Source organism: Bradyrhizobium diazoefficiens, assembly GCF_016616885.1.
Lineage (GTDB): Bacteria > Pseudomonadota > Alphaproteobacteria > Rhizobiales > Xanthobacteraceae > Bradyrhizobium > Bradyrhizobium diazoefficiens_F.
The window spans coordinates 5900306-5957976 of sequence record NZ_CP067102.1 but is presented as its reverse complement, the minus strand read 5'-3'; the positions used below and the strand labels follow the sequence as shown (position 1 = coordinate 5957976).

Annotated in this window: 47 protein-coding genes and 4 pseudogenes (1 of these 51 cut by a window edge); 30 read left to right on the top strand and 21 right to left on the bottom strand. The window is 64.3% G+C overall.

Annotated features, from left to right (window positions below; all coding sequences use genetic code 11):
* The first annotated feature begins 70 nt into the window (after positions 1 to 70).
* The 3 genes from JJC00_RS27730 (at position 71) to JJC00_RS27720 (ending at position 6368) form a co-directional block, all read left to right on the top strand.
* Positions 71 to 1762, top strand: coding sequence for a methyl-accepting chemotaxis protein (locus JJC00_RS27730; RefSeq protein ID WP_200469025.1), 1692 nt, complete (start codon positions 71 to 73; stop codon positions 1760 to 1762).
* Positions 1763 to 2008: 246 nt separating this feature from the next.
* Positions 2009 to 5185 (top strand): efflux RND transporter permease subunit, encoded by a 3177-nt coding sequence (locus tag JJC00_RS27725; RefSeq protein WP_200469024.1) that lies wholly within the window; start codon positions 2009 to 2011, stop codon positions 5183 to 5185.
* Complete coding sequence (locus JJC00_RS27720) at positions 5172 to 6368, top strand: efflux RND transporter periplasmic adaptor subunit (protein ID WP_200469023.1); 1197 nt, start codon at positions 5172 to 5174, stop codon at positions 6366 to 6368. The genes JJC00_RS27725 and JJC00_RS27720 overlap by 14 nt, the downstream gene beginning before the upstream one ends.
* 131 nt (positions 6369 to 6499) lie before the next feature.
* On the opposite strand, the gene JJC00_RS27715 is transcribed toward JJC00_RS27720, so the two are convergent.
* Both JJC00_RS27715 and JJC00_RS27710 read right to left on the bottom strand, forming a co-directional pair.
* The gene (locus JJC00_RS27715; protein ID WP_200469022.1) at positions 6500 to 8014 is read right to left on the bottom strand and encodes an acetyl-CoA acetyltransferase; all 1515 of its coding nucleotides are present in this window, start codon (positions 8012 to 8014) and stop codon (positions 6500 to 6502) included.
* A 169-nt stretch (positions 8015 to 8183) separates the two neighbouring features.
* A complete protein-coding gene (locus JJC00_RS27710; protein WP_200469021.1) occupies positions 8184 to 9317 on the bottom strand; it encodes a nitronate monooxygenase in 1134 nt (377 codons plus the stop codon).
* Positions 9318 to 9656: 339 nt separating this feature from the next.
* On the opposite strand from JJC00_RS27710, the gene yghU reads away from it, so the two are divergent.
* A complete protein-coding gene (yghU, locus tag JJC00_RS27705; RefSeq protein ID WP_200469020.1) occupies positions 9657 to 10535 on the top strand; it encodes a glutathione-dependent disulfide-bond oxidoreductase in 879 nt (292 codons plus the stop codon).
* Positions 10536 to 10585: 50 nt separating this feature from the next.
* Here yghU and JJC00_RS27700 read toward each other — a convergent pair whose 3' ends face one another.
* On the bottom strand, positions 10586 to 11863 hold the full coding sequence (locus JJC00_RS27700; RefSeq protein ID WP_200469019.1) for an acyl-CoA dehydrogenase family protein: 1278 nt from the start codon (positions 11861 to 11863) through the stop codon (positions 10586 to 10588).
* Between the two features lie 303 nt (positions 11864 to 12166).
* A complete protein-coding gene (locus JJC00_RS27695; RefSeq protein WP_200469018.1) occupies positions 12167 to 12547 on the bottom strand; it encodes a VOC family protein in 381 nt (126 codons plus the stop codon).
* Between the two features lie 191 nt (positions 12548 to 12738).
* On the opposite strand from JJC00_RS27695, the gene JJC00_RS27690 reads away from it, so the two are divergent.
* The 3 genes from JJC00_RS27690 to JJC00_RS27680 are packed head-to-tail and all read left to right on the top strand — an operon-like array spanning position 12739 to position 14890.
* Positions 12739 to 13527: an enoyl-CoA hydratase/isomerase gene (locus tag JJC00_RS27690; RefSeq protein ID WP_200469017.1), complete on the top strand. Its 789-nt coding sequence runs from the start codon at positions 12739 to 12741 to the stop codon at positions 13525 to 13527.
* The gene (locus JJC00_RS27685; RefSeq protein WP_200469016.1) at positions 13524 to 14510 is read left to right on the top strand and encodes a phosphotransferase family protein; all 987 of its coding nucleotides are present in this window, start codon (positions 13524 to 13526) and stop codon (positions 14508 to 14510) included. Before JJC00_RS27690 ends, JJC00_RS27685 begins: the two co-directional genes overlap by 4 nt.
* Before the next feature lie 2 nt (positions 14511 to 14512).
* Positions 14513 to 14890 (top strand): DUF6285 domain-containing protein, encoded by a 378-nt coding sequence (locus JJC00_RS27680; protein WP_200469015.1) that lies wholly within the window; start codon positions 14513 to 14515, stop codon positions 14888 to 14890.
* A 169-nt stretch (positions 14891 to 15059) separates the two neighbouring features.
* Here the strand turns inward: JJC00_RS27680 and JJC00_RS27675 are convergent, their stop codons facing one another.
* On the bottom strand, positions 15060 to 15839 hold the full coding sequence (locus tag JJC00_RS27675) for an enoyl-CoA hydratase-related protein (protein WP_200469014.1): 780 nt from the start codon (positions 15837 to 15839) through the stop codon (positions 15060 to 15062).
* A gap of 212 nt (positions 15840 to 16051) precedes the next feature.
* On the opposite strand from JJC00_RS27675, the gene JJC00_RS27670 reads away from it, so the two are divergent.
* Complete coding sequence (locus JJC00_RS27670; RefSeq protein ID WP_200469013.1) at positions 16052 to 17326, top strand: acyl-CoA dehydrogenase family protein; 1275 nt, start codon at positions 16052 to 16054, stop codon at positions 17324 to 17326.
* Positions 17327 to 17406: 80 nt separating this feature from the next.
* Here the strand turns inward: JJC00_RS27670 and JJC00_RS27665 are convergent, their stop codons facing one another.
* On the bottom strand, positions 17407 to 18279 hold the full coding sequence (locus JJC00_RS27665; protein ID WP_200469012.1) for an SDR family oxidoreductase: 873 nt from the start codon (positions 18277 to 18279) through the stop codon (positions 17407 to 17409).
* 105 nt (positions 18280 to 18384) lie between these two features.
* Here JJC00_RS27665 and JJC00_RS27660 point away from each other — a divergent pair.
* From JJC00_RS27660 to ppc, 5 genes and pseudogenes are all read left to right on the top strand, one after another.
* Positions 18385 to 19192: pseudogene (locus tag JJC00_RS27660) on the top strand (crotonase/enoyl-CoA hydratase family protein).
* 118 nt (positions 19193 to 19310) lie between these two features.
* Positions 19311 to 19493, top strand: a pseudogene (locus JJC00_RS27655) (AMP-binding protein); the annotation flags it as partial.
* A gap of 171 nt (positions 19494 to 19664) precedes the next feature.
* Positions 19665 to 20756, top strand: coding sequence for a rhomboid family intramembrane serine protease (locus tag JJC00_RS27650; protein WP_200469011.1), 1092 nt, complete (start codon positions 19665 to 19667; stop codon positions 20754 to 20756).
* A gap of 47 nt (positions 20757 to 20803) precedes the next feature.
* Positions 20804 to 21208 (top strand): YccF domain-containing protein, encoded by a 405-nt coding sequence (locus tag JJC00_RS27645; protein ID WP_200469010.1) that lies wholly within the window; start codon positions 20804 to 20806, stop codon positions 21206 to 21208.
* A 129-nt stretch (positions 21209 to 21337) separates the two neighbouring features.
* Positions 21338 to 24127: a phosphoenolpyruvate carboxylase gene (gene ppc, locus JJC00_RS27640; protein WP_200469009.1), complete on the top strand. Its 2790-nt coding sequence runs from the start codon at positions 21338 to 21340 to the stop codon at positions 24125 to 24127.
* A 70-nt stretch (positions 24128 to 24197) separates the two neighbouring features.
* On the opposite strand, the gene JJC00_RS27635 is transcribed toward ppc, so the two are convergent.
* From JJC00_RS27635 to JJC00_RS27620, 4 genes are all read right to left on the bottom strand, one after another.
* Positions 24198 to 25361, bottom strand: a complete 1164-nt coding sequence (locus tag JJC00_RS27635; RefSeq protein ID WP_200469008.1) for an SMP-30/gluconolactonase/LRE family protein — start codon at positions 25359 to 25361, stop codon at positions 24198 to 24200.
* Positions 25362 to 25476: 115 nt separating this feature from the next.
* Positions 25477 to 26391 carry an SDR family oxidoreductase gene (locus JJC00_RS27630; protein ID WP_200469007.1) on the bottom strand — a complete coding sequence of 305 codons (915 nt, stop codon included), beginning with the start codon at positions 26389 to 26391 and terminating at the stop codon, positions 25477 to 25479.
* A 111-nt stretch (positions 26392 to 26502) separates the two neighbouring features.
* A complete protein-coding gene (locus JJC00_RS27625; protein ID WP_200469006.1) occupies positions 26503 to 27642 on the bottom strand; it encodes a thiolase C-terminal domain-containing protein in 1140 nt (379 codons plus the stop codon).
* Positions 27643 to 27644: 2 nt separating this feature from the next.
* On the bottom strand, positions 27645 to 28058 hold the full coding sequence (locus JJC00_RS27620; RefSeq protein ID WP_200469005.1) for a Zn-ribbon domain-containing OB-fold protein: 414 nt from the start codon (positions 28056 to 28058) through the stop codon (positions 27645 to 27647).
* Positions 28059 to 28235: 177 nt separating this feature from the next.
* Here JJC00_RS27620 and JJC00_RS27615 point away from each other — a divergent pair, with 177 nt between their 5' ends.
* From JJC00_RS27615 to alkB, 4 genes are all read left to right on the top strand, one after another.
* Positions 28236 to 29585 carry an amidase gene (locus JJC00_RS27615; RefSeq protein ID WP_200469004.1) on the top strand — a complete coding sequence of 450 codons (1350 nt, stop codon included), beginning with the start codon at positions 28236 to 28238 and terminating at the stop codon, positions 29583 to 29585.
* Positions 29578 to 30264: a DUF2848 domain-containing protein gene (locus tag JJC00_RS27610; protein ID WP_200469003.1), complete on the top strand. Its 687-nt coding sequence runs from the start codon at positions 29578 to 29580 to the stop codon at positions 30262 to 30264. The genes JJC00_RS27615 and JJC00_RS27610 overlap by 8 nt, the downstream gene beginning before the upstream one ends.
* Before the next feature lie 219 nt (positions 30265 to 30483).
* Entirely contained in the window at positions 30484 to 31230 is a 747-nt protein-coding gene (locus tag JJC00_RS27605) for a 2OG-Fe(II) oxygenase (protein WP_200469002.1), read from the top strand.
* 35 nt (positions 31231 to 31265) lie between these two features.
* Positions 31266 to 31919, top strand: a complete 654-nt coding sequence (gene alkB, locus JJC00_RS27600) for a DNA oxidative demethylase AlkB (protein WP_200469001.1) — start codon at positions 31266 to 31268, stop codon at positions 31917 to 31919.
* Positions 31920 to 32086: 167 nt separating this feature from the next.
* Here alkB and JJC00_RS27595 read toward each other — a convergent pair whose 3' ends face one another.
* From JJC00_RS27595 to hpaH, 6 genes are all read right to left on the bottom strand, one after another.
* Positions 32087 to 33712: a thiamine pyrophosphate-dependent enzyme gene (locus JJC00_RS27595; RefSeq protein WP_200469000.1), complete on the bottom strand. Its 1626-nt coding sequence runs from the start codon at positions 33710 to 33712 to the stop codon at positions 32087 to 32089.
* Positions 33713 to 33737: 25 nt separating this feature from the next.
* A complete protein-coding gene (locus JJC00_RS27590) occupies positions 33738 to 34607 on the bottom strand; it encodes a fumarylacetoacetate hydrolase family protein (protein WP_200468999.1) in 870 nt (289 codons plus the stop codon).
* Between the two features lie 3 nt (positions 34608 to 34610).
* On the bottom strand, positions 34611 to 35594 hold the full coding sequence (gene hpaD, locus JJC00_RS27585) for a 3,4-dihydroxyphenylacetate 2,3-dioxygenase (protein ID WP_200468998.1): 984 nt from the start codon (positions 35592 to 35594) through the stop codon (positions 34611 to 34613).
* Between the two features lie 103 nt (positions 35595 to 35697).
* Positions 35698 to 37236 (bottom strand): 5-carboxymethyl-2-hydroxymuconate semialdehyde dehydrogenase, encoded by a 1539-nt coding sequence (gene hpaE, locus JJC00_RS27580; protein ID WP_200468997.1) that lies wholly within the window; start codon positions 37234 to 37236, stop codon positions 35698 to 35700.
* Positions 37229 to 37642, bottom strand: a complete 414-nt coding sequence (locus tag JJC00_RS27575; protein ID WP_200468996.1) for a 5-carboxymethyl-2-hydroxymuconate Delta-isomerase — start codon at positions 37640 to 37642, stop codon at positions 37229 to 37231. The genes hpaE and JJC00_RS27575 overlap by 8 nt, the downstream gene beginning before the upstream one ends.
* 32 nt (positions 37643 to 37674) lie before the next feature.
* Positions 37675 to 38481, bottom strand: a complete 807-nt coding sequence (gene hpaH / locus JJC00_RS27570) for a 2-oxo-hept-4-ene-1,7-dioate hydratase (RefSeq protein WP_200468995.1) — start codon at positions 38479 to 38481, stop codon at positions 37675 to 37677.
* A gap of 126 nt (positions 38482 to 38607) precedes the next feature.
* On the opposite strand from hpaH, the gene hpaR reads away from it, so the two are divergent.
* The 4 genes and pseudogenes from hpaR to JJC00_RS38345 all read left to right on the top strand — a co-directional run.
* Positions 38608 to 39126, top strand: a complete 519-nt coding sequence (gene hpaR / locus JJC00_RS27565; RefSeq protein WP_200468994.1) for a homoprotocatechuate degradation operon regulator HpaR — start codon at positions 38608 to 38610, stop codon at positions 39124 to 39126.
* Positions 39127 to 39463: 337 nt separating this feature from the next.
* On the top strand, positions 39464 to 40240 hold the full coding sequence (locus JJC00_RS27560) for an HpcH/HpaI aldolase family protein (protein ID WP_200468993.1): 777 nt from the start codon (positions 39464 to 39466) through the stop codon (positions 40238 to 40240).
* A 99-nt stretch (positions 40241 to 40339) separates the two neighbouring features.
* Complete coding sequence (locus JJC00_RS27555; protein WP_200468992.1) at positions 40340 to 41863, top strand: UxaA family hydrolase; 1524 nt, start codon at positions 40340 to 40342, stop codon at positions 41861 to 41863.
* A 36-nt stretch (positions 41864 to 41899) separates the two neighbouring features.
* Positions 41900 to 42112: pseudogene (locus JJC00_RS38345) on the top strand (CopG family transcriptional regulator); the annotation flags it as partial.
* On the opposite strand, the gene JJC00_RS27550 reads toward JJC00_RS38345, so the two are convergent.
* The 5 genes and pseudogenes from JJC00_RS27550 to JJC00_RS27530 form a co-directional block, all read right to left on the bottom strand.
* The gene (locus tag JJC00_RS27550; RefSeq protein ID WP_200468991.1) at positions 42109 to 42921 is read right to left on the bottom strand and encodes an SDR family NAD(P)-dependent oxidoreductase; all 813 of its coding nucleotides are present in this window, start codon (positions 42919 to 42921) and stop codon (positions 42109 to 42111) included. The pseudogene JJC00_RS38345 and the gene JJC00_RS27550 sit on opposite strands and share 4 nt — an antisense overlap.
* 95 nt (positions 42922 to 43016) lie before the next feature.
* Complete coding sequence (locus JJC00_RS27545; RefSeq protein WP_200468990.1) at positions 43017 to 43520, bottom strand: SRPBCC domain-containing protein; 504 nt, start codon at positions 43518 to 43520, stop codon at positions 43017 to 43019.
* A gap of 3 nt (positions 43521 to 43523) precedes the next feature.
* On the bottom strand, positions 43524 to 44126 hold the full coding sequence (locus tag JJC00_RS27540; protein WP_200468989.1) for an NADPH-dependent F420 reductase: 603 nt from the start codon (positions 44124 to 44126) through the stop codon (positions 43524 to 43526).
* Between the two features lie 42 nt (positions 44127 to 44168).
* A complete protein-coding gene (locus JJC00_RS27535; RefSeq protein WP_200468988.1) occupies positions 44169 to 44681 on the bottom strand; it encodes an SRPBCC domain-containing protein in 513 nt (170 codons plus the stop codon).
* Positions 44682 to 44913: 232 nt separating this feature from the next.
* Positions 44914 to 45042: pseudogene (locus tag JJC00_RS27530) on the bottom strand (LysR family transcriptional regulator); the annotation flags it as partial.
* Positions 45043 to 45173: 131 nt separating this feature from the next.
* On the opposite strand from JJC00_RS27530, the gene JJC00_RS27525 reads away from it, so the two are divergent.
* From JJC00_RS27525 to JJC00_RS27485, 9 genes are all read left to right on the top strand, one after another.
* A complete protein-coding gene (locus JJC00_RS27525) occupies positions 45174 to 48446 on the top strand; it encodes a DUF2126 domain-containing protein (protein ID WP_200468987.1) in 3273 nt (1090 codons plus the stop codon).
* 27 nt (positions 48447 to 48473) lie between these two features.
* The gene (locus JJC00_RS27520) at positions 48474 to 50996 is read left to right on the top strand and encodes a circularly permuted type 2 ATP-grasp protein (RefSeq protein ID WP_200468986.1); all 2523 of its coding nucleotides are present in this window, start codon (positions 48474 to 48476) and stop codon (positions 50994 to 50996) included.
* Positions 50993 to 51871, top strand: coding sequence for a transglutaminase family protein (locus JJC00_RS27515; protein WP_200468985.1), 879 nt, complete (start codon positions 50993 to 50995; stop codon positions 51869 to 51871). The genes JJC00_RS27520 and JJC00_RS27515 overlap by 4 nt, the downstream gene beginning before the upstream one ends.
* Before the next feature lie 348 nt (positions 51872 to 52219).
* The gene (locus JJC00_RS27510) at positions 52220 to 53047 is read left to right on the top strand and encodes a metal-dependent phosphohydrolase (RefSeq protein WP_200468984.1); all 828 of its coding nucleotides are present in this window, start codon (positions 52220 to 52222) and stop codon (positions 53045 to 53047) included.
* Positions 53048 to 53105: 58 nt separating this feature from the next.
* On the top strand, positions 53106 to 54020 hold the full coding sequence (locus JJC00_RS27505) for an alpha/beta fold hydrolase (protein ID WP_200468983.1): 915 nt from the start codon (positions 53106 to 53108) through the stop codon (positions 54018 to 54020).
* An 80-nt stretch (positions 54021 to 54100) separates the two neighbouring features.
* Positions 54101 to 54727, top strand: coding sequence for a GTP cyclohydrolase I FolE (folE, locus tag JJC00_RS27500; RefSeq protein ID WP_200468982.1), 627 nt, complete (start codon positions 54101 to 54103; stop codon positions 54725 to 54727).
* A 19-nt stretch (positions 54728 to 54746) separates the two neighbouring features.
* Positions 54747 to 56270, top strand: coding sequence for an FAD-dependent oxidoreductase (locus JJC00_RS27495; protein ID WP_200468981.1), 1524 nt, complete (start codon positions 54747 to 54749; stop codon positions 56268 to 56270).
* 109 nt (positions 56271 to 56379) lie between these two features.
* Positions 56380 to 56952, top strand: a complete 573-nt coding sequence (locus tag JJC00_RS27490; RefSeq protein ID WP_200468980.1) for an HdeD family acid-resistance protein — start codon at positions 56380 to 56382, stop codon at positions 56950 to 56952.
* A gap of 362 nt (positions 56953 to 57314) precedes the next feature.
* On the top strand, positions 57315 to 57671 hold the 5' portion of the coding sequence (locus tag JJC00_RS27485) for a septal ring lytic transglycosylase RlpA family protein (RefSeq protein ID WP_200468979.1). The gene runs 138 nt beyond the window's last position; the window shows 357 of its 495 coding nt (coding positions 1-357); its start codon is at positions 57315 to 57317; its stop codon lies beyond the right edge, outside the window.

Sequence of the window (57671 nt, the reverse complement as noted above, 5' to 3'; positions counted from 1 at the left end):
GGTGCTGCTCCCTTTGGTTGATTCGTAAAACGTCCGGACGCGCACCGCGCCAGCACAAAGAGATCCGATTATGCTCGCCACGATTTCCATCCGCGCCAAGATCATCAGTGTCGTGGCGTTCCTGCTGGTCGCGATGACCGGCATGGGCCTTCTCGCCGTCATGAAGATGCGGTCGATGAATGCCAACACAACCGAGATCACCACGAACTGGATGCCGAGCGTGCGGGTGCTCGGCGAAATTCGCGCCGCCGTCATAACTTATCGCAACGTGGTTCGCGAGCACATGTTGTCCGAGAAACTCGACGAAAAGATCGCGGCGGAAACGACCGCGGCGACGGTGACGGAGGCGTTGGGAAAAGCTCGCAAGCAATATGAGGCCATGATTAGCCTCCCGGAAGAGCGCGCGCTGTATGCCGAGTGGTCCAAGCTGTGGGGCGACTACCAGAAAGGGGCCGAAGAGGTCATGGAGCTGTCACGTATGGAGGCCGGCAAGGTCCCGCACGCGTCCCATGAGTTGAACACAAAGACTGTCAACAAGATCGGCCTCAAGTCTGACGAGGTCCTGCAAAAGGATATCGACCTCAACACCAAGGGCGGCACTCAGGCCGCCCAGGATGCCGCCGACAGCTACATCAATGCCTTCATGCTGGTCGCGATCATTCTGGGCGTTGCGGTCATCGCCGGCATCGGCGTCGGCTTCTATCTCGTCCAGGACGTGTCGAAGGGTATCAACTCGATCATCGAGCCGATGCAGGCGCTGGGCAAGGCTGATCTCTCTGCTGAAGTCCCGCACCAGGGCGAGAAGACCGAGATCGGCGCCATGGCCGATGTGCTCCAGGTCTTCAAGGAAGCTCTGATCGCCAAGAGGGCCGCCGACGAAGCCGCTGCGGCCGACGCCGAAGCCAAGATCGAGCGTGGTCGCCGCGTCGACAACGTGACCCGCGAATTCGAGACCATGATCGGCGAGATCGTCCAGACCGTGTCGTCGGCCTCGAGCCAGCTCGAAGCTTCCGCCTCGACGCTGACCTCGACCGCCGACCGCTCGCAGCGGATGGCGACCACCGTTGCCGCTGCCTCGGAAGAAGCGTCCACCAACGTCCAGTCGGTGGCCTCGGCGACCGAAGAGATGGCCTCCTCGGTCGGCGAGATCAGCCGCCAGGTGCAAGAATCGGCCCGGATGGCGGGCGATGCCGTCGGCCAGGCCCGTGCCACCACCGAGCGCGTCAGCGAGCTGTCGAAAGCCGCTTCGCGCATCGGTGACGTTGTCGAGCTGATCAACACCATCGCCGGCCAGACCAACCTGCTGGCGCTGAACGCCACCATCGAAGCGGCGCGCGCCGGTGAGGCCGGCCGTGGCTTCGCGGTGGTCGCCTCCGAAGTGAAGGCGCTCGCCGAGCAGACAGCAAAGGCGACCGGCGAGATCGGCCAGCAGATCTCCGGCATCCAGGCGGCGACCAACGAATCGGTCGGCGCGATCAAGGAGATCTCCTCGACCATCGAGCGGCTCTCGGAAATCTCCTCGGCGATTGCCGCTGCGGTGGAAGAGCAGGGTGCTGCGACCCAGGAAATCGCCCGCAACGTCCAGCAGGCGGCCCAGGGCACCCAACAGGTCTCCTCCAACATCACCGACGTGCAGCGCGGCGCCACCGAAACCGGCACCGCCTCCTCGCAGGTGCTTTCGGCGGCGCAGATGCTGTCCAACGACAGCACCCGGCTAAAGACCGAGGTCAGCAAGTTCCTGACCAACGTCCGCGCAGCCTAAGCTTGCACGCGATCGCAGTTCTGAAAGCGGCGCCTCCCGGGTGCCGCTTTTTTTACGCGTTGAAAGTCGTCTCTGTAATCTTCCGGGCAGAGGCTGCATATCTGGAATGCGATTTCGCCGCGCGATAGCAGGGAAGTGACCACGCGTGACACGCTGCCATTAGCCATTTCGACGGTGTTCGGGTAAATCAGCTGAGGAACCCGCGGGGGCGGTTTCCCTGTCCCCTGAGTTGGAATTGCCTGACGAATGATTGCTCTGGTTCGTATTGCCCTGAGCCGACCCTACACGTTTGTCGTGCTCGCGCTCCTGCTTCTGATCATCGGACCGCTCGCGGCGCTGCGGACGCCGACCGACATTTTTCCTGACATCCGCATCCCCGTCATCGGCGTGGTCTGGCAGTACACCGGCCTGCCTCCCGACCAGATGTCCGGCCGCATCACCACGCCGTTCCAGCGGGCGCTGACGACGACCGTCAACGACATCGAGCACATCACCGCCAATTCCTATAACGGTTTTGGCATCATCAAGATCTTCTTCCAGCCCAATGTCGACATCCGCACCGCCAACGCGCAGGTCACGGCGATCTCGCAGACGCTGCTGAAGCAGATGCCGCCGGGCGCGACGCCGCCCTTGATCCTGAACTATTCCGCCTCGACCGTGCCGATCATCCAGGTGGCGCTGTCGGGCGATGGCCTGACCGAGCAGAACCTCGCCGACATCGGCATCAACAATCTGCGTACACCGCTCGTGACGGTGCCCGGTGCGGCGATCCCGTATCCGTTCGGCGGCAAGCAGCGCCAGGTCCAGATCGACCTCGACCCGACCGCGCTGCAGGCCCGCGGCCTGTCCGGCCAGGACGTCGCCAATGCGCTCGCGGCCCAAAACCTGATCACGCCTGTCGGCACCCAGAAGATCGGCACCTTCGAGTACAGCATCCAGCTCAACAACTCGCCGCTCAAGATCGAGGAGCTCGGCAATCTGCCGATCAAGACCGTCAACGGCGCGATGGTCTATGTGCGCGACGTCGCGAGCGTGCGCGACGGCAACCCGCCGCAGACCAACATCGTCCACGTCGATGGCAATCGCTCGGTGCTGATGATAGTGCTGAAGGCGGGCGCGACCTCGACGCTCGATATCATCGCCGGCATCAAGCAGAAGGTCATCGACGTCAAGGATCAGCTGCCGGATGCGCTGAAGATCGGCTTCATCGGCGATCAGTCGGTGTTCGTCCGCGGCGCGATTCAAGGCGTCGCCTTCGAAGGCGTGATCGCGGCGCTGCTCACCAGCGTGATGATCCTGCTGTTCCTTGACAGCTGGCGCTCGACCGTCATCATCGCGGTCTCGATCCCGCTGTCCGTGCTCGGGGCCATCGTCATGTTGTCGGCGATCGGCGAGACGCTCAACATCATGACGCTCGGCGGCCTCGCGCTCGCGGTCGGCATCCTCGTCGACGACGCCACGGTGACCATCGAGAACATCAACTACCATCTCGAGCAGGGCAAGCCGGTCGAGCAGTCGATCCTCGACGGCGCCAACCAGATCGTGACGCCGGCCTTTGTCTCGCTGCTCTGTATCTGCATCGTGTTCGTGCCGATGTTCTTCCTCACCGGCGTCGCGCGCTTCCTGTTCGTGCCGATGGCTGAAGCGGTGATGTTCGCGATGATCTGGTCGTTCATCCTGTCGCGCACGCTGGTGCCGACCATGGCGAACTATTTGCTGCGGGCGCATGTCCATCATGAGGGCGAGCCGCCGAAGTCGCGCAATCCGCTCGTCTGGTTCCAGCGCGGATTCGAGGCGCGGTTCGAGCGTATTCGCGGTGGTTACCGCGGCCTGCTCGGCATGGCGCTGGCGCATCGCGCAGTGTTCGTGATCGGATTCCTCTGCGTGGTCGGTGCGTCCTTCGCGCTGGTGCCGTTCTTGGGGCGCAATTTCTTCCCTGCCGTCGATGCCGGCAACATCCTGATGCATGTCCGCACCCAGGTCGGCACCCGCGTCGAGGAGGCCGCCAACCAGCTCGCGGATGTGCAGAAGGCGGTGCGCAAGCTGATTCCCGGTGAGATCGAGACCATGACCGACAACATCGGCATGCCGATCTCCGGCATCAACATGACCTACAACAACACCGGCGTGATCGGCCCGCAGGACGGCGACATCCAGATCAAGCTGAAGGAAGGTCACAAGCCGACCGAAGAGCACGTGAGGGTGCTGCGCGAGCAGCTGCCGCGGCTGTTCCCGGGCGTCAGCTTCGCCTTCCTGCCGGCCGACATCGTCAGCCAGATCCTGAATTTCGGCGCGCCGGCGCCGATCGACCTGCAAATCCGCGGCGCCAATCTCGACGGCAACTTTGCCTACGCCAACAAGTTGCTGGCCAGGGTCCGCCGGATTCCCGGCATTGCTGATGCACGCATCCAGCAATCGCCGAACCTGCCGACCTTCAACATCGATGTCGATCGGACCCGCGCGCAATATGTCGGCCTGACCGAGCGCGACGTCACCAACACTCTCGTGGTCAATCTCGCCGGCTCCTCGCAGGTGGCGCCGACCTACTATCTCAACCCCGACAACGGCGTGTCCTACTCCATCGTGATGCAGACGCCGCAATATCAGATCGATTCGCTCGGCGCGTTGCAGACGCTGCCGATCACCGCGGCCGGCGCCTCGCAGTCGCCGATCCTCGGCGGCATCGCCGACATCAAGCGTGCAACCTCGAGCGCGGTGGTGTCGCAGTACGACATTCAAAACCTCGTGCAGATCTTTGCTACGACGTCGGGCCGCGATCTCGGCGCGGTCGCAACCGACATCCGCCAGGCCATCGCCGACGCCAAGGAGGTGCCGAAGGGCTCCTCCGTGGCATTGCTTGGTCAGGTGCAGACCATGAACAGCGCCTTCACCGGCCTGTTGTTCGGCCTGCTCGGCGCCGTCGTGCTGATCTACTTCCTGATCGTCGTGAACTTCCAGTCATGGTCCGATCCGTTCGTGATCATCACCGCGCTGCCGGCCGCGCTCGCCGGCATCGTCTGGATGCTGTTCACGACCCAGACCACGCTGTCGGTGCCGGCGCTGACAGGCGCCATCATGTGCATGGGCGTGGCCACCGCCAACAGCGTGCTGGTGATCTCCTTCGCCCGCGAGCGCTATGAGGAGCTGGGCGACCCCATCGTGGCCGCACTGGAAGCCGGCTTCGTCCGGTTCCGGCCTGTGCTGATGACCGCGCTCGCCATGATCATCGGCATGGCGCCGATGGCGCTCGGGCTGGGCGAGGGCGGCGAGCAGAATGCGCCACTTGGCCGCGCCGTGATCGGCGGCCTGATCTTTGCAACTTTCGCCACGCTGATGTTTGTTCCCGTGGTGTTCAGCATGGTACACAAGAAACAAGGCGCCAAAGCCGCCGCCCCATTGGAGTCTCCGCATGTCGCCCACTGAATCCCGCGCCCCGGTGTCGCACCGGAAACTGGGCATTTTCAGCGTGGTGGCGCTGATCGCGGCAGGCCTCGTGGTCGGCACCGGCATCCGGGCCCGCGAGGACCAGGGCTCCAAGCTGAAGGAATGGACTGACGACCAGGCCGTTCCCAGTGTTGCGGTCGCGCTGCCCAACGCCAAGGCGCTCAATTCCACCATCGACCTGCCGGGGCGGCTCGAGGCCTATTACCGCGCCCCGATCTTCGCGCGCGTCTCCGGTTATTTGAAAAGCTGGAGCGCCGACATCGGTGCTCGCGTCAAGGCAGGGCAGGTGATCGCCGAGATCGAGGCGCCCGATCTCGACCAGCAGCTCCTGCAGGCCCGCGCCGATCTCGCCAGCCAGCAGGCCAGCGCCAGGCTGTCGGAGGCAACCCTCAACCGCCGCAAGACGCTGGTGGCCTCCAACTTCGTCTCGGCGCAGGAAATCGACGAGCGCACCGCCGATCTCTCTAACAAGAACGCCGCCGTCCATTCCGGGCAGGCCAATGTCGAGCGGCTCGAGGCGCTCGCCGGCTACAAGAAGATCACCGTGCCGTTCGACGGCGTGGTCACGGCGCGCGACACCGACGTCGGTGCGCTGATCAATGCCGGTGGCGGCTCCGGCCCGGCTATGTTCGTGGTCTCCGACATCACCAAGCTGCGCGTCTACGTCAACGTTCCCCAGAACTACGTGCCGGCGATCAAGATCGGCGCCAAGGCCACCATGGTGATGCCGGAATATCCGAACCGGACGTTCCAGGCGACAGTGGAGGCGTCCTCGCAGGCGGTCGACGTCGCCTCGGGCACCACTCGCATGCAGCTGGGTCTGGACAATTCGAGCGGCGAGCTGATGCCCGGCGGCTATGCCAGCGTGAAGCTGAATTTGCAGCGCGACACCGCGCCGCTGAGCATCCCGGCCAGCGCCCTGATCTTCAACGGCAGCGGCTTGCGTGTCGCGACCGTGGGTGCGGGCGACAAGGTGCAGTTCAAGACCGTGACGATCGCCCGCGATCTCGGCAAGGAGATCGAGCTCGCCTCGGGCATCGCGCCAGACGACCGCGTCATTACCGCGCCGCCGGATGGCCTGTCCGATGGCGATGCGGTTCGAGTCGTCGGTGCCGGCGGCAAGCCGGCAACTGCGTCGGAAAAGCAGGCGCCGAAGGGCTAAGACGGTTTTGTAGGGTGGGTTAGCCCCGCGAATTGCGCGAAGCGCAATTCGCGGGGCGTAACCCACCTCTTCTGTTTCCGCGGATAGAGCCAGTGGTGGGTTACGCCTTCGGCTAACCCACCCTACAAGAGCTACGCCACCCGCCATTCCGGTACACCATCCGCGGCCATCGTGATCTCGCCGATCGAGCCGACCGGCGTACGATTCATATCGAGCAAGCGCGCCAGCGTCGCATGATCGCTCGCCGGAATCCGCGCTAGCGTGCGCCGGGCATCCGCCGTGCGCAGCATCACCACACCGTGCTCGGCATCGCCGCCACGTCCATAGAGCACTGTAAAGCTCTCCACCTTGCCTTTTCCGCTTGCCTCCGTGACGAATTCCGGCACCGCACGCCTGTTGCGGTCGGCCTCGCCTTGCACGCTGGTCTCCTGCGCCAGCGCATCCCGCGGCGGCGTCTTCGAAACGACCAGCGCGTGATGCTTGGTGACGAAGCCGCCCTGGCCGTAGAGCAGGCCGAGCTTGTCGTCACCGCGCAGGCGCCGCACCATCGCGCAGGCTGCATGCGTCATGTAGGTGTTGAGCGGCGCGCCGAAGAAGGTGAGGCCACCGTTCACGCTGGGCTGCACGTCGGCGCCCAGACCCAGCGTCCGCCGCGCCATCTTTGGTACGCAAGGAAAGCAGCTATAGAGCTCGATCGCGTCGAACTTTTTGCCGTCGCCGCCGGCGATGTCCATCATGGCCTTCAGCACCGCATTCTGCGGATGGCTCTCGTAGAACTGGTCGCGCACGAGATAGTCGGGCGGCTCCTCTGCCGAGGCGCCGCCGAGCGGATAGACCAGCCTGTCCTCGGCAATACCGGCCGAGCGTGCCTTGGCAAGGCTGGTGAGCAACAGCGCGCCGCCCATGTTGACGCTGGGGTTGGCGACCATGAGCTTGTTGTAGGGCCACGCAATGAGCCGGTTGTCCGCGGTGGGCGTCGTGATCTCCTCCGGCGCATAGCGCCGCTTCAGCCAGGAATTGGGATTTTGCGCGGCGACCGCCGCATAGCGCGACCATAGCGTGCCCGATTCCGCCATCGCCTCGCGCGGTGTCTGGCCCCAATGCGCGGACGAAGCCGCTTCATAGAACGGATAGACCGTGACAGGGCGGAACACGCCGAGCTTGATCGCCAGCGGCTTCTGGAATGCCGCGCCGCGCTTCGGCTCCGGGACATCGTGGGCGAATGGCATCCATGGCAGCTTGACGCCCGCGCGCTCGGCCTTGGTCGCCGTCGATTGCGCCTCCGCGCCGCAGACCGCGGCGACGCTGCATTCGCCGCGGGCGATGCGTTTGGCTGCCTCATGAATGAAGCGGATCGGGCTCTCGCCGCCGACCGGTCCGTAATAGCAGTGTATCGGCGAGACGCCGAGCCGTTGCGCCAGCAGCTTCTCCGGATCGCGGTAGCGCCAACTCAGGAAGTTGACGACGTCGAGCGACTGCACCTCGCCGAGCAGCTTTGCGCCGGCATCAGCTTCTGCACGCCGCAGTGCCTGTTCGAGCAGATCGAGCGGCTCGAGGCCCTCGGTGATCTCCTTGGGACAATCGACGATCTCGCCGATGCCGACGATGACGGGGATGCGGTCTTCGGGGGGAGTGGTCTTGGTCATTTCTTCTTGCTTCGCGTCTTAGACCTCTGGCACGCCGTCGCCCTTCGAGGGCCGCTGAAGAAGCGGCCACCTCAGGATGACGGCTACGGGTGCAGCGTCATCCTGAGGTGCTCGCCCAGCGGCGCATCGCGCCGCTGGGCGAGCCTCGAAGGATGGGCCGCGCACACCATCACTCCGCCACCAGCGCATTCATGTGCTCGACGGCGCCGGCAAACTCTTCCTTGAACTCTTGCACCACGGCGCCGGCCGACTTCACGCTGTCGATCAGGCCGACGCCCTGGCCGACGAAATAGCTGACGAGGTCGCGCGCTTTGGCGTTGCCGGCGGCCGCGGCGCGGTCGATCGAGTCGAAGGCATCGCGGCTGATGATGCTCTGGAGCGGCATCGGCAGCGCGCCCGGGCTTTCCGGTGCGCGATCCCAGGCATCGGTCCAGACCGAACGGAGCTGTCGCGCCGGCTTTCCGGTGCGGCCCTTCGAGCGGATTGCATCGCGTGACGATGCGGCGATCATCTTCTCGCGAAAGATCTCAGAGGTCTCGGACTCGACGGTGGCAAGCCACACCGAACCAGTCCATGCGCCGGCGGCGCCCATCGCCATGCAGGCCGCCATCTGCCGTCCCGTCATGATGCCGCCGGCGGCCAGCACCGGCACGTCGCGGATCGGCTTGATCGCCTTGATCACCTCCGGCACCAGCACCATGGTCGAGACCTCGCCGCAATGGCCGCCGGCCTCGGTGCCCTGCACTACAAGAATATCGACGCCGGCAGCGACCTGGCGCAGCGCGTGTTCCTTGGCGCCGACGAGGGCTGCGACCGGCACGTTGTGCTTCTTGCCCATTTCGATCATCGCCTTCGGCGGCACGCCGAGCGCGTTGGCGATCAGCCGGATCGGATGATTGAAGGAAACGTCCAGCAGCTCCAGTGCCGTCTTGGCATCGAATGGCTGCGGCTGGTCGTCGGCCACATCCGTTGTGGTCAGCTCGATATCGTACTTCTTCAGGAGGCTACGGGTGTAGTCGCGATGCTCCTGCGGCACTCGCCCTTCCAGGCTCTTCCAGGTGACGTCCTTCTCGCCCGCGGTCGAGATATTTTCCGGAATCAGCACGTCGATGCCATAGGGCTTGCCGTCGACGTGGTCGTCGATCCATTTCAGCTCGCGTTCGAGCGTGTCAGGCGTGTGCGCAGTGGCACCCAGCACGCCAAAGCCGCCGGCACGGCTGACGGCAGCAACGACATCGCGGCAATGGCTGAAGGCGAGCAGTGGGAACTCGATGCCCAGCATGTCGCAGATCGGTGATTTCATGGTCCTCTCCCGGCGGTCTTCGCATTGCTCTTTTTGCTTTGCCTTGCGAGGGCCGTTCGACGCTAGCCCTTCGTTGCCGGTGATGCCACGCCGGATTTGGGCCAGCATCTTGCGCGCAGGCGTTGCGTTGTGGACGGACCATTCTGCTGCATAATCTAAGAAGCGAGCGTCAACAGACGTCGCCAAGTGCGGGCAGATCATCAGCCGCGCAGGCTGGCGACAGGCCAAACTGCATGGCGCTGACCCCAGGCCCGCGCCTAACGCAGAGCCGCCAGGGCTTGCCATCGGCCGTTCGCGGGCTAATTAATGCAGGCGCATCTTTCCGCCGGAGCCCTTCGCATGACCGACACCGCTTACGTGCCGCCAAAAGTCTGGACCTGGAACAAGGAGAACGGCGGTCAGTTCGCCAGCATCAACCGGCCGATCGCCGGTGCCACCCACGACAAGGAGCTGCCGGTCGGCAAGCATCCCTTCCAGCTCTATTCTCTGGCGACGCCGAATGGAGTGAAGGTCACGGTGATGCTGGAGGAGCTGCTGGCGCTCGGCCATAAGGGGGCCGAATACGACGCCTGGCTGATCAAGATCGGCAATGGCGACCAGTTCGGCAGCGGTTTTGTCGATATCAATCCGAACTCGAAGATCCCGGCGTTGGTGGACCGTTCCGGCCCCGCGCCTGTCAGGGTCTTCGAATCCGGCTCGATCCTGTTCTACCTCGCCGAAAAGTTCGGCGCCTTCCTGCCGAAGGACATCAAGGCCCGCACCGAAGCGATGTCCTGGCTGTTCTGGCAGATGGGTAGCGCGCCCTATCTCGGCGGCGGCTTTGGCCATTTCTACGCCTACGCGCCGTTCAAGATCGAATACGCCATCGATCGCTTCGCGATGGAGGTCAAGCGCCAGCTCGACGTGCTCGACCGGCGGCTTGCGGACAACGAATATCTCGCGGGCAAGGAGTACACGATCGCCGACATGGCCGTGTGGCCCTGGTACGGCGCGCTCGCCAAGGGGCTGGTCTATGGCGCCGGCGAATTTTTGTCGGTGCAGGATTACAAGAACGTGCAGCGCTGGACCGATGCGATCGCCAAGCGTCCCGCCGTGAAACGCGGTCGCATGGTCAACCGCGTCTCCGGCGATCCCGCCAGCCAGCTCCACGAACGCCACGACGCCGGCGATTTCGAGACCAAGACGCAGGACAAGATCGGCGAGCCGGCCGCGACGTAGGGCTCTTTCGTCGCCTCGCCTTGCAAGTGGGGAGAAGGAGAAAAAGGGGCCTACGCCATGCTCAGCTCGTGGCGGCCGACCACCATCCAGTGCACCTCGTCAGGACCATCGGCAAAGCGCAGGTGACGGACGTCCTGGTACATCTCGGCGAGCGGGGTCCAGTGCGAGATGCCGGTGGCGCCGTGCATCTGGATCGACTGGTCGATGATCTTGCAGGCGCGCTCCGGCACCATGGCCTTGACCATGGAGACCCAGACGCGGGCCTCCTTGTTGCCGAGCACGTCCATCGCCTTGGCGGCCTTCAGCACCATCAGGCGCATCGACTCGATCTCGCAGCGCGCCTGCGCGATGATCTGCATGTTGCCGCCGAGATGGGCGATCTTCTTGCCGAAGGCTTCGCGGGTGAGGCCACGCTGCACCATCAGATCGAGCGCCTTCTCGGCCTTGCCGATGGTGCGCATGCAGTGATGGATGCGGCCGGGCCCGAGACGCAGCTGCGAGATTTCGAAGCCGCGGCCTTCACCCAGCAGCATGTTCTCCTTGGGCACGCGGACATTGTTGAAGCGCATGTGCATGTGGCCGCGCGGCGCGTGGTCCTGGCCAAACACATACATGGGACCGAGCACCTCGACGCCAGGCGTGTCGCGCGGCACCAGGATCTGCGACTGTTGCTTGCTCGGAGCTGCGTCCGGATTGGTCTTCACCATCACGATGAGGATCTTGCAGCGGGGATCGCCGACGCCGGAGATGTAGTACTTCTCGCCGTTGATCACCCATTCGTCGCCGACGAGCTTTGCCGTGGTCGAGATGTTCTTGGCATCGGATGAGGCGACGTTCGGCTCGGTCATGACATAGGCCGAGCGGATCTCGCCGTTCATCAGCGGCTTCAGCCACTTCTCCTTCTGCTCCTTGGTGCCGACGCGCTCCAGCACCTCCATGTTGCCGGTGTCGGGCGCCGAGCAGTTCATGGTTTCGGACGCCAGCGGGCTCTTGCCGAGTTCGGAGGCGATATAGGCGTAGTCGAGATTCTTCAGGCCCTGGCCGGTCTCGTCATCGGGCAGGAAGAAGTTCCAGAGGCCTTCCCTCTTGGCCTTGTTCTTGGCGACCTCGAGCACCTCGAGCTGCTTCGGCGTAAAACTCCAGCGATCCTGTTTGCCTTCGCCGGCCTTGGCGAACTCGATCGACATTGGCTCGACTGTGTCGCGGATGAACTTCCTGACGTGATCGTAGAGCGGCCGGACCTGGTCCGACATGCGGAGGTCGTTGAGCTCGTCGCCGGGATTGAGCGTGTAGTTGGTGGTGCGGGGAATATAGGTGTGCTTTGTCATTGTTCCTCCCAGGGGCACTGAGATCGCGTTGGGCCGGAGAATAGTCGCAGCGCGCGCAAAGTGCGAGCGCGCATTTTCTCACGCGAGCCATGTCACGAGCCATGCCATGCGATGGAATTTCGCGAGGCGTTTGAAATGTTGTTTGAATGGTGTTGGCGGTTCGCAGCGCCTCCGCCTCATTCTCTGCTGCCATCGCCCGGCGAAGACCGGGCGATCCAGTATTCCGTGACGTCTGTGACTCACGGAGAAGCTGCGGCGTACTGGATTCCCCGCTTTCGCGGGGAATGACATCATCCGGAGTAATCAGTTCGGCATCCGATGCATCGCGCAGATCTTGTTGCCGTCGAGATCACGCAGATAAGCGATATAGAGCTTGCCGGCCGGGCCTTGGCGCACGCCGGGCGGGTCTTCGCAGGTCTTGCCGCCGGCGGCGAGACCTGCCGCGTGCCACGCATCCACCTGCTCCGGAGAGTTGCAGGCAAAACCGATGGTGCCGCCATTGGCGTGCGTCGCCGGTTCGCCGTTGATCGGCCTCGACACCGAGAACACGCCCGTCTTGGTGATGTAGAAGATGCGATGCCCGTCGACCCGCGCCGGCCGCACCTCGAGCGTGTTCAGCAAACTGTCGTAGAAGGCCTTCGCCTTGTCGAGGTCGTTGGTGCCAACCATGATGTGTGAAAACATTTGCCCTGTTCCCCTCTGCGCCCATGGCGCGTTTCCTGTTTTTGGCATGCGGCGCATCAGCCGCTGCGCGCAAGATTGCTTGCTATGCCCTGATCACCATGGACAAGACCGCGCCAAAAATCAAATATGGGCCCCGGCAAAAACTAATTCCGGTCTGCGAAACATCGCAGGCCGCAACTGACGAGGAAACGATGCAGTTCAAACACGTCACGCTCGAATTCGATGGCTCGGTCGCGATCCTCAGGCTCGACCATCAGGAGGTGATGAATGCAGTCTCCATGGACATGCTGGGCGGGCTGTCCGATGCGCTCGACGCGATCGAGGAAAAAAAGGACGAGGTGCGCTGCGTCGTGCTGACCGGCGCCGGGCGGGCGTTCTGCACCGGTGCCAATCTCCAGGGCCGCAACAACCAATCGAAGAAGACCAAGGCCGGCCTGACGCTCGAGACCGGCTTTCATCCGTTTCTGCGCCGCATCCGCAATCTGCATTGTCCGATCGTGACCGCGGTGAACGGTCCGGCGGCGGGCGCCGGCATGAGCTTCGCGCTGCTCGGCGACATGATTTTATGCGCGCGTTCCTCCTACTTCCTTCAGGCGTTCCGCCGCATCGGTCTCGTGCCGGATTGCGGCTCGACCTGGCTCTTGCCGCGCCTGATCGGCAAGGCGCGTTCGGTCGAATTGTCGTTGATGGGCGAGCGCCTGCCGGCCGAGAAAGCGCTGGAATGGGGGCTCGTCAACCGCGTCTATGACGACGGCGTGCTGATGGAGGAAACGATGAAGCTCGCGCGCGATCTCGCCAGCGGTCCTACGATCGCGCTGTCGCTGATCCGCAGGCTCTATTGGGACAGCCCGGAAAACTCATTCGAGGACCAGCTCAATCTCGAATTCCAGTGCCAGCTGCGCGCCGGCGATACGCAGGATTTCCGTGAAGGCGTCGGCGCGTTCTTGGAGAAGCGGCCCGCGCAGTTCAAAGGCAAATGATCGAGGCGGAGCTTTCTCGTAGCGTTCAGCGCTGGTGTCCCGGTGCGACCGGCGTCACCGGCGCGGCAAAGCTTTCGGGTGGCGCCAGTCAGGAGACCTGGCGCTTCGACATCACGCATCCGGATGGGCCGATCGGCGCGATCCTCCGCCGCTCGCCGAAGGGGTATGGCGCGGCGCCAACGCGCGCGGCGGGGCTCGCGGCCGAAGCTCAGCTGATGCAGCTCGCCTACGAGGCGGGCGTGCCGTCGCCGCGCGTGATGCACGTGCTGACGCCGGACGAGGATCTTGGCACCGGCTTCATCATGCAGCGGGTCGAGGGCGAAACCATCGCTCGCAAGATTCTTCGCGACGACGCGTTCGCGGTGGCGCGGCCGCTTTTGGCGCGGCAGATCGGCGGCGTGCTCGCGGGCCTGCACAGGCTGCCGCAAGACAAATTGCCCGAGCTGCGTAGTCGCAATGCGACCCAGGAGATCTCCGAGTTCGATCGCGACTATCGCAGCCTGAACTGGCCAAAGCCCGTGTTCGAGCTGGCGCTACGCTGGCTGCGCGATAACGATCCCGGTCCCTCGGCCGAAACGACGCTGGTGCATGGCGATTTCCGCAACGGAAATCTCATCATCGGCGCCGACGGCGTCCGCGCCGTGCTCGACTGGGAGCTCGCCCATCTCGGCGATCCCATGGAGGATCTCGGCTGGGTTTGCGTGAATTCCTGGCGGTTTGGCGAGATCGACAAGCCCGTCGGCGGCTTTGGCTCGCGCGAGGAGCTGTTCGCCGGCTATGAGGCCGCGGGGCGCAGGGTCGATCCTGCGCGCGTAAAATTCTGGGAAGTGATGGGCACGCTGCGCTGGGGCATCATGTGCGGCGGCATGATGCAGCGTTTTCGCGAGGGGCCTGATCATTCGATGGAGCGCGCCATGATCGGCCGCCGTGCCTCGGAGACCGAGATCGATCTGCTGCGGCTGCTCGCGCCGCGGGGAGGTTAGACATGCAGGACGAACCGACACCAATCGAGCTGACCAAGGCGGTCGCCGATTTCCTCCGCAACGACATCACGCCGCTGATCTCCGGCCACCAGGCTTTCAAGCTTCGCGTCGCGGTCAACATCCTCGATCTCGTCACGCGGCAGCTGACGCGGGAAGAGGGGAGTGACGCAAAGGAAGTGGAGCGGTTGCGTGCGCTGCTCGGTGTGGAGGGGTCGCTCACCGACCTCAACCGCGCGCTCGCCGAGCGCATTGCCAAAGGCAATGTCGATTTGGCAACGCCGGGCCTCGCCGAGCATCTGTGGGCGACCACGATGGACAAGCTCGCGGTCGATCAGCCGAATTATGTGTCGTATAAGCGGGAGCTGGAGCGAGGCGGGTAGGTCTCTCCTCGTCATTGCGAGAGCAGCGAAGCAATCCAGAGTCCCTCCGCAGGGGTAGTCTGGATTGCTTCGTCGCAAGGGCTCCTCGCAATGACGGTGTTGAGGCAGTTCGACCACTCGCAACCTCCGCTATTCCAAGGTACGCTCGCAATGACGACGGAAAGCCCGCCTACTTCCCCACCCATCTTGGCGGCCGCTTCTCCGAGAACGCCTTCGGGCCCTCGATATAATCCTGCGAGGCCACCATCGCCTTTACGGCCGGATACTCGCGCTGCTCTTCGATCGCCTGCTCGAGCGACACGGCCAAGCCCTTCCGAATGGTCTGCTTCGACGCCCGGATCGACATCGGCGAGTTCTTTGTGATCATCTCCGCCCAGCGTAGCGCGCCCGCGAGCGTTTCGCCCTGCGGCACCACCTCGTTGACGAAGCCGAGCTCGTGGCCTTCCTTGGCGCTGACGTGACGCGCGGTGAGGATCATGCCCATGGCACGTTTCAGGCCGATCTGTCGCGGCAGCCGGTGCAGGCCACCGGCGAGAGCGGCAAGGCCAACGCGCGGCTCGGGCAGGGCGAAGGTTGCGTTCTCGGAGGCAATGATCAGGTCGCAGGCGAGCGCGATCTCGAAGCCGCCGCCCATGGCGACGCCGTTGACCGCGGCGATGATCGGCTTGTCGCAGTCGAATCGCGCAGTGAGGCCGGCAAAGCCACCCTTGTCCCAGCCGCGCTTGCCGCCCGCCGCCTGCCACTTCAGATCGTTGCCGGCGCAGAACGCCTTGTCGCCGGCGCCGGTGACGACCGCAACCCACTGCGCAGGGTCGGCTGCGAAATCGTCAAACACCTTGTTGAGCTCGAAATGCGCATCGATGTGCAATGCGTTGTAGACCTCGGGCCGCGACAACGTGATGATCGTGATCGGCCCCTTGCGTTCCACTTTTGAGAATTTCAGCTCCATCGCGCGCTCCCGCATTTTCTCGTGAAGGAATATTGGCGTCATATTACCGCGCGTCAGCGCCAGAGCACCATCGAATTGCGCGGGCGCGCCTTGCGCCTCTCACACGCCTCGGCTTGCTTGACTCGCACGCGCTCTTCTCACCTTAATCCTGCGAAGCAAAAGCGCGCCTAGCGCCTTAACGCAAAACGATAAAATCAATCCGGGAGAGAACCGTGGATTTCTCATTGCCTGCCGATCTCGTCGCCTATCTCGGAGAGCTCGATCGTTTCATCGAACGCGAGATCAAGCCGCTGGAGGAGGCCGATGACAACATCCGCTTCTTCGATCATCGCCGCGAATGGGCGCGCACCGATTTCGAGAATGGCGGCCTGCCGCGACACGAATGGGAAGCGCTGCTGCGCAAGGCAAAGGATCTCGCGGACGCCGCCGGCCATCTGCGCTTTCCGGTCTCGAAGCAATACGGCGGCAAGGATGGGTCCAACCTCTGGATGGCCGTGATCCGCGAGCATTTTGCCGCCAAGGGCCTCGGCCTGCACAACGATCTTCAGAACGAGCATTCCATCGTTGGCAATTTCCCCGTCGTCACCATGCTCGACCGCTACGGCCGCGACGACCAGAAGGCGATGATCGACGGCTCGATCAAGGGCAAGTACCGCATCACCTTTGGCTTGACCGAGCCGCATCATGGCTCGGACGCGACCCACATGGAGACGCGTGCGGTGCCGGCGACCCGCGACAACGTCAAGGGCTGGATCATCAACGGCGAGAAGATGTGGACCACCGGCATGCACGTCGCCACGCACTGCGCGCTGTTCGCGCGCACTAGCGGCAATGACGGCGATGCGCGGGGCATCACCTGCTTCCTGGTGCCGGCCAAGAGCCACGGCGTCAGGATCGAGGAGTACATGTGGACCTTCAACATGCCGACGGATCACCCTCGCGTCAGTTTTACGGATGTGTTCGTGCCTGAGGACGCGCAGTTCGGCGAGGTCGGCCGCGGCCTGTCGCTGGCACAATGTTTCGTGCACCAGAACCGCATTCGCCAGGCCGCAAGCTCGCTCGGCGCCGCTGTCTACTGCGTCAACGAGAGCGTCAAATATGCGCGTGAGCGAAAGCCGTTCGGCAGGGCGCTCGCCGAGAACCAGGCGATCCAGTTCCCGCTGGTTGAGCTCGCGACGCAAGCCGAGATGCTGCGCCTGCTGATCCGCAAGACCGCCTGGGAGATGGACCAGCTCAATGAGGAGCAGATCGAGCGCACGCTGTCCGATCGTGTTTCGATGTGCAACTACTGGGCAAACCGCCTCTGCTGCGAATCCGCCGATCGCGCCATGCAAGTCCACGGCGGCATGGGCTATTCACGCCACAAGCCGTTCGAGCACATCTATCGCCACCACCGCCGCTATCGGATCACCGAAGGCAGCGAAGAGATCCAGATGCGCAAGGTGGCCGGATTCCTGTTCGGCTATATGGGGCCGGGGAAGCACTAGCCGTTGTTGCGCGCGATCTCTCGCCCCGGGTCGTCCCGGCCCCCCGTGCGCAATTGCGCACTAGGCCGGGAGGACGAAAATTAGCCCCGCTTCGCGCGGTCCTTCTCGTTCTGCGCCATGATGCTCTCGCGCGCCGTCTTCCAATCGTCGTCGCTCCAATCGCGAAGCTGATAGAAATTGCCGCCCATGGCGAGCGCCTGCGCGCCGTCCATGGCGATGGTCTCGCCGGTGATCCAGTCGCAGCCGCCGGAAATCAAAAACACGGCGAGGTTCTGCAGCTCCTCCATGGTGCCGACCCGGCCCATCGGGTTCATCGCCTTGGTGCGCGCACCGGCCTCGTCGCCCGGCTTGATGCGCTTGCTCATGCCCTCGGTCGGGATCTCGCCCGGCGCGATCGTGTTGAGGCGGATGCCGTGCCGGCCCCATTCGGTCGCAAGCGACATCGTCATGGCGTGGATCGCAGACTTGCTCATCGCCGACGGCACGACGTACGGCGAGCCGTTACGCACCCAGGTCACAGTGATCGACACGACGTTGCCGGGCTGCTTTAGGGCGATCCAGCGCTTGCCGACCGCATGCGTCACGTAGAACGTGCCGTGCATGACGATGTTGGCGACGGCATCGAAGCCGCGCGGCGACAGTTCCTCGCTGCGCGAGATGAAATTGCCGGCTGCGTTGTTGATGAGATCCGTCAGCGGCGCATCGCGAAAGATGTTCTCGATCATCTCTTCCACCGCGAACGCGTTGCGGATGTCGACGCCGTGGCTGGCGACGCGGCCGCCATACTCAGCCATCAGCTCGGTCGCGGTCTCGTCGCAGACGATCTTGCGCCGGCCGCAGATGTGCACCTCGGCGCCGAGCTGGAGGAAGCGCGCCGCCATCGACTTGCCGAGCCCGGTGCCGCCGCCGGTCACGAGAATGCGCCGTCCAGCCAGAAGATTTTCCTTGAACATGGCTGTTTCTCCCGTACGGATTGTCAATTAATTGGTCGATTGACTAAATCCGGCCGTCGGCTTTCTGTAAAGCGGCACCGAACAAGAACAGGGGAGAATTCATCCATGGAAGAGCGCGTCTCGATTTCGATCTCGGAAGGCGTCGCCGACGTGCGCCTGGTACGCGCAGACAAGATGAATGCACTCGATCAGGCCATGTTCGAGGCTCTTGTCGCGGCAACCGAGCGGCTTTCGAAGGAGAAAGGCGTGCGCGTCGTGGTGCTGTCCGGCGAAGGCCGCGCCTTCTGCGCCGGTCTCGACATGGGACGTTTCGCCGCCATGAAGGAGAAGGGTGGCAACGGAATTCCGGGTGGCGAAAATCGCGATCTCACCAAGCGGACGCACGGCCAGGCGAACTTCCCGCAACAGGCGGTATGGGGCTGGCGCCAGCTTCCGGTACCGGTGATCGCGGCGGTGCATGGCGTTGCCTTCGGCGGCGGTTTTCAGCTCTCGCTCGGCGCCGACATGCGCTTTCTCGCGCCCGATGCGCGGATGTCGGTGATGGAGATCAAATGGGGCCTCGTGCCTGACATGGCGGGCACGCCGATCCTGGCCTCGCTCGTGCGCGACGACATCTTGCGCGATCTCACTTACACGGGGCGCATCTTCTCTGCACAGGAGGCGATGACCTACGGCCTCGCCACGCGCATCTGCGATGATCCGCGCGCTGCGGCGCTCGAAGTCGCGCGCGACATCGCCGGCAAGAGCCGATGCGATCCGGGCTGCAAAACGCCTGCTCAACAATCTCTCGGTCGATCCCGGGCCGGCACTGCTGGCGGAGTCCGTGGAGCAGCAGAAGCTGATCGGCAGCGCGAACCAGACCGAGGCTGTGCGGTCGAATCTGGAGAAGCGTGCGGCGAAGTATGTGGATTGATTGCCCGTCGTTCCGGGGCGATGCGCAGCATCGAACTATGGTGCGCAATTGCGCACCTGAGGTCTGGTCCTTCGGACCATCCCGGAATGACAACACAACAACAAAAAGAAAAACAGAGATGAGCGAAACGAAAAAGTTTCCCGGCGTTGTCTCCGGCGATCGCCGTCGCGCCCATGCGGAAGTCGCGAATCGTGCCGACAGCATCGCAAGTGGCCTTGCCAAGATCGGGGTCAAGCAAGGCGATTGCGTCTGCATGCTGATGCGCAACGACATCGCATTTCTGGAGGCCGCCTACGCCGCCTGCGCGATCCCTATTGGGAGCAAGCGGGGCGGAAGATCTGACGGCCTGTAGCCCGGATTTCGCTGCGCGCCGTCCGGGCAACAGAAAGGCCGGTCGGCACGCGCTGGAGTAGTAATCATCGATCGGCTCGGCTAGGTTGCGGCTTCCGTTTCCTGCCGCTTGCGATCATCCATGCCTTCATACCGTGCCAGTCCCCGCTTCTTCGAAGTCCCCCATGCCGCCGTCTACGCGCTGATGACGGTAACCGTTCTCGCGTCGGGATTCTGCTTCATCCAGGCGGGCGGTCCGGCGGCGCCGGGGGAGCTGCTCTATCGCTACGGCGGCATGTATTCGGGCGCAATCGCGCGGCATGAGTATTCGCGGCTGCTCGCCTATGGCTTCCTGCACGTCAACTTCGTCCACCTCACAATGAACATGTTGTGCCTCGTGCTGTGGGGCGGGCATCTGGAGCGGCGGGTCGGATCGGCCTATTTCCTCGTCATCTATCTCTGCGCGATGGTGTTCGGCGCCGTCATCGGCAATGGCATCCACTCCACGCCCTATTTGACGGTCGGCGCGTCCGGCGCCACGTCGGGCATTCTGGGCGCGCTGCTCTGCCTGTGGATCCTCGGCAAGCTCGACGTCAGGTTCGACTTCTTCGCGATCAACATCGGGTTGAACATCGCGTTTGCGCTCGGCAATTCGCGGATCGACTGGGGCGTCCATCTCGGCGGTTTTGCGGCCGGGCTGATCGCCTGCGCGGTGCTGGACCTCGTCGAGAAGGCGAATCCTTACGCGCTTCGTTGCAAGTTTCCCGAAGCCGTGAAGGTCAATCTCACCCTGTTGGGCTGTGTCGTGGCAGCGTGGGCCTGGAGCGGCCAGGCCCAGGCCATCGCCGCCGGGATGTCCGGATGGGGCCTGGCCATCGTCGTCGTGGCTGCATGTTGTGCGGTCGTGAAGCTGGTTGATCTCGTCCTCTCCATGAAGAAGGGTCTTGCGATCGTCGTGATCGCCTTGGCCGGAGCGAACGCCGTCACCATCGTGCTTTGCGGTTTGGCCCTGGCATCGTCTTGCAGTCCGCGCTGGCCAACGGGATCCGTTCCGCTCGATAATTTTCTCGTCACATTCTGTCCCAATCCTGTTCTCGTCTCGGGGCTATCAGCGATCGGCGCCGCCGCGCTGACGCTGTGGCTCTGCGCGAAGGAAATTTCGCGCGGGATCGAGGATGTTGGATTTGTCGGCACATCGCTGCGTGCCGAACGCAGCCGGCGTCATGGACTATGACCGCGCGGGTCGTGCTATAAGAGAGCTCATTGATCGCGGATAGTCTCATGGCCCCAGTTTCTATTCTGCTGAACATCCTCTGGATTCTCGTCGGTGGTGCCTGGATGGCATTTGGCTGGCTGGTGGCGTCCGTCATCATGGCCATCACCATCATCGGCCTGCCCTGGGCGCGGGCGGCGTTCAACATCGCCATTTACACGCTCCTGCCGTTCGGTTCGCGAGCGGTGAGCCGCGATGAGGTCACCGGGGCTGGCGATATCGGCACCGGTCCGCTCGGGGTGATCGGCAACATCATCTGGCTCGTGCTGGCCGGCTGGTGGCTGGCGCTCGGCCACGTCCTGACGGCCGTGATCTTCGCCATCACGATCATCGGCATCCCCTTCGCCTGGGCCCATCTGAAGCTCGCGGGCATTGCGCTCTGGCCGATCGGCAAGGTGATCGTGCCGGCTTAAGCCCTGCCGGCACGACGAGCCGGCGCAGGGCTTGTGTGCGCCGCCCCCAACTTCATCTTGCGCTGCGGCAAAAAACTTGCACACTTGGTAGGCCGGGCATCCAAGCGAGCTCGAACCAGGGAGCGAGCCATGTCCATCCAGAACGTCCTCGTCGATTCGACCGTCGATCGCCCGAACCGGCCTGAGGATGCCCAGGCGCTGGAGGCTGATGCGCGGCTGCGCGACGATATCCGCCTGCTCGGACGCATCCTGGGCGACACGGTGCGCGACCAGGAGGGCGCAGACGTGTTCGATCTGGTCGAGCGCATCCGGCAAACCTCGATCCGGTTTCACCGCGACGAGGATCGGGTTGCCCGCCGCGAGCTCGAGCAGATCCTCGACAGCATGTCGACTTCGGAGACGGTGCGGATCGTCCGTGCCTTCAGCTACTTTTCCCACCTCGCCAACATCGCCGAGGACCAGAACAACATCCGCCAGATGCGCGCCGGCAAGGGCGGCGGCTCCGGCGTGCTGGCGGAGACACTGGCCAAGGCCAAGGGCGCAGGAATCGGCACCGACGTGCTGCGCAATTTCTTCAAGGGCGCGCTTGTCAGTCCGGTCCTGACCGCGCATCCCACCGAAGTCCGCCGCAAGAGCACCATGGACCGCGAGATGGAGGTCGCGGCGCTGCTCGACCGTCGCGAGCGTGTCTCGTTGACCGCAGACGAGGCGGCCGCAAGCGATGAACAGCTGCGCCGCGAGGTGCTGACGCTGTGGCAGACCAATCTGTTGCGCCGGACCAAGCTCACCGTGCTCGACGAGGTCGCCAACGGCCTGTCGTTTTACGATTACACCTTCCTTCGTGAAGTGCCGCGGCTGGTCAACACGCTGGAGGACCGGCTGGAGGAGGGCGGCGAGCAGGCCGCCGGCGAGCTCGCCTCATTCCTGCGGATGGGAAGCTGGATCGGCGGCGACCGCGATGGCAATCCGTTCGTCACCGCCGATGTGATGCGCGGCACGCTGCGGCTGCAGTCGAGCCGGGTGATGCAGTTCTACCTCGAAGAGCTGCACGTGCTCGGCTCGGAATTGTCGATCGCGGCGCATCTCGCTGACGTCTCTGAAGAGCTGCGCACGCTGGCGGAGCGCTCGCCTGACACCTCGCCGCATCGGAGCGGTGAGCCCTATCGCCTCGCGGTCTCCGGCATCTATGCGCGCCTGACGGCGACGGCCGAAAAGCTGGAGGTCGAGATCACGCGGCGGCCGGTCGGCAAGGGCGCGCCCTATGAGAGCGTCAGGGAGCTGCAGGCCGATCTCGACGTGCTGCACCGCTCGCTGATCTCCAACAATGCCCGCGTCATCGCTCGCGGCCGGCTACGGCTGCTGCGGCGTGCGGTGGATTGCTTCGGCTTCCATCTGGCCCGGCTCGACATCCGGCAGAATTCCGCCGTGCACGAACGCACCATCGCCGAGCTGATGGATGCCGCCAACCCCGGCATGTCCTATCTCGCGCTCGGCGAGGAGGCGCGCATCTCGCTGCTGACCAACGAATTGCGCTCAACGCGCGCTCTGGTGTCGCCGTTCGTCAAATACAGCGACGAGACCATGGGCGAGCTCAACGTCTTCCATGCCGCGGCGGAAGCGCATGCGAAGTTCGGATCGGACGCGATTCCCCAGTGCATCATCTCGATGTGCAAGGGCATGTCCGACATGCTCGAGGTCGCGGTGCTGCTGAAAGAGGTGGGCCTCGTCCATCCCTCCGGGCGCAGTGCCATCAACATCGTGCCGCTGTTCGAGACCATCGAGGATTTGCAGGCGTCATCAGGCATCATGGATCGCATGCTGTCGCTGCACGATTACCGCCGCCTGGTCGACAGCCGCGGCAGCGTCCAGGAGGTCATGCTCGGCTATTCCGACTCGAACAAGGATGGCGGCTTCGTCACCTCGGGCTGGGAGCTCTACAAGGCCGAGATCGGCCTCGTCGACGTGTTCGAGCGTCATCACGTGCGGCTGCGCCTGTTCCACGGCCGCGGCGGCTCGGTCGGCCGCGGCGGCGGACCGAGCTACGACGCCATCGTCGCCCAGCCGGGCGGCGCGGTGAACGGGCAGATCCGCATCACCGAGCAGGGCGAGATCATCTCGTCGAAATATTCCAACGCCGAGGTCGGCCGCAACAATCTGGAGATCCTTGCCGCAGCGACGCTCGATGCCAGCCTATTGCAGCCGAGCCAGAGCGCGCCGCGCCGCGAATACCTGAGTGCGATGGACGAGCTTTCGAACCTCGCCTTCAAGGCCTATCGCGGCCTCGTCTACGAGACCGACGGCTTCGTCGATTACTTCTGGGCTTCGACCGTCATCAACGAGATCGCGACGCTCAACATCGGCAGCCGCCCGGCCTCGCGCAAGAAGACTCGCGCGATCGAGGATTTGCGTGCCATCCCCTGGGTGTTCTCCTGGGCGCAGTGCCGGCTGATGCTGCCGGGCTGGTATGGCTTTGGCAGCGCGGTCGAGCAATGGATTGCGGAGCATCCCGACAAGGGCATGCCGTTCCTGAAAGAGCTCTACAAGGAATGGCCGTTCTTCCGCATGCTGCTGTCGAACATGGACATGGTGCTGGCGAAAAGCTCGATTGCGATCGCCTCGCGCTATGCCGAGCTGGTCCCCGACGAGGCCCTGCGCGAAAAGATTTTTGGCCGCATCCGCCGCGAATGGCACTCCTGCATCGAGACGTTGCTCGACATCATGGGGCAGGACCGCCTGCTGCAGGGCAACCCACTGCTGGAGCGCTCCGTCCGTCACCGCTTCCCCTATCTCGATCCGCTCAACCACGTGCAGGTCGAGCTCTTGAGAGAGCATCGCGCGCAGAACCCGGACGAGCAGGTGCTGCGCGGGATTCAGCTGACGATCAACGGCATCTCGGCGGGGCTGCGGAATACGGGTTGAGGGGGCGAGTAGCGAACAGAAGGGCGTGCTGCCAACTATTCGCTGCTCCCCACTCGCTCTTCGCTAGTGTTCACGGCTTCATCGCGCCTTGCACGCTCGTGTACACCGCATAGAGCGAGCTCGAGCCGCAGATGTAGAGCCGGTTGCGCTGCTGGCCGCCGAAGCATAAGTTGGCGACCGTCTCGGGAATGTGGATCTTGCCGAGCAGCTCACCTTGCGGCGTATAGCAGCGCACGCCGTCCTCGTTCGAATCGCCCCAGCCGACCGAGCACCAGACCCGCCCCTCGGTATCCGCGCGTAATCCATCCGTGATGCTGGGCTTGGGCATCTCGGCAAAGACCTTGCTGTTCGAAACCTTCCCGGCCGCCGCGTCGAGATCGAAGACGCGGATATGCGATGGGTTGTCAGGCCCGTCGGTGAAGCCGGTATCGATCACGTAAAGCTTCTTCTCGTCGGGCGAGAGCGCAATGCCGTTGGGTTCGACAAAATCATCGACGACCACCTTGACCTCTCCGGACTTGGGATCGACCCGGTAGACGTTGTGCTTTTCCTGTTCGGGTTCGGCCTTGACACCCTCATAATAACCGCCAATGCCGTAGACTGGATCGGTGAACCAGATCGCGCCATCGGTAGTGACGACCGCATCGTTCGGCGAGTTCAGTCGCTTGCCGTTGTACTTGTCGGCGATGATGGTGATCGAGCCGTCGAGTTCTGTCCGCGTCACGCGCCGGCCGCTATGCTCGCACGTGATCAGGCGTCCTTCGCGATCGATGGTGTTGCCGTTCGAGTTCATTGAGGGCTGACGGTAGACGCTGACGTGACCATCATCCTCCGAGAAGCGCATGATGCGGTTGTTGGGAATGTCGCTGAACAACACATATCGCCCGGCCGCGAAATACACCGGTCCCTCGGCCCAGCGGAAGCCGGTCGCGACGCGCTCAACGGCCATCGTGCCGGCGAAGGCCGGGAAACCTGGAGGCCCGAACGTGGGCGGCCCCTTCTTGGCGGATTCCAGATGGGAGTCCGGATAGCGGCTGCCGGGCAGTGGTCCCAAGGGCAATGGCGCGGTCGATCTCGTCGGAGCGCCCGTCTGGCCCAATGGCGCGACGGAGGCTGCCGGCGCTGCGTTCATGGTGACGCCCGTTGCGGCCACCGCGGCCGCGCCCTTCAACAGAGTGCGGCGTGCGAGGACGCTTGCAGGTGTGCCGATTGGATTAGTCAGCATTCTTGTCATGGTTTCCTCCCAAGGTTGTGTTGGGAGGACACCATTGGCTCGCAATCGGGCCTAAACCGGGCGATCTCCGGCGGAGACGGCCAGAGATCGCAGGGCAGGAATGCCGGAAATGCAGCTAGACCGGATCCCACGGGAAGATGTCGGCGGAGCGGTCGAGCTTGTAGAACGAACCCTTCAGCGCCGGCATGCCATGTTCCGCAATCGACTGCGGCGTCCAGCCTTCGCTGCGATGCACCGAGCGCAGCGGGCGGTTCTGGCTGAACAGGAACAGCTCGTTCATGCGCGCGCCAAAGATCTGGCCGGAGACATCCTTGGCGGCATCGGAGAGCAGATAAGCGCAGATCGGCGCGATCTTCTCCGGCCCCATCTGCTTGATCTTCTCGACGCGCGCCTTCTCGGCTTCGGTCTCGGTCGGAATGGTGCCGATCATGCGGGTCCAGGCGAACGGCGAGACGCAGTTCGAGCGGACGTTGAAGCGGCCCATGTCGAGCGCAATGGATTTGGAGAGACCGATAATGCCGAGCTTGGCGGCGGCGTAGTTGGCTTGGCCAAAGTTGCCGATCAGGCCCGAGGTCGAGGTGAAGTGCACGAAGGAGCCCGACTCCTGCTCGCGGAAGATGCGCGCCGCGGCGTGGCTGACGTAGAACGAGCCCATCAGATGAACCTTGATGACGGCCTCGAAGGCTTCCACGCTCATCTTGTGGAAGATCATGTCGCGCAAGATGCCGGCATTGTTGACGACGCCGTCGAGCTTGCCGAAATGATCGGTCGCGGTCTTCACGATCTTGCTCGCGGGAATCGCTTCCGCCACGCTTTCGAAATTGGCGACAGCGGTGCCGCCGCGCTTCTTGATCTCCTCGACCACTTCTTCAGCCGGGGAAGCGCTCGAGCCGGCGCCGTCCGCGGCGCCACCGGGATCGTTGACGACGACCTTGGCGCCTTCCGCCGCACAAAGCAGCGCGATCTCGCGCCCGATGCCACGGCCGGCGCCGGTGACGATGATGACCTTGTCCCGCAGTGATTTGCTCATGGGATGCCTCCTGTTGTGTCCGTCATTCCGGGATGGTGCGAAGCACCAGACCTCAGGTGCGCAATTGCGCAACATAGTTCGCGCTTTGCGCACTCCGGAACGACGGGTGCGCTACCTCTCGTTCGTAAACACGATTGTGCCACTTGCGGCGAACATGCTGCCGACACCGTGGCACACTGAAATCTTCGCGTTCGGCACCTGTGCCGGCGCGATGCCGCGCATCGGGCGCACGCTCTCCTGGAGCGCATACATGCCGTACATGCCGGAATGCATGTAGCTCAGTCCGCCGCCGTTGGTGTTGAGCGGCAGCTTGCCGCCGGGCCGCGTGTTGCCGTCCGCGATGAATTGGCCGGTCTCCTCGTGCGGCATGAAGCCGAGGTCGCCGAGGCCGAACAGCGGCAGATGCGCGAACGCGTCGTAGATCATGAGATGATCGACATCCCCGTGCGCGATGCCGGCTTCCCTAAAGGCGAGCGGTCCCGCCGTCTTGAACGCGCTCGAGGAATTGAACGTCTCCATCTGGCTGACCATCGGCGTCTCGACGCTCTCGCCGGTGCCCATGATGTAGACGGGCTTGCGCGGAAAATCCTTGGCGCGGTCGGCCGAAGTCAGAATCAACGCGCCGCCGCCATCGGTGACGAGGCAGCATTGCAAGAGGCGGAACGGATAGGCGATCATGCGCGAGTTGAGCACGTCCGCAACCGTGATCGGGTCCTTCATCATCGCCCGCGGATTCCTCGCCGCCCATTCGCGCTGTACCACCGCCACCGAGGCCAGCTCCTCATGCGTGATGCCGTAGGTCTTCATGAAGCGCAGTACGGGAATGGGAAACATGCTGGGCGGCCCGTAGACGCCATAGGGCGCCTCGAACTGGCCTTGCAGGCTGTCGGCGGGGATCGAGCGCGGCGCCTTGCCGATCATCGACTTGCCGCTCTCGGCGTGCGTGATCAGCACGGTTTTGCACAGGCCTGCCTCGATTGCAGCAGCCGCATGACGAACATGCAGCATGAACGAGCACCCGCCGACCGAAGTGCCGTCCACCCAGGTCGGTTTGATGCCGAGATAGTGACAGACCTGCTGCGGCGTCTCGACCGCGGTGGCAAAGCCGTCGATGTCGGACAGTTTCAGCCCGGCATCGGCAATGGCATTGAGCGCCGCATCCGCATGAAGCTGGAGCTGCGACACGTTAGGGATGATGCCGAGCTCGGTGGTTTCGGCCGCGCCGACGACGGCAACCTGGTTCTTGCGCATGCTTACCCTTTCGTCGGACGGAACACGGGAAGGGTGATCTTGTCGTCAAGTGCCTCGAACGCGACCTCGAGCTTCATGTCGAGCTCGAGCGCCTCCGGTGTCTGTGGGCAATCAATGATGTTGCTCATCATTCGCGGCCCCTCGGCGAGCTCGACCACCGCGATCGCGTAAGGTGGCGTGAAGCCTGGCGCGGCGGGGCGGTGGTTGATCACGTAGCTGTAGAGCAAACCCTTGCCGCTCGCCTTGAACACGGAGACCTTGCGCGAGGCGCAGGACGGGCAGAACGGGCGCGGCGGGAAATAGACATGCGCGCAGGCGTCGCAACGCTGCAGGCGCAATTCGCCCGCTTTGGTGCCGTCCCAGAAATGCTGGGTTTCCGGCGTCGGTTTCGGTCGCGCGCGCTGCGGTTCGGCCATGTCGGTGGCTCCTCCCAAGGGACAGGCTTCGCGCCCGCCTGTTTCGATCTTGATGCGACAATTGACTATGGGGCGTCAACGGTCCAGCAGACAGCATGCATGCCATCATGCGCACAATGCTTGTGTCGAACTGAGCTGGCGCTATAGATTGCGCGCGCAATATTCCGTGAGACAGACATGCCCGATTTTCCGACACTGGCGAAGCTCGCCGACGACCTCGAAAGCGGCCGCACCACCTCCCGCAAGCTGGTCGAGGCGTGCATCGCCAGGATCGCCGATCCCGCCGGCGAGGGCCAGCGCACCTTCATCCATGTCGACAAGGACGCCGCGCTCGTAGCCGCGGACGCGATGGATGCCCTGCGCAAGGTGAAGGCCGCGCCGTCGCGCTATGCCGGTATTCCGGTCTCGATCAAGGATCTCTTCGATATCAGGGGACAGACAACGCGCGCCGGCTCTCGTGCGCTCGACGATTCCGATCCAGCGGAGCACGATGCAGCGGCGGTTGCGCGGCTGCGCCACGCCGGCTTCGTCGTGATCGGGCGGACCAACATGACCGAATTCGCCTATTCCGGCATCGGCATCAATCCGCATTACGGCACGCCAAAGGGGGCCTGGAACCGGTCCGTGGGCCACGTGCCCGGCGGCTCGTCCTCAGGCGCGGCGGTGTCCGTGCTCGACGGCATGGCGCATGGCGCGCTCGGCACCGACACCGGCGGCTCCTGTCGCATTCCGGCGGCCTATAACGGCATCGTCGGCTACAAGCCGACGCAGCATCGCGTGCCGCTCGACGGTTCGGTGCCGCTGTCGTTCTCGCTCGACAGCATCGGGCCGCTGGCGCGATCGGTCAGCTGCTGTGCCATTCTCGACGCCGTGCTCGCCAACGAGCCGATCGTCGCGCTGAAGCCGCGCCCCGTGAAAGGCATGCGACTAGCGGTGCCGACCACGATCGCGCTCGACGATCTCGATGCGGCCGTAGCCGAGACCTTCGAGCGCGCGCTGAAGATACTTTCTGATCACGGCGCCATCATCGAGCGCATCGAGATGGCGGAGTTCCACGACATCGGCCCAATGAATGCCAAGGGCGGCTTTGCGGCCTCCGAAAGTTACGCCTGGCACCGCTATCTCATCACGGCCAAGGGCGACGTTTACGACCCCCGCGTCTCCGTCCGCATCATGCGCGGCGAGGCGCAAAGCGCGGCCGACTACATCGATCTGCTCAACGAGCGCCGCTCGCTGATCGCCCGCGTCAATGCGCGCATCGCGCCCTATGACGCGCTGGTGCTGCCGACCACCGCCAACACGCCGCCGAAGATTTCAGATCTCACTGATGACAAGGCGTTCACCACCCAGAACCTGCGCGCGCTCCGCAATTGCACCCTGATCAATATGATCGACGGCTGCGCCATCTCGCTGCCGGCACATCGCGAGGGCGACGTCCCCGTCGGCCTGATGCTTGCAGGCGCGGGTGGGTCCGATCGTCGTATCTTTGAACTCGCTGCCGGAATGGAGGCCGTAATTCGTGTTTGACCTGACTTTCACCGTCGACGCCCAGGACGCCACAACGCCGCTGACGCTGGCGATCGACCAGATGGTCATCGCCGGCTGGACCGGCCGCGACGCGATCGCGCGCGACAAGCATATCGCCGAGCTCGAAGCCGTCGGCATCGCGCGTCCGGCCTCGACGCCAATCTACTACCGCGCCTCGGCGCGGCGGCTGACCCAGGGAGACGGCATCGAATGCTGCGGCGGCGATTCCTCCGGCGAGGTCGAGTTCGTGCTGATCGGCTGGCAGGGCCGCATCTTCGTAGGCTGCGGCTCCGACCACACCGACCGCAAGGTCGAAGCCTATAACGTCACCGTGTCCAAGCAGATGTGCGACAAGCCGGTTGCCTCGACGCTGTGGGAGCTCGAGGACGTCATCGGCCATTGGGACAAGATGATTTTGCGCTCCTACGCCACGATCAAGGGCGAGCGCGTGCTCTATCAGGAAGGCACACTGGACGCGATGCTGCCGGTCAACGACCTCATCGCGCGCGGTTTCGAGGGCGGGAAATTCCCCGACGGCTGCGCCATGTTCGGCGGCACCTTTGCCGCCAAGGGCGGCATCCGCCCGGCGGATCGCTTCGACTTCGAGCTGGAGGATCCCGTGCTGAAACGGACGATCAAGCACGGTTATGACGTGGTGACGTTGCCGGTAAGGGGCTGATCTCCCTCCGCCGTCATTGCGAGCGAAGCTCTCTCGGCCGTTATTGCGAGGAGCGAAGCGACGAAGCAATCCAGATTGGTTCCCCGGCGGGATTCTGGATTGCTTCGTCGCATCAGCGCAAAATTGCTACGCAATTTTGTCGCGAGCTCCTCGCAATGACGAGGAAATAGCCGGAAATCGGGTGGCGCCGGACGGACCAGTTTTGCGAAAGTGCTAGCTATGACAGCAACAGCACGCAAATCGCCCCATCAGCTATCCGCCGACCTCGGCGCCCAGGTTGACGCCCTTGACTGGCCCCAAATCACCGCCGAACTCGACTCCCAGGGCTGCGCCGTCCTGAAGGGCCTGCTCACGCCCGACCAATGCCGCGCCGTTGCCGCGCTCTATCCCGACGACACGCACTTCCGTAGCCGCATCGTCATGGGCCGCCACGGCTTTGGCCGCGGCGAGTACAAATACTTCTCCTATCCGCTGCCCGATCTGATCGCGGAGCTCCGCCCGGCGCTCTATGCGCATCTGCAAGGCGTCGCCAATCGCTGGAACGAGGCGATGGGGATCGACATCCGCTATCCCACAGCGCATGCGGCGTTCCTCAAGCGCTGCCACGAGGCGGGACAGGCGCGGCCGACGCCACTGCTGCTGCAATATGAGGCCGGCGACTACAACTGCCTGCATCAGGACCTCTATGGCGAGCACGTGTTCCCGCTTCAGGTGGCGATCCTCCTGTCGAAGCCGGGCCGCGACTTCAGCGGCGGTGAGTTCGTGCTGACCGAGCAGCGCCCGCGCATGCAGTCCCGCGCCGAGGTGGTGCCGTTGGCGCAGGGCGATGCGGTCGCCTTTGCCGTGCACCATCGCCCGGTGCAGGGGACACGCGGCACCTATCGCGTTAACCTGCGTCATGGCGTCAGCCGGATTCGCTCCGGCCAGCGCCACACGCTGGGTGTGATTTTTCATGATTCCAAGTGAACATGCGAAGTGAACATGCGAAGTGAGCGGAGCCGTTGACGGCTGATTTGTTCGACAGCGTTGCCGAGGCGCAGCCGTCGCGCGAGGAGATCGCCGACGGCGCCGTGCTGCTGCGCGGCTTCGTCAAGCCGATCGAAAGCGAGCTGATCGAAGCCGTGCACGCGATCGTGGCGCAGTCGCCGTTTCGCCGCATGACCACGCCCGGCGGTCATCTGATGTCGGTGGCGATGACCAATTGCGGTGAGCGCGGCTGGATCACCGATCACACCGGCTATCGCTACGACCCGATCGACCCACGAACCGAAGCGCCATGGCCGGCGATGGCGCCGGTGTTGCGCGATCTGGCCCGCGGCGCGGCGGAGCAGGGTGGCTTCCAAAACTTCGCGCCCGATGCGTGCCTCGTCAACCGCTACGGGCCCGGCACGCGCCTGTCGCTGCATCAGGACAAGGACGAACTGGATTTCTCGGCGCCAATCGTCTCGGTCTCGCTCGGCCTGCCTGCGACTTTCCTGTTCGGCGGCATGGCGCGCAGCGACAAGCCGCGGCGCTTCCGCCTCGTGCACGGCGACGTCGTGGTCTGGGGCGGGGCCAGCAGGCTCGCCTATCACGGCGTCGCGCCGCTCGCCGACGGCGAGCACGCGCTGCTCGGGCGCAAGCGGATTAACTTGACCTTCCGCCGGACGCGCTGATCTTCCTCTCCCCTTGTGGGAGAAGGTGGATCGCTGACGCGAAGGGGCAGCGAGACGGATGAGGGGTTTGTCTCCGCGGATAGAGACACCTCATCCGCCTTCCCTTCGGGAAGGCACCTTCTCCCACAAGGGGACAAGGGAAGAGTCCCCAAGCGACGATGTTTCGTTTACGGCTTCGGCGGGTGGATGAACGCCCACGGGCTGACCTCCGAATCCCGCGTCACCTCGACCGAGATCAGATACGGGCCGCTGTGGCTAAGCGCCTTCTCCATCGCGGCCCTGAACTGATCCGGCGCGGCGACGCGCGCGGACGCGACGCCGAAGGACTCCGCGAGCTTGATGAAATCCGGATTGACCAGATCGGAGGCCACCACGCGGCCGTCAAAACGCTCGCGCTGGTCGCGACGCACATTGCCATAGGCGTTGTTGTTGAACACCAGCGTCACCACACCGATGTTGAACTGCACGGCAGTGGCAAGCTCCTGCACGCCGAACATGAATCCGCCATCGCCGGTGATCGCCACCACGGGCTTGTCGGGGTTTGCGACCTTGGCGCCAAGCGCGGTCGGAAAACCCGAGCCGAGTGTGCCCTGATAGCCCGAGGTGATGAAGGTGCGCGGCTCGTAGATCGGAAAGCCGTACCAGGAGGCGAAGCCGAACTGCGACAACTCATCGGTGACGATCGCATTCGCCGGGAGCACTTCGCGCAGGATGTTCAGATATGCCATCTGCGGCTGGATGCGCTGGATCTCGTGTTGCGCCATTGCGGTGGCCTCGCGGATCGCGGCGCGGCGGCCAGCGGTCTTGCTGTAGCCGGCCTTGCTGACGGCAGCAGTGAGATCGGCCGTCGCGGCCTTCGCATCGGCGACGATGGCGGTGTCGGAGATGAATCGCCGCATCTCGACGGGATCGATGTCGATGCGGATGCTCTTCAACCCATCCGGCCGATACGGCCAGCGTGACATGGTCGGCAGCTCCAGCCGCGAACCGATGCCGATCATCAGGTCGGTCTTCGGCCACAGCTTGTAGGCGGCGGCCATGGTGAGGCCGAGCTCATGCGCATTGGAGACGATGCCGCGGCCGCTGCGGAAGGCGACGACGGGGGCGTCGATCATCTCGGCGAGCTCGAGGATTTCCGCGCGCGCCTCGATCGCGCCGCTGCCGACGAAGATCATCGGCGCCTTGCTGCTTTTGATCAGCGCGGCTGCGTGCCTGATCATGTCAGGATCAGGTTGCGGGGCGGGCAACGGCTCCAGCACCTGCGCAGTGGCAGTGTCCGCGCGCTGCGTAAAGATATCCCAGGGCATCTCGATCGAGGCGGGACCGCGACGGCCCGAGGTCATCTCCTGGAACGCGCGCGCCACGGTCGTCGGCGCATTGCCGGGATGTTCAATGCGGTCGGCCCATTTCACATAGGTGCGCAGGGTTGCGAGCTGGTCCGGCATCTCGTGCAGATGGCCGCGGCCCTTGCCGAGAAACTGCGTCGGCACCTGGCCGGTGACGCACAGCACCGGCTCGTTGCAGCCATAGGCGGTGAGCAGCGCCGCGCTGGCATTGAGCACGCCGGGGCCGGGCACCACGCTGAACACGCCCGGCTTGCCGCTGGAGCGCGCGTAGCCGAACGCCATGTAGCCGCAGGCCTGCTCATGCCGCGCGCCGATCACCTTGAGCTGGGCCTGATGGAAGGCGTCGAACAAGCCGTAGACCTGCGCGCCGGGCAGGCCGAACACGGTGTCGACGCCATGGGCGACGAGCCCGCTTACGATCGCTTCGCCGCCGGTGAGCGTGGTCATTGCATCATTCCATTCGTGTTGTTGGTCAGGCTTCGTCGACGACGCCGTTGCGCAAAGTGCCGATGCCCTCGGCCGCGACCTCGATGACGTCGCCAGGCTTTAAGTATCGCGGCGGATCGAACCGTGCACCGGCGCCAGTCGGCGTGCCCGTCACGATGATGTCACCGGGAACGAGCGTCGCGAAGGTCGAGATATAGCTGATGAGGTAGCGGAACGGGAACATCAAGCGGCCGGTCGAGTCGTCCTGCCGCAGCTCGCCGTTGACATGCGTGGTCAGCCTGACGTCGGCGATCTGCGCTTCCCTCATGTAGGGCACGAGCCATGGGCCGAGGCTGCCGCTGGAATCAAAGTTCTTGCCCTGCGTCACGTTGAATTTGGCGTGGCGCAGCCAGTCGCGGACCGAGCCCTCGTTGCAGAGCGTGAGCGCGGCGATGTGGTCGAGCGCGGCGCTTTCCGCGATGTGCCGGCCGGGCTTGCCGATTACCAGCACGATCTCGCCCTCGTAGTCCAGCTGCGCGGAGGCACGCGGGCGCACCAGCGGCGTGTCGTGGCCGACGAAGGAGCGAGGCGAGCGCATGAACATGCTCGGGTATTTCGGCGCGTCCTGGCCGTCCTTGTACTCGGCGTTGCGGTCGGGATAGTTGACGCCGATGCAAATGATCTTTTCCGGCGCGGGCACTGGCGGCAGCCACGTAATGTCGGCGAGCGCATGATCCGGCGAGCGGCCGGCGGCCTCTTCGGCAAAGCTCGCGAGCTTTCCAGCCGCGATCACTTCGCGCAGCGACGGATAGTCCTTCGCATAGAGCGGGGAGAGATCGACGATGCCGCCCTCCAGAACGGCGCCGTAGCGGGTTTCACCCTTGACGGAGTAGGTGGCGAGGCGAGGGAGCTTCATTGCTTAATCCGCCACCAGCACATCGGCCACGAACTTTGGCTCGCGCACGGCCTGGCCCGCGAACGGCGAGCCTTGCTCGAACCAGGAGCGCGGCGCGGGCGCGCCCCACAGCGTCTGGCGGCGCGGATCGCGCAGCGACCAGCGCAGCGGCTCGTGGTCGTGATCCCCCGTAAAATAATCGCTGGTGTAGAGCTCGAGGCGATGGCCGTCGGGATCCCTGACATAGAGGAAGAACGCGTTCGAAATGCCGTGGCGTCCCGGGCCGCGCTCGATGTTCTTGACGAAGCCTGCGGAGGCCATGACGTCGCAGAGATGGATGATGTTCATCGCGGTCGGCGTCCAATAGGCGAAGTGGTGCAGCCGAGGACCCTTGCCGTTGGTGATGGCAAAATCGTGGACGTTGCCCTTGCGGTGCATCCAGGCGGCTGCGATGCGGCCGTTCGGCCCGTCCTCCTCGGCATATTCGGTGAGACGGAAGCCCAGCCGCGCATAAAACTCCACCGTGTCCTGCACCTCGGCGGCGAAGACGTTGAAATGATCGAGCCGCTGCGGGTGGCAACCCTTGTAGAGATCGAAGCGACGCAAGAGATGCGGCCGGCGGTCCATCGACGCATAGAGCTCGATCTGGAAGCCGAAGGGATCGGTGAATTGCAGCGTGCGGCCCTGGAAGGGCTGGTCGGCGAAGGCGTAGGCGAGGCCGTTCTCGGAGAGATATTTTGCGGCCTTGTCGAGATCGCAATCATTGCCGACCTTGAAGCCGAGCCGGGCGCAGGCCGGAACGGCCGCTTTGCGCAGCACCAACGAGTGATGCTGATGCTCTTCGGCTGCGCGCAGGTACACGACGTTGTCGTCGGCGTCCTCGACATGCAGGCCGACAACGGTCTCATAGAACGCGCGGCTCAGCTTCAGGTCGGTCACGTCGAGCACGACGTGGCTGGAGCGGATGATGTTGAAGGGCGGCTCGAAAATGTGTTGCGGTATGGGCATTGCATTTCCCTTCTTTGGCCCGTCATTCCGGGGCGGTCCGCTAGGACCGAACCCGGAATCTCGAGGTTCCGGGTTCGCTTCGCGCCCCGGAACGACGGTGGTTCTAAATTCCCAGTTTCTGAATCTTGTGCGTGCCCCGCGCCAGCGAGACGTGCTTGGTTTCCATGTAGAAGTCGAACGAGTAATCGCCGCCGTCGCGGCCGATGCCTGAGGCCTTCATGCCGCCGAACGGGGTCGGCAGATGGCGGACGTTCTCCGAGTTCAACCAGATCATGCCGGCCTCGAGCGAATCGGCGACGCGCAGCGCGCGGCCCACATCGTTGGTCCAGACATAGCCGGTGAGGCCATAGCGGACGTCGTTGGCGATCTCGATCGCCTCCGCCTCGTCCTTGAAAGGCAGTACGGTGAGGAAGGGACCGAATACCTCTTCCTGCGCCACGCGCATCTTGCCGCTCGCGCCGGTGACCAGCGTGGGCTCGACATAGTGTCCGCCGCCCGGGCCGTCATAGGCTTTGCCGCCGACCGCAATTGTGGCGCCGTCCTGGCGCGCGACGTCGAAATAGGAGCAGACTTTTGCCAGGTGCCGCTCGTGGATCAGCGGGCCTATCTCGGTTAAGGGATCGAGGGGATGGCCGACCTTCAGCGCCTTCACGCGCGCGGTCAGCTTCTCGATGAATTTCTCAGCGATGTTCTGCTGGATCAGCAGGCGGCTGGAGGACGTGCAGCGCTCGCCGTTGAGCGAGTAGATCATGAACACGACCGCGTCGAGCGCGCGGTCGAGATCGGCGTCATCGAACAGGATCACGGGGTTCTTGCCACCGAGCTCGAAATGCACGCGCTTCAAGGTCGGCGCGCCCTGAACCATGATCGCCGAGCCCGTCGCGCTCTCGCCGACGAAGCCGATCGCCTTGATCGCGGGGTGTTCGGTCAGCGCCTTGCCGGCCTCTTCACCAAAGCCGTGGACGGTGTTGAGCACGCCGTCGGGAACGCCAGCTTCCTTGACGAGCCTTGCGAGAATGGATGCCGTCACCGGTGACCACTCGGCCGGCTTGTGCACGACGGTACAGCCGGCCGCCAGCGCAGGCGCGATCTTCCAGGTTGAGAGCATGAACGGCGTGTTCCACGGCGTGATCACGCCGACGGGACCGATCGGTACGCGCGTCGAGATATTCCAGTGCTCGTCGCTCGGCGTGTTGAGACCGTCGCGCGCTTCAGAACATTTGTCGGCGAAGAAGCGGAAATTTTCGGCGGCGCGGATCGCGGCCTTGGCCATGAAGCGATAGGCCTGGCCGGTGTCGATGCATTCGAGCACGGCGATGTCGTCGGCATTGTCCTCGATCGCGTCGGCGACGCGATGCAGCAGCTTCCTGCGCATCGCAGGCCCCATGTCTCGCCAGGACTTGAAGGCGAGCGCGGCTGCCGTGGCTGCAGCGTCGATGTCCTCGGCATTGCCGCGCGCGACGGTCGCGAGCGTCGCGCCGTCGACCGGCGACTTCGTCTCAAACGTCTCGCCGGAGATCGACGGCACGATCTTGCCGTCGATCATGTGACCGATGCCGCCAGCGCAGAGCTTCTTCAGCAGCGGCGCAACACGCTCGCGGTTGGCCTGGAACACATCGGCTTTCGGGATGGGCTTATCCATGGGCGGCCTCCACTTTCAGGGCGTCCACTTTCAGGGCGTCGTGGATGTTGTTGCGCTTCCAGCTGGTGTCCTTGTCGTTGATCTGCATGTCGAACGACAAAGCGAACTTGCTGGCGGCGAAGACGGGATCGAGATGCTTGGAGAGCGCCTGGAAGACATGCTCGCCGGCCTTCTGCCGCGTGGCGAGATCGCGGCCCTCGCCGATGCGCAGCACCATGTCGAGGAAGCCGTAATCGCGCCGCGCATCGGCCACTGCATAATGCTCGCAGCGGACGGCGCGGACGCGGATTCCGCCGAGCGGGAAGATGCCGGTCTCGACTGCCGCCTTGCGCACGACCTCGCAGACGGCGCCGATGTCGAGGCGGATATCGAGATTGGCCGAATATTCGATCGTGAAATGCGGCATGGCGGTTTCACTCCCTGTGTATTCTTATTGCTTCAGGCGAAGTAGCAGCTGACCGAGCCATAGGCGCCATAGTCGGCTTGAATTGTGTCGCCCTTGCGGGTCTCGATCGGACGGATGAATGAGCCGGCGAGCACGACCTGTCCGGGCTCGAGCGCCAGCCCAAGCGGCGCGATCTTGTTGGCGAGCCAGGCCACAGCGGTCGCGGGATGATTGAGCACGCCGGCGGCAAGGCCGGTCTCTTCCAGCTGGCCGTTCTTGAAGCACAGCGCGCCGATCCAGCGCAGGTCGGCGTCGAGCGGGCGGATCGGCCGGCCGCCGAGCACAATACCGGCATTCGCGGCGTTGTCCGCGATGGTGTCGTAGATCTTGCGCGTGGCTTTCGTCTTGGGATCGACGCGCTCGATCCGCGTGTCCAAAATCTCCAGCGCCGGCACCACGAAGTCGGTGGTGTTGAGCACATCGAACATCGTGCAATCGGGTCCGGACAGGCGCTTGCTCATGACGAAAGCGAGCTCAGCCTCGACCCGTGTGGCGATGAAGCGCTCGGTCGGGACGAGGCCGCCATCGGCGAAGAACATGTCGTCGAGCAGCACGCCGGAATCCGGCTCGTTGATGTCAAGCGCGCTCTGCATCGCCTTCGAGGTCAGGCCGATCTTGTGGCCTTTGACGAGGCGACCCTCGGCGATCTTGATGTCGACCCACGCCTTCTGAATCGCGTAGGCATGGGCGATGGTGATGTCGGGGAAATCCTGCGAGAGCTGCCGGATCTGCACGCGGGTCTTCTCCGCCTGGTGCAGACGGTTCGCGCAAGCTCGGATATCGTCGTTGGAAAGCGCCATCGTTGATCTCTGGAAATCGTGGTGCCCGGAGATACTTAACATGTTAAGTGTATGCGTCAAACCCAAATCGGGCTTGCTGCACTGCAAACGTTGTGCGGTCTGAAAGGGCGACTTTGAAAGGGCATCATGGCGAAGAGACCGGCTGATCCCACCAACGCAAGCGCGCCTGCCGCGCGCCAGGTGCCGATGCGCGATTTCTCGCGATCGCTGCCGATGTCGCTCTTGCGGGCACGCGAGGCGGTGATGCGGCAATTTCGCCCATCGCTGCGCGAGCACGGGCTGACCGAGCAGCAATGGCGCATTCTCCGCGCGCTCGCCGCCATCGAGGCTGCGGAGGTCACGGAACTCGCGCGCACCGCGTTTCTCCTCGGGCCAAGCCTGTCGCGCATCCTGCGCGATCTCGAGGCGCGCAATTTGATCGAGCGCAAGACGGCAAAGGCGGACCAGCGCCGCAGCATGGTCTCGATCTCCAGGGAGGGCGTGAATCTGATGGCCTCCGTCGCGCCGTCCTCGGAAGCGATCTATGCCGAGATCACGCATCGCTTCGGCGCGCGCAAGCTTGCCGAGTTGCAGGAGATGCTCGGAGAGCTGGAACAGAGTCTCGCAGGACCAGGCGCCGGCGACGGGGCAAGTGCCGAGGAGTGAAAGCAGATATGCGCAGTCGGGCGGCGACGGCTATGGACATCCCTGGTGTTTTTCGGTCAAAGGTGCTGATTCCCGGCGATCCCGAGCGGAAAGCCCTGATCAAGCGCACCAAATGGCATCCCCTTGCCGGATGACACCCGGGCGGCGATAGTGGACGTCGCCGGCGAGGTCCGCACCCAGTGGGCGAGCGCATAGGTCTTGCGTCATTGCGAGCGTAGCGCGGCGACCCGGTTCGCGGTAACAGCGAGGTCGTGCGGTCGCGGCGCTCGGCGTGGTGACGACGGTCTAGACAACGCGGTCCAAAAACACGGTCCAAACAACGAAGAAGGAAGGCAACGTGGCGAACAAGGTCAAGGAAATCTGGAAGTCGGGCAAGGCCGTGGTCAACGCGTGGCTCGCGATTCCGTCCGGCTTCTCGGCTGAGATGATCGCGCAATGCGGCTTCGACAGCGTCACCGTCGACATGCAGCACGGCGTGCAGGATTATCTCTCGATGGTGCAGTGCTTCCAGGCCATGGACAAGCATCCGGTGACCCCGATGGTTCGCGTGCCGTGGAACGAGCCCGGCATCATCGGCAAAGTGCTCGACGGCGGCGCCTATGGCGTGATCTGCCCGATGGTCAACACGCCGCAGGAAGCCAGGAACCTCGTCTCGTATTCGAAGTACCCGCCGAAGGGCGTGCGCTCCAACGGCCCGATCCGTGCCGGCATGTACGGCACCGCAGGCTCCTACCAGAAGACTGCGAATGACGACATCGTGCTGCTGCCGATGATGGAGACCAAGACCGCGGTCGAGAACATGGAAGCGATCCTCGACGTCGAGGGTCTCAACGGCGTTTACATCGGCCCGTCCGACCTCGGCTTCTCCTATGGTCTCGAGCCGAAGCTCGATCGCGCCGAGCCGGAGATCCTCGCGATCTACGACAAGATCATCAAGGAGTGCGACAAGCGCGGGCTGTTCCCGGGCATCCATTGCAGCGGCGCCGAAGGTGCTGCGCGTGCCATCAACATGGGCTTCAAGCTGGTGACGCTCTCGAACGAGGTCGGCATGATGACGACCTACGCCAAGATGCAGGTCAATGCGACCCGCAAGGATTCAGCCGGCAAGGCCTAAGAAACTCGCGAATGGCGAATGGGGAGTAGCGAATAGTGCCGCTCCCCTTTTTCCATTCGCCACTCACCATTCGCTACTCGCCTCCGAAGGAGATTCGCCATGACCATCAGCCCCGTCATCCGCCTGCATCCCGCTGATGGTGTGCTGATCGCACGCGCGAGCCTGCCGCCGGGCACGGTGGTGGCTGACGGCGTGACAACGGTCGAGCGCATTCCCTCCGGCCACAAGGTCGCGGTCAAGCCGATCGCGGTGGGCGAGCCTGTCATCCGCTACGGCCAGATCATCGGTTTTGCGACCGCGCCAATCGCGCCGGGCCAGCATGTGCATGTGCAGAACATCGGCATGGGCGACTTCGCCAAGGACTATGCCTATTGCGCCGACGTCAAGTCGACGCCGAACTTCGACCTGCCGGCGACCTTCGAGGGCATCCGTCGCCCGGACGGCCGCGTCGCCACGCGCAACTATATCGGCATCCTCACCTCGGTGAATTGCAGCGCGCATGTCGCGAGCCTCGTCGCCGACGTCTTCAAGAAAAATCCCTTCACCGGCGACAATCCGCTGGCCGAATTCCCCAATGTCGACGGCGTCGTCGCGCTGACCCACAAGACCGGCTGCGGCATGACGCAGAACGAGCCGCTCGCGCTGCTGCGCCGCACGCTGGGCGGTTATGCGCGGCACGTCAATTTCTCCCACGTCATCGTGCTGGGCCTCGGCTGCGAGGTCAACCAGATCGGCGGCCTGATGGACGAGCAGAAGCTCGCTGGCCGCCTGCGTGCGATGGACATTCAGGAAGTCGGCGGCACCCGCAAGACGGTGGAGGCCGGCATTGCCTTCGTGCGCGAAGCGCTCGCTGACTCCAACAAGGTGAAGCGCGAGTCGGTGCCGGTGAGCGAATTGACCGTGGCGCTGCAATGCGGCGGCTCGGACGGTTATTCGGGCGTGTCAGCTAACCCCGCGCTCGGTGCTGCCAGCGATCTCATCGTCCGTCACGGCGGCACCGTGATCCTGTCGGAAACGCCGGAGACCTACGGCGCCGAGCATCTGCTGACGCGCCGCGCCGTGAGCCGCGAGGTTGGCGAGAAGCTGGTCGATCTCATGCGCTGGTGGGACGAATATACTGAGCGAGAAGGCGCCGAGATGAACGCCAATCCGAGCCCCGGCAACAAGGCCGGCGGTCTCACCACCATCCTGGAAAAGTCGCTCGGTGCGATGGCCAAGGCCGGCACCACCAACCTCGTCGAGGTGCTGCGCTACGCCGAGCCCGTCACCAAGAAGGGGTTCGTGTTCATGGACACGCCCGGCTACGATCCGGTCGCGGCCACCGGCCAGGTCGCCGGCGGCGCCAACCTGGTCTGCTTCACCACCGGTCGCGGCAGCGTGTTCGGCTGCAAGCCCGCGCCCTCGATCAAGCTTGCCACCAACACGCCGATGTACAAGCGCATGGAAGAGGACATGGACGTCAATTGCGGCACCATCCTCGAAGGCGAGGAGAGCGTTCAGGAATGCGGCCAGCGCATCTTCGATCTCATCCTGAAGACCGCGTCCGGCCAGCCGACCAAGAGCGAAAGCTTCGATTTCGGCGGCGCCGAGTTCGCGCCCTGGGTGCTGGGCGCGACCATGTGAGAGGGGCGAATGGCGAATAGGGAGTAGCGAATAGGACTAGAACGAGACGTCGCCATCGGTGTCGAAACGCTGGCGCTGTTCATCCGCGTCTAGCTCAACACGACGCCGCCGCTGCCCGAGCCGCCTGCCAGGGCCGCACGGGCCCTGGCCGGTGCGCGGTACGACAATTTCGTCGCCGCGCTTGGGAAGCGCCTCAACGAGGGGCCGAAGCTGAGGCAGGAAATCCCGGAAGACGCGGGTGAGAGTTAGGCGACGAAGCGGACCACACCGCCATCCACACGTAGAGCCGCGCCGGTCGTGGCTGAAGCCTGCTCCGAGCAGGCATAGATGATCATGTTGGCCACCTCGTCGGTGGTTGCGAAACGCTGAATAAGGGTGGTCGGACGCATCGCCTTCAGGAAGCCTTGCTCGGCCTGCTCCTGAGTGATCCCGTTCGCCCTGGCCTGCTTCGCCATGAAATCACCGAGGATCTCGGACCGAGTTGGTCCCGGCAGAACAGCGTTGATGGTGACGCCCGTGCCCGCGACCGCCTCGGCAAGTCCGCGCGAGACGGCGAGTTGCGCGGTCTTGGTCATGCCGTAGTCGAGCATCTCCTTGGGGATGTTGACCGCCGACTCGCTGCTGACGAACACGACGCGGCCCCAGCTCTTCTTCACCATGCGCGGCAGGTAGTGGCGCGTCATGCGCACGCCGCTCATGACGTTTAATTGGAACAGGCCAAGCCAGTCCTCATCGGGGATATTCGCGATGTCTTCGATGCCATTGTAGTCCCGGATATGGGCCGTACCGACGTTATTAACGAGGATATCGGCGTCCGGGACCTGCGCTATGAAGGCCTCGACACCGTCCACGGTCGCCAAGTCTGCTGCAACCCCGGAGACTTCGCTTCCGGGAAAGGCCTGCCGAATTTGCCGCACTGCCTCGTCGACTCTGGATTTCCCACGGCCGCTGATAACGACCGACGCCGCGGCACGGGCCAAGCCCTCTGCGGTGGCGCGGCCGATACCCGCCGTTGAGCCCGTGACGATAGCCCTCTTACCTTTTAGGTCGATGTTCATGTCATTTCTCTCCAATCTTGGCCGGCGCGGCCGTAACAAAGCTCAACGTGCAGATGCCTAGGCGACGGGGACGCCCTGGCATCAGGACGCGCGGGTCAGCCTGCCATGGCTGCCACCTGTGCCTCGGCCGCGCGGGCGAGGCGTTCGACCCATTCCTGGTGATAGCGATAGAGCGCGCCGGGATGCTTGCGTCCGAGTTCATCGAGAAACCATTCGCCCTGCTGCGTCTCCTCGGTCAGCACGTGGCAGCCATCATGGGTGGGTGTGATGACCCACCCATGGTACGCACTCGAGCCGGTCTCATCGCCATCGACCGTCGTCGCCCATGCAAGTCGGCGGAAGGGCTCGCACTCGGTAACGACCAAGCTCATCGGAAATCCAACCGTCACCCGGCTGTATCTGGTCCCGCGGGCCAGCTCTCTTTCACCGCTTAGGATCTTGACCTGGTCTTCGGCAGGGAAGTAGCTCGACCAGTTCTCGGCGTCGACCAGTAGCCTCCAGACGACTTCAGGGGGTGCTTTCACATCGATGTCGTTGAGGGCGTAGATGGCCGACGTCTTGGGATCGAACCTCTCTGGCCAAATCACACGATCGTACATCGATTACTGCTCCTTCTTGAACAAATCCTGGAAGATGAGCTGAGTCCAGGTGCGGCCGCGCGCCTGCACCAGCGCGCCACCTTCGGCGAGCTCTCCCAGGTTGATCGGCGCGAAGCCGAGTTGCCTGGCCAAGGCCGCCACCGGAGCTACCGCCTCTTCGTCGTCGCTCGACAGAAAGATGACCCGGTGACCGCCCTCCACGACTGGATCGGCAGCCAGCGCGGAGGCCGGCAGATGGTTAAAGCCCTTCACGAACTTGACGCCGGCGAATGCCTTGGCAACGACCGCAGACGAGGGAAGGCCGCCCAGGTCTTCAACGGGAACCGCAAATGCGTTTGTCGCGTCGATGACGGTCTTGCCCCGCCAACTGACGAGGGACTTCGCAACCCCCCGGTGTTCCGAAAACGGGACTGCCAGGATGACGGTGTCGGCCTCGATTGCATCCCGCAGCGACTTGGCAACAACTGTCGGCCCGATTGCCCGAGCCTGGGGCGCCAACGCCTCGGGTGACCGGCGGCTTGCGACCGCCACGTCGATGTTCTTACGAGCAAAGGCGCGAGCGAGGGCTTGGCCCACCGCCCCGAATCCGACGATTGCATAGCTCATGACGTTTTCTCCGATCGGGTGTTGATGCTGATTGTCCGGTGTTCAATGGCGCGAGCCTGATCTGGTCGGAGATCCGTTTTGCCGTGTGGCGACCTTTGCGAGATCCTCCAGAAGCTTCTGATGCGTGCGCCAGAACACATCGGGCGCCTGCTTTGCCCGTTCGATCCAAAGCGGCCCCTGCATCGTTTCCTCGGTCCAGAGGTGCGTTCCATCCGCAGTCGGCGTGATGATCCAGGCGTGGTAAGCTTTGGATTCGAGGGACGCTTTCGGACCACCACCCCAGGCGATGCGCGTCATCGGCTCGAACTCTTGAACCGACGCATAAACATCTTGGCCGGCCAGATTGGTCTCAAACCGTGTCCCGAGCCGCAAAGACTCGTGCCCGTCTAGAAGTTGGACGTGCTCAACGCCCGGATAGAAACTGGGCCACGCGATGGGGTCCACGAGCAGGGACCAGATCGTTTCGACGGAGGCTGCGACCACCAGCTCATTCGTAAAATGGATCGGAGACCGACTGGGTGTCATGTCCTCCGGCCACTTGATTGCTTCGTACATGTCGACCTTTACCTTCTCGATTCACCCACGTAATCTGAACGGCCGGCGTGCCAGCTCCGCGAGTGGACGCCCGGAACGAGCGGCAACCGCGCTCTCGCGCGCCGCTCGTTCGCCTCCAGCCCATGGCGTATCGCCTCGGGCTGGCGCCTCATCTGCGGAGTAATTAGGGATCGAGCGACCCGGATAGGATTCCAGAATCCTCAACATCGGTTGTGCAATTGCGCACCGCTTCACGCTCTTCCAATTGGGCGATGCGTCGCAACACGGTGGAATGATTCACTTCAAGCCGCTCGGCCGCCGCTCGAACCGACCCCTCGCGCGCGACGGCAAGGAAATAGCGGATGTCATCCCAATCCATCATCTGTCTTCGGCTATTCGCCATTCGCTACTCACCACTCGCCCGTGCCGTAGGCACGCACTGCCCGTTGTTAATGCTTGATCGAGGTCACCAGCGGTGTTCTGCTCAAAAAAGCTGCTGGAGCACCGCACCCCGTGTCGATCTACGTCGCATTACACCACGTCACGCACTACAAATACGACCGCCCGATTGATCTGGGACCGCAGACGATCCGCCTGCGGCCGGCGCCGCACACGCGCACGCCGATCCTGAGCTATTCGCTCAAGGTCACGCCGGCCAACCATTTCGTGAACTGGCAGCAGGACCCGCAGGGCAACTGGCTCGCCCGCTACGTCTTTCCGGAGAAGACCACCGAGCTGAAATTCGAGGTCGACTTCACCACGCAGATGACCGTGGTCAACCCGTTCGACTTCTTCGTCGAACCCTATGCCGACAGCTTTCCGTTCGAATACCCCAGGGATCTCAAGACCGAGCTGGCGCCGTATCTCGAGACCATCAAGCCTGATCCCGCATTCGCAAAATATCTCGCCTCGGTCCCGCGCGAAGCGCCGAACACCGTCAACTTCCTGGTCGATTTGAACAGGGAGCTGCAACAGAGGATCAGCTACGTCATCCGCATGGAGCCGGGCGTGCAGACGCCGGAGGAGACGCTCACCTCCTGCGCCGGATCGTGCCGCGACTCCGCCTGGCTTCTGATCCAGATCTTCCGCCATCTCGGCCTCGCCGCCCGTTTCGTCTCCGGATACCTGATCCAGATCCGTCCCGACATCGATCCGATCGAGGGGCCGCCGGAAGTGGAGAACGATTTTACCGATCTGCACGCCTGGGCCGAGGTCTATCTGCCGGGCGCGGGCTGGATCGGTTTTGATGCGACCTCCGGCATGCTCGCGGGCGAGGGGCACATCCCGGTTGCGGCAACACCGCATTATCGCTCGGCGGCGCCGATCTCCGGCGGCGCCGGCTTTGCCGAAGTCGAATTCGCCTTCGACATGAGCGTCCGCCGCATCCGCGAAGCGCCGCGCATCACAAAGCCGTTCTCCGACGAATCCTGGACGCGGCTCAACGATCTCGGCGAGCAGGTCGACGGCGATCTCGCCGCGCAAGACGTGCGGCTCACCATGGGCGGCGAGCCGACCTTCGTCTCGGTCGACGATCTCGAAGCGGCGGAGTGGAATACGGAAGCCGTTGGTCCAACCAAGCGCGCGCTCGGCGACGATCTGATCCGCCGCCTGCGCAACCGCTTCGCAGCCGGAGGCCTGCTGCATTATGGCCAGGGCAAATGGTATCCGGGCGAGAGCCTGCCGCGCTGGGCGTTTGGGCTCTACTGGCGCAAGGACGGCGTGCCGATCTGGAAGAACGCGGACCTCATTGCAAAAATCGAGAATCCCAGGCGCGCCCAGACCGAGGACGCCGAGGATTTCATGGAAGGCACGGCGGCGCGGCTCGGGCTCGATCCCGGCTACATCATCCCCGCCTTTGAGGACACCGTCTACTGGCTCCAGAAAGAAGCCGAGCTTCCGGTCAACGTCGATCCGTCCGATTCCAAATTGTCCGATCCCGAGGCGCGGGCGCGGATGGCGCGGGTGTTCAATCAGGGCCTCCGCGCGCCACGCGGCTTCGTGCTGCCGGTGCAACGTTGGAACGCGCCGCCACGCTGGCGCAGCGAGCGCTGGCAACTCCGGCGCAACCATCTGTTCCTGATGCCGGGCGATTCGCCGCTCGGCCTGCGCCTGCCGCTCGACTCGCTCGGCTACGTCGCGCCCGATCAATATCCCTACATCATCGAGCGGGATCCGATGGAGGCGCGCGACAAGCTGCCGGTGTTCAGTCTCCCGGCGCGCCCGGAATCGCCACCGCCGCGGGTCGCGCCCGAGCAACTCAACACGTCCGTTCCTGTCCGCACCGCGCTGTCGATCGAAGTCCGCGACGGCGTGATCTGCGCCTTCATGCCGCCGGTCGAACGCATCGAGGATTATCTCGAAATGATCGCGGCGCTGGAGGCCACGGCCGAGGAGATGCAGCTCCAGGTCCATGTCGAGGGCTATGCGCCGCCGTTCGATCCGCGCATCGAGGTCATCAAGGTGACGCCCGACCCTGGTGTCATCGAGGTCAATGTTCATCCGGCAAAGAATTGGCGCGAGGCGGTCGAGATCACCTCCGGGCTCTATGAGGATGCCGGCAAGATACGCCTCGGCGCCAACCGCTTCCTGGTCGATGGCCGCCACACCGGCACCGGCGGCGGCAATCACGTCGTGATCGGCGGCTCGAGCCCGCAGGATTCGCCGTTCCTGCGCCGGCCCGATCTTTTGAAGAGCCTGGTGCTGTACTGGCAGCGGCATCCGTCGCTGTCCTATTTCTTCTCCGGCCTCTTCATCGGCCCGACCAGCCAGGCGCCGCGTATCGACGAGGCGCGCCACGACAGCATCTACGAGCTCGAGATCGCGCTCTCGCACGTGCCGCCGCCGGGCTACCAGACGCCGCTGTGGCTGGTGGACCGGCTGTTCCGGCATCTGCTCGTCGACATCACCGGCAACACCCATCGCGCCGAGATCTGCATCGACAAGCTCTATTCGCCGGATGGCCCCACCGGCCGCCTCGGCCTCGTCGAATTCCGCGCGCTCGAAATGCCGCCGGATCCGCGCATGTCGCTGGCGCAGCAGCTCCTGATCCGCGCGCTGATCGCAAAGTTCTGGCGAGAGCCGCAGGCAGGCAAGTTCGTGCGCTGGGGCACCGCGCTGCATGACCGCTTCATGCTGCCGCATTTCATCTGGGAAGATTTTCAGGACGTGCTGTCCGAGCTCAAGAGCTCCGGCTATCCGTTCGAGCCGGAATGGTATCTGGCCCAGCTCGAATTCCGCTTCCCCGCCTTCGGCCGCGTCCATCACGGCGGCGTCACGCTGGAGCTGAGGCAGGCGCTGGAGCCCTGGCACGTGCTGGGCGAGGAAGGCTCGGCCGGCGGCACCGTGCGCTATGTCGACTCGTCGGTTGAGCGGCTTCAGGTCAAGGCCGAGGGCTTCGTCGAAGGCCGCCACATCGTCACCTGCAACGGCCGCCGCCTGCCGATGACCTCGGCCGGACGCTCCGGGGAGGCCGTCGCCGGCGTCCGCTTCAAGGCCTGGCAGCCGGCATCCGGCCTGCACCCGACCATCCCGGTCCACGCGCCCTTGACCTTTGATCTGATCGATACCTGGAACGGCCGCTCGCTCGGCGGCTGCGTCTATCACGTCGCCCATCCCGGCGGGCGCAGCTACGACACCAAGCCGGTCAACACCTACGAGGCCGAGGCGCGGCGGCTGGCGCGCTTCCAGGACCACGGCCATACGCCCGGCCCGATGCAGCCGCCGCCCGAGGAACGCACAAATGAATTTCCGCTGACCCTCGACTTGCGGACACCGCTCCTGCAATGAGTATGATGGTGGGGCAGGGAGAGGCGCATGGGCGAGGGCGCAGCCGAACAGGACAAGGCCGGTAGGGCGCAAGGTCAGCGCGAAGGCCAGCGCCGCCTTGCGCAATGGGTCCGCGACTATCGCCGCCTGCTCGGCATCCCCGACGAATTCCTGGGGGCTGACGGCGCCCCGCGCGCGGTCTGGAGCCGCTTCTTCGATGCTTTCGGAGCACTCGCGACCGACGAGGTCGAGCGGCGCTTCGGCATGGCCGACCGTCACCTCCGCGAGGCCGGCGTCACCTACCGCGCCCCCGGCGACAGCGCCGACCGGCCCTGGTCGATCAGCCATTTGCCGCTTCTGATCGATGAGGCCGACTGGAAGCAGCTCTCCGACGGCATCACCCAGCGCGCCGAGCTTTTGGAGCTCGTGCTGCGCGACGTTTATGGCGAGGGCCGGCTGGTCGCGGAAGGCGCGCTGCCCGCGGGCGTGATCGCCGGCAGCCCCGAATATCTGCGCCCCGTCTGCGGCGTGCCGCCCCCGGGCGGGCGCTATCTCTCGCTCTATGCCGCCGATGTCGGCCGCGGGCCCGATGGCCGCTGGTGGGTGCTCGGCGACCGCACGCAGGCGCCGTCGGGCGCGGGCTATGCGCTGGAGAACCGGCTGGTGCTGTCGCGCGCCTTCTCCGATCTCTACAAGTCGATGAACGTGCCGCGCGTCGCGCCGTTCTTCGAGGCGTTCCGCGACTCGCTTCGCGCGCGTGCTGATCGCGATGAGCCGCGGATCGGCGTGCTCACGCCCGGCAGCTTCAGCGAAACCTATTTCGAGCACGCGACGCTGGCGCGCTATCTCGGCTTCCTGCTGGTCGAGGGCGACGATCTCGCCGTCAGCGACAATCGCATCCACATCCGCACCGTCGCTGGGTTGAAGCGGCTCGACGTGTTGCTTCGCCGCGTCGATTCCAACTCGCTCGATCCGCTCGAGCTCGATGCCTCCTCGCATCTCGGCGTTCCCGGCCTGATCGACGTGCTGCGCAAGGACGGCGTCGTGGTCGCCAACATGCCAGGCTCCGGCGTGTTGGAGGCGAGGGCGCTGCTCGGTTTCCTGCCGGCGCTCAGCCGTCGCCTGCTCGGCGAAGAGCTGAAGATGCCGCATATCGCGACCTGGTGGTGCGGGCAGCGCTCGGCGCGCGACGAGGTGCTGTCGCGGCTCGACGAGGTCGCGATCGAAGGCGCTTACGGCCGCGGCGTTCCCGGCTTCGAGAGCAACGGTCCGGTGCTCGCGAGCGAGCTCGACGCCGCCGGACACAAGCGCCTGGTCGAGGCCATCAGCGCGCGCGGCATGGATTATGTCGGCCAGGAGGTGGTGCGTCTCTCCACCATGCCGGTGTGGGAGCAGGGCCAGCTCACGCCGCGTCCCTTCGTGCTGCGCGTGTTTGCGGCCGCAACACCGGACGGCTGGGCCATCATGCCCGGCGGCTTCTGCCGGATCGCCGAGCAGGCGGATGCGCGCGCGGTGTCGATGGGCGACGGCGCCCGTGCCGCCGACGTCTGGGTGGTCTCGGAGAAGAAGGTCTCCACCGCGTCGCTGTTGCCGGCGACCGACAAGGTGCGCATTCGCCGCATCGCCGGCGTGCTGCCAAGCCGCGCCGCCGACAATCTGTTCTGGCTCGGCCGCTATCTCGAACGTGCCGAAGCGACGCTGCGGCTGGTGCGTGCGCTGGGCTCGCCGAGCGGACCCAACAAGGGCACCGCGGCCTCGCTGCAATCGGCCGAACGGATCCAGCGCCTGCTGGTGACCTGGGGCGCGATCTCGCAGACCTCGCGCGCGGCGCCGGGGCGCATCGTCGCCGAAGCCTTGCAGAGCGAGGCGCGTTTCGGCTCGGCGCTGTCGCTGGTACGCTCGGCGCTGCGTACGGCGACCTCCTTGCGCGAGCGGCTGTCGCCCGACGCCTGGCAGGTCATCACCGAGATGGCCGACCGCCTCTCTTACGAGGTCGAGGACGACGACAGCGTGCTGAGCGCGGCCGAGCTGACCTTGCAGGAACTTGCGAGCTTCGCAGGTCTTGCGCAGGAAAACATGAATCGCGCCGCCGGCTGGCGCTTCCTCGACATCGGCCGTCGCACCGAGCGCGCCATCAACACCGCGCGCTTTGCCCGGCAGTTCGCCTATGACGAGGCCGGCGACGAGGACCTCGACATCCTGCTGACGCTGGTGGATTCCCAGATCACCTATCGCTCGCGCTATCTGCTGGCGCCGATCCTGGCGCCGGTGCGCGACCTCGCGGTGCTCGACAGCTACAATCCGCGCTCGGTCGCCTTCCAGGTGGCGACCTTGAACGAGCATATCGCGGCACTGCCGAGCCTGAAGGAGCATGGCCTGATCGAGCAGCCGCAGCGGCTTGCGGTGGCGGTGCAGTCCATGCTGGCGACCGCGGAAGCCGAGAAGCTCGAGGTCAAGACGCTGTTCGCGCTGGAGCAGGACCTGCTCAGCCTCGCCGAGGCGATCGGGCTGCATTATTTCCCGCACGGCCCGAATGCGAGCCGGCCGGAAAAGCTGACGGGGCTTGCGTGATCTACGACATCCGGCACGTCACCACCTACGAGTATGAGAGCCCGGTCAGCTTCGCCCGCTGCACGCTGCGGCTCGAGCCGAAGGACGGCAAAGGTCAGGAGCTGATCTCGCACAAGGTCGAGATCCGTCCACGTCCGTCCGAGCGCCACGTCCGCCGCGACTTCTTCGGCACGCTGACCGAGAGCGTGGTGATCGAGGCCGCGCATCGCAATTTGCGCATCGACTCGCGCTCGCGCGTTTCCGTCGATCGCAAGCCGCCTGCGCGCGATGCCGTGAGCCCGCCTTGGGAGAGCATTCGCGACATCGCGTTTGAAGCGACGAGCCTCGGGCCGTCTTCGCCGGTCGGTTATGTCTTTGCGAGCCCGCTGGTGCCAGTGCTGCGTCCGGTCAGTGCCTATGCTGCCGAGAGCTTCGCGTCGGGCACGGCCATCCTCGCCGGTGCGGTCGATCTCATGCATCGCATCCGCACCGAGTTTCGCTACGACCCCAAGGCCACCGTGATTTCGACGCCGCTCAACGAGGTTTTCGACAAGCGCCACGGCGTCTGCCAGGATTTTGCCCATGTGATGATCGCAGGGCTGCGCGGGCTCGGCCTGCCGGCGGCCTATGTCAGCGGTTATCTGCGCACCATTCCGCCCGCGGGGCAGCCGCGCTTGCAGGGCGCGGATGCGACGCATGCCTGGGTGTCGCTGTGGTGCGGGGCGGAGCTCGGCTGGATCGACTTCGATCCGACCAACGATCTGCTGGTCGCCAACGATCACATCGTCCTGGGGGTCGGTCGGGATTTCTCCGATGAGTCGCCCGTGGATGGTATCATCGTCGGCTCGCCGAAGCAGAAGCTCGGCGTCGCCGTGGACGTGCTGCTGGTGGACTGACCGTCGTTTGCGGCCGGATGATCGCGCGCGTCGCGCAAGGGAATTGACGCCGCAGTCCGCGCCCTGATCCCACCGCGGTGGACGCCCGCTCGCGCTCCTTCCAACAAAACGACGTCTTACGGTCGGCCATTGGCTGGGCTGGCGAAGCCCCGCATGGCCCGACCGTGGGGTGCACCGGACTGTGACCGCAACCGTGATGCTGCGCGGCGGGAGCATATCATATTTACGTATTTTCGTTCCGGGATTTGGCCAGTCGCCCCAGATTGGGTTATGCTGACCCTGCGTCGAGGGCGAGTATGAGGCGTCAGGAGCTAGCGTGGGACACCACCGACAGACGGGGCTGCATCCATGATGACGTTACCGCGACTGGCGGCTGAATCCCTGGAGAAGCTGCTGGGCACGTTCATGCGGCGTCGGTACGGCGATGCTCCAGCAAACATCATCGAGAGCGCCACCCGCACCACGATGGAATGGATTGGCAATAGCGATGCGCTCTATCACAATGTCGAGCACACGATGCTCGTGACGTTGGCGGGCCATTCCATCCTCAGTGGCCGATATCTCCACACCCACCTGGAGGCGGATGACTACGTTCATGTGCTGATCGCCTGTCTTGCCCATGACATCGGCTACGTGCGCGGCCTGTTCGAGGAGGATGACGAGGACGGCTTCGTGATCGATGCGGCCGGCACCAAGGTCTCGCTGCCGCGTGGGGCATCGGATGCCAGCTTGATGATGTATCACGTCGATCGCTCGAAGCTCTACGTGACGCGGCGGCTGCGACATATTCCTGGGCTCGATCAGGAACGCATCGCCCGCGCCATCGAGGGGACGCGGTTTCCGGCTCGGGAAGGCCATGAATACGACGACGATGCCTCGATCCTGCGCGCTGCTGACTTCATCGGGCAACTCGGCGATCCCAACTATTTGCGCAAGGCCAATGCGCTTTACTATGAGTTCGAGGAGGTCGGCATGAACCGCCAGCTCGGCTACGATTCGCCCGCCGACATCGTGAACCGCTATCCGCAATTCTATTGGAACAGCGTCGCACCGCACATCCAGACCGAGATCGGCTATCTCAACAAGACCGAGATCGGCCGGCAGTGGATCGCCAATCTCTACAGCAACGTCTTCCGCGCCGAACGCGACATCTCGCTGTCAGGGCCGCAGAGGTAGCGGCGGGCTGCAATAGCGAGCCACGGAATGAAGTTGGTTCGCAGAGAATGGCTTAGCCATGCAACAAAAATTCGTCTCGACCGACATCCTCGACATCGCCTATCTCGATTATGGCGCACCGGATGGCTGGCCTTGCATCATGGGCCACGGCTTTCCCTATGACGTGAACGCCTATGCCGAGGCTGCGCCGCTGATCGCGCAGGCTGGCGCGCGGGTGCTGGTGCCGTGGCTGCGCGGCTACGGGCTGACGCGGTTCCGGTCGGCTCAGACGTTGCGTTCCGGCGAGCAGGCGGCGCTCGGCGCCGATCTGCTCGCTTTCATGGATGCGCTTCGCATCGAGCGTGCTGTGGTTGGCGGCTATGATTGGGGTGGCCGCGCGGCCTGCGTCGTCTCGGTGCTGCATCCCGAGCGCGTCGTCGGGCTCGTCTCCGGCAATTCCTACAACATCCAAAATATCGCGCGTTCCATGGAGCCGGCCTCGCCGCCGGAGGAAGCGGCGCTCTGGTATCAATATCTCTTCCACAACGAGCGCGGCCGCCGTGCGCTGGAGCGCAACCGCCGCGGGTTTGCCCGCCAGCTCTGGTCGATGTGGTCGCCGACATGGCACTTCGACGACGCCACTTTCGAGAGGAGCGCGGTGTCATTCAACAACCCTGACTTCGTCGACGTTGTGATCCACTCCTATCGCCACCGCTATGCGCTGGTCGAAGGCGATCCCGCCTATGCGGCGATCGAGGCGAAGCTTGCCCAACAGCCGCCGGTCCGCGTTCCCACGATCGCGATCGACGGCGACAGCGACGGCGTCGATCCCGGCACCGCGCATCACGCGCGCAAGTTCGAGGGCTTTTTCGAGCGGCGCGTGTTCGCCGGCGCCGGGCACAATCTGCCGCAGGAGCGGCCCGTCGAGTGGGCGCAGGCCGTGGCGGACGTGCGGAAAGCGGGCCGAAAAGGCAACGCATCCGATTTTTCCTGATCTCGGGAACCTTTTCCGATTGCAGCCGTCCAAGCTGTGGGGCCGCTTCTGTCTGCGGCTTGTTGCAGGGGAGGTTTTCGATGACGTCACAAGCGCGCAGGCTGGAACGCGTCGCGGTCGCGCAGGCGCCGAGCGACCGGCCCGACAAAGCAGAGGTCGAGCAGGCGATCAGGACCATGATCCGCTGGGCCGGCGACGATCCCGCGCGCGATGGTCTGCGCGAAACGCCCGATCGCGTCGCATGCGCCTTTCAGGAATATTTCTCTGGCTATGCGCAGGATCCGAGCGAAATCCTGCAAAAGACCTTTGAGGAGATCGAAGGCTACGACGAGATGATCGTCCTGCGCGGCGTTCGCTTCGAAAGCCATTGCGAGCACCACATGGCGCCGATCGTCGGCCGCGCCTGGGTCGCCTATATCCCGCAGGGGCGCGTGGTCGGCATCTCAAAACTCGCGCGGCTCGTGGACATCTATGCCAAGCGTCTCCAGATCCAGGAGAAGATGACCGCGCAGATCGCCAACACCATCAACGACGTGCTCAAGCCCGAAGGTGTCGGCGTCATCATCAAGGCGACACATCACTGCATGACCACGCGCGGCGCGCATAAGCCGGGGACCGATCTCGTCACCAGCCGCATGCTCGGCGTGTTCCGCGACAATGCGCTGACGCGCCAGGAATTGCTGGGGCTGGCCAATTCGGACGACTGATCCGCAAGGAGACAATGCCATGACCGAGGACAAGAAGCCGGGCGGACCCGACCTGACCAAAGGCGTAGCGCTCGCTGATTTCAAGGACGGCAAATTGCTCGGTCATGTCGGCGACGAGGACGTCTTGCTGGTGCAGGCTGGCAGCGAGATCTTTGCGATCGAGCCGTCTTGCAGCCACTACCATGGCCCGCTCGCCGAAGGGCTGGTGGTCGGCGACAGCATCCGCTGCCCCTGGCATCATGCCTGCTTCTCCTTGCGATCGGGCGAGGCGACCCGACCACCAGCGTTGAATGCGCTGGCGGTGTGGGACGTCACGCGCGATCGCGACAACATCATCGTCCAGCGCAAACGCGAGGCAACGAAACCGTCCACAGCCCATCGCAGCGCGCCGACGCCGGAAAAATTCGTCATTGTCGGCGGCGGTGCGGCCGGCTTTGCGGCGGCCGAGACGCTTCGCCGCGAGGGATTTGCCGGCGCCATCACCATGCTCAGCAGTGACGGCGCAATGCCAGTCGACCGGCCCAACCTCTCCAAGGACTATCTCGCCGGCAATGCGCCGGAGGACTGGCTGCCGCTGCGCGGCGAGGACTATTACCACGACGCCGGCATCGATCTCCGGCTCAACACCAACGTCTCCGCGATCGATCCGAAGACGCGCAGCGTCACGCTGGGCAATGGCGACAAGCTCCCGTTCGACCGGCTGCTGCTCGCCACCGGTGCGGAGCCCATCAAGCTCCAGATCCCCGGCGCCGACCAGCCGCATGTCCACACCCTGCGCTCGGTCGCCGACAGCCGTGCGATCATCAAAGCCGCCGGCAGCGCCAGGCGCATGCTGGTGATCGGCGCGAGTTTTATCGGCCTCGAGGTCGCGGCGTCGCTTCGCGCGCGCAAGCTCGAGGTGCATGTGGTCGCACCCGAGGAGCGGCCGATGCAGCGCGTGCTCGGGCCTGACATGGGCGACTTCGTTCGCGCGCTGCACGAAGAGAATGGCGTCAATTTCCATCTCAAGGACACCGTGGAGAAGCTCGACGGCACCCGCGCGACGCTGAAGAGCGGCAGCGTGATCGAGGCCGATCTGGTTGTGGTCGGCATCGGCGTCAAGCCGCGCCTTGCGCTCGCGGAGCACGCAGGGCTTGCGGCCGATCGCGGCGTCAGCGTCAGCGAATATCTCGAGACCAGCGTCGCCGGCATCTTCGCGGCGGGCGATATCGCGCGCTGGCCCGATCCGCATTCGCGGCATACCATCCGCGTCGAGCATTGGGTGGTCGCGGAGCGGCAGGGCCAGACCGCCGCGCGCAACATGCTCGGCAAGCGCGAGCGTTTCGACGCCGTGCCGTTCTTCTGGAGCCAGCATTACGACGTGCCGATCAACTATGTCGGCCATGCCGAGAGCTTTGACGACATCGCGACCGACGGCAGCATCAGGGATAAGGACTGCCTGCTGAAATATCGAAAGGGTGGCCGTGTGCTGGCGGTCGCCTCAATTTATCGCGATCTCGAGAGCCTCAAAGCCGAGCTCGACATGGAGCGCTCGCGCGCTTGATCTGCGTCAACGCTGTTGGCCGCCGGGGCTGCTGTGCTGGCTGTCGTCCCGGCACGATGTGTGCTATCCTGAGATGTGCTCGTGGGCTTCACATGCAGGAGTAGCCGTCATGACAAGCGCTTCGGAAACGTCCCCCAATCTCGGCCTGGGCTCAGGCATTGCCGCATTGCACGCCAAATGGGGCTGGATCGTCGCTCTCGGCGTCGTCTATCTCGTCGCTGGCTTCATCGCGCTCGGCAGCATAGTGATGGCCACGGTGGCGAGCGTGATCGTGGTCGGTGCGATGATGATCGTCGCGGGGTTCACCGAGGTGATCGGCGCCTTCCAGATGAAGAGCTGGGGCAAGTTCGTGCTCTGGGCCTTGCTCGGCGTGCTCTACATCATCGCGGGCTTTCTGACCTTCGAGAACCCGTTGTTTGCAGCAGCGCTGCTGACCTTGTTCCTCGGCGCCTCGCTGCTCGCCTCCGGCGCTGTGCGGCTGTTTCTCGCCTTCAGCATGAAGCGCGAGAGCCCGTGGGTCTGGGTGGCACTGTCTGCAATCATCACGCTGCTGCTCGGCCTGTTGATCCTGGCGCGCTGGCCGGTCAACAGCGTCTACATCCTCGGCCTGTTCCTCGGCATCGATCTCATCATGGCCGGTGCCGGCTGGATCAGCCTGGGTTTCAGCCTGCGGCGCCGCTGACCAGCAATTCGTTCAACACCACGCAGTTCGACGGCAACGACTGGGTCGTGGCGAGCGAGGTCCTGCGCGTGACGTGACGCGCGGCGCCGTGCGCTCGGTTGCGGACGTTGTGCAATGGGCCCTCTACCGCTGAGCGCGTAAGACTCCGGGGTATTGAGACCCGAGCCCCAGGGGTCATTTTGCTGACGCAATCCCTGTCTTAGACGGCGGCAACTAAAACACTGTGCGGGACCACCTGGTTCCCGCAACGGTTCCATCGCCAGGGGTGGCACGAATCCGCAAAAGATCGGCACAACGCGTCCGCGTTCGCTTGTCCATGTTTTGCGGCATCGGGAACCGGATCATCGAAAATCAAAGGAGATATGATGGTGTTCCGCTCGAGCGCCGCAATTTGCGGCGCCCTGGTTGCGCTTGCCGTTTCCGTTACCGTTGCCCGTTGCGAAACAAGTGGGGTTCATTCAAGCGCCGTCGTCGACGCCGCCTCTGGCGATGTGATCGTTGGCGCAGCATCCACGTACAATCCGTTCAAGCCCGGCAAGGAGGAGGGCGGCCCGAGAACAGCCTCCGGCGAGCGTTATGATCCCTCGGTCTGGACTGCTGCCATCAAGACGAGCTTGCGTCGGAAATTTGGCGGGGTCCAATTTGGGGCGAGACCGAAATATGCGCTGGTCGAGGCCGTCGGCAAGAAGGTCATCGTCAAGATCAATGACGTGGGGCCG

What these genes read in the sequence shown, in the direction of transcription:
- JJC00_RS27690 (WP_200469017.1), top strand. Translation starts at nt 12,739, where the DNA reads ATGCAGTTCAAACACGTCACGCTCGAATTCGATGGCTCGGTCGCGATC.
- JJC00_RS27620 (WP_200469005.1), bottom strand. Translation starts at nt 28,058, where the DNA reads ATGGCCGAACCGCAGCGCGCGCGACCGAAACCGACGCCGGAAACCCAG.
- JJC00_RS27555 (WP_200468992.1), top strand. Translation starts at nt 40,340, where the DNA reads ATGACCATCAGCCCCGTCATCCGCCTGCATCCCGCTGATGGTGTGCTG.
- JJC00_RS27490 (WP_200468980.1), top strand. Translation starts at nt 56,380, where the DNA reads ATGACAAGCGCTTCGGAAACGTCCCCCAATCTCGGCCTGGGCTCAGGC.
- hpaE (WP_200468997.1), bottom strand. Translation starts at nt 37,236, where the DNA reads ATGGATAAGCCCATCCCGAAAGCCGATGTGTTCCAGGCCAACCGCGAG.
- JJC00_RS27675 (WP_200469014.1), bottom strand. Translation starts at nt 15,839, where the DNA reads ATGGAGCTGAAATTCTCAAAAGTGGAACGCAAGGGGCCGATCACGATC.
- JJC00_RS27545 (WP_200468990.1), bottom strand. Translation starts at nt 43,520, where the DNA reads ATGTACGATCGTGTGATTTGGCCAGAGAGGTTCGATCCCAAGACGTCG.
- JJC00_RS27730 (WP_200469025.1), top strand. Translation starts at nt 71, where the DNA reads ATGCTCGCCACGATTTCCATCCGCGCCAAGATCATCAGTGTCGTGGCG.
- hpaR (WP_200468994.1), top strand. Translation starts at nt 38,608, where the DNA reads ATGGCGAAGAGACCGGCTGATCCCACCAACGCAAGCGCGCCTGCCGCG.
- JJC00_RS27685 (WP_200469016.1), top strand. Translation starts at nt 13,524, where the DNA reads ATGATCGAGGCGGAGCTTTCTCGTAGCGTTCAGCGCTGGTGTCCCGGT.
- JJC00_RS27645 (WP_200469010.1), top strand. Translation starts at nt 20,804, where the DNA reads ATGGCCCCAGTTTCTATTCTGCTGAACATCCTCTGGATTCTCGTCGGT.
- JJC00_RS27510 (WP_200468984.1), top strand. Translation starts at nt 52,220, where the DNA reads ATGATGACGTTACCGCGACTGGCGGCTGAATCCCTGGAGAAGCTGCTG.
- JJC00_RS27520 (WP_200468986.1), top strand. Translation starts at nt 48,474, where the DNA reads ATGGGCGAGGGCGCAGCCGAACAGGACAAGGCCGGTAGGGCGCAAGGT.
- JJC00_RS27630 (WP_200469007.1), bottom strand. Translation starts at nt 26,391, where the DNA reads ATGAGCAAATCACTGCGGGACAAGGTCATCATCGTCACCGGCGCCGGC.
- JJC00_RS27625 (WP_200469006.1), bottom strand. Translation starts at nt 27,642, where the DNA reads ATGCGCAAGAACCAGGTTGCCGTCGTCGGCGCGGCCGAAACCACCGAG.
- JJC00_RS27605 (WP_200469002.1), top strand. Translation starts at nt 30,484, where the DNA reads ATGACAGCAACAGCACGCAAATCGCCCCATCAGCTATCCGCCGACCTC.
- JJC00_RS27680 (WP_200469015.1), top strand. Translation starts at nt 14,513, where the DNA reads ATGCAGGACGAACCGACACCAATCGAGCTGACCAAGGCGGTCGCCGAT.
- JJC00_RS27590 (WP_200468999.1), bottom strand. Translation starts at nt 34,607, where the DNA reads ATGAAGCTCCCTCGCCTCGCCACCTACTCCGTCAAGGGTGAAACCCGC.
- JJC00_RS27720 (WP_200469023.1), top strand. Translation starts at nt 5,172, where the DNA reads ATGTCGCCCACTGAATCCCGCGCCCCGGTGTCGCACCGGAAACTGGGC.
- ppc (WP_200469009.1), top strand. Translation starts at nt 21,338, where the DNA reads ATGTCCATCCAGAACGTCCTCGTCGATTCGACCGTCGATCGCCCGAAC.
- JJC00_RS27505 (WP_200468983.1), top strand. Translation starts at nt 53,106, where the DNA reads ATGCAACAAAAATTCGTCTCGACCGACATCCTCGACATCGCCTATCTC.
- JJC00_RS27540 (WP_200468989.1), bottom strand. Translation starts at nt 44,126, where the DNA reads ATGAGCTATGCAATCGTCGGATTCGGGGCGGTGGGCCAAGCCCTCGCT.
- JJC00_RS27495 (WP_200468981.1), top strand. Translation starts at nt 54,747, where the DNA reads ATGACCGAGGACAAGAAGCCGGGCGGACCCGACCTGACCAAAGGCGTA.
- JJC00_RS27550 (WP_200468991.1), bottom strand. Translation starts at nt 42,921, where the DNA reads ATGAACATCGACCTAAAAGGTAAGAGGGCTATCGTCACGGGCTCAACG.
- hpaD (WP_200468998.1), bottom strand. Translation starts at nt 35,594, where the DNA reads ATGCCCATACCGCAACACATTTTCGAGCCGCCCTTCAACATCATCCGC.
- JJC00_RS27665 (WP_200469012.1), bottom strand. Translation starts at nt 18,279, where the DNA reads ATGTTCAAGGAAAATCTTCTGGCTGGACGGCGCATTCTCGTGACCGGC.
- JJC00_RS27595 (WP_200469000.1), bottom strand. Translation starts at nt 33,712, where the DNA reads ATGACCACGCTCACCGGCGGCGAAGCGATCGTAAGCGGGCTCGTCGCC.
- JJC00_RS27715 (WP_200469022.1), bottom strand. Translation starts at nt 8,014, where the DNA reads ATGACCAAGACCACTCCCCCCGAAGACCGCATCCCCGTCATCGTCGGC.
- JJC00_RS27575 (WP_200468996.1), bottom strand. Translation starts at nt 37,642, where the DNA reads ATGCCGCATTTCACGATCGAATATTCGGCCAATCTCGATATCCGCCTC.
- JJC00_RS27650 (WP_200469011.1), top strand. Translation starts at nt 19,665, where the DNA reads ATGCCTTCATACCGTGCCAGTCCCCGCTTCTTCGAAGTCCCCCATGCC.
- JJC00_RS27725 (WP_200469024.1), top strand. Translation starts at nt 2,009, where the DNA reads ATGATTGCTCTGGTTCGTATTGCCCTGAGCCGACCCTACACGTTTGTC.
- JJC00_RS27710 (WP_200469021.1), bottom strand. Translation starts at nt 9,317, where the DNA reads ATGAAATCACCGATCTGCGACATGCTGGGCATCGAGTTCCCACTGCTC.
- JJC00_RS27535 (WP_200468988.1), bottom strand. Translation starts at nt 44,681, where the DNA reads ATGTACGAAGCAATCAAGTGGCCGGAGGACATGACACCCAGTCGGTCT.
- hpaH (WP_200468995.1), bottom strand. Translation starts at nt 38,481, where the DNA reads ATGGCGCTTTCCAACGACGATATCCGAGCTTGCGCGAACCGTCTGCAC.
- yghU (WP_200469020.1), top strand. Translation starts at nt 9,657, where the DNA reads ATGACCGACACCGCTTACGTGCCGCCAAAAGTCTGGACCTGGAACAAG.
- folE (WP_200468982.1), top strand. Translation starts at nt 54,101, where the DNA reads ATGACGTCACAAGCGCGCAGGCTGGAACGCGTCGCGGTCGCGCAGGCG.
- JJC00_RS27635 (WP_200469008.1), bottom strand. Translation starts at nt 25,361, where the DNA reads ATGACAAGAATGCTGACTAATCCAATCGGCACACCTGCAAGCGTCCTC.
- JJC00_RS27700 (WP_200469019.1), bottom strand. Translation starts at nt 11,863, where the DNA reads ATGACAAAGCACACCTATATTCCCCGCACCACCAACTACACGCTCAAT.
- JJC00_RS27615 (WP_200469004.1), top strand. Translation starts at nt 28,236, where the DNA reads ATGCCCGATTTTCCGACACTGGCGAAGCTCGCCGACGACCTCGAAAGC.
- JJC00_RS27695 (WP_200469018.1), bottom strand. Translation starts at nt 12,547, where the DNA reads ATGTTTTCACACATCATGGTTGGCACCAACGACCTCGACAAGGCGAAG.